56 protein-coding genes and 1 tRNA gene (2 of these 57 cut by a window edge) are annotated in these 56459 nt (G+C 61.8%); 40 read left to right on the forward strand and 17 right to left on the reverse strand.

The genetic code is table 11. The annotated features are described in order from the left end of the window. Positions 1–3, reverse strand: partial view of an NAD(P)-dependent alcohol dehydrogenase gene (locus BM019_RS09705; RefSeq protein ID WP_085530247.1) — the 5' portion only. The gene continues 1050 nt to the left of window position 1, outside the view; only the first 3 of its 1053 coding nucleotides appear in the window; the start codon lies at positions 1–3; its stop codon lies off the left edge, out of view. A gap of 180 nt (positions 4–183) precedes the next feature. Here BM019_RS09705 and BM019_RS09710 point away from each other — a divergent pair, with 180 nt between their 5' ends. Further along, positions 184–1074, forward strand: a complete 891-nt coding sequence (locus tag BM019_RS09710) for an AraC family transcriptional regulator (protein ID WP_009042876.1) — start codon at positions 184–186, stop codon at positions 1072–1074. A gap of 174 nt (positions 1075–1248) precedes the next feature. On the opposite strand, the gene BM019_RS09715 is transcribed toward BM019_RS09710, so the two are convergent. Continuing rightward, the gene (locus BM019_RS09715) at positions 1249–2913 is read right to left on the reverse strand and encodes an electron transfer flavoprotein-ubiquinone oxidoreductase (RefSeq protein ID WP_062823162.1); all 1665 of its coding nucleotides are present in this window, start codon (positions 2911–2913) and stop codon (positions 1249–1251) included. A 546-nt stretch (positions 2914–3459) separates the two neighbouring features. On the opposite strand from BM019_RS09715, the gene BM019_RS09720 reads away from it, so the two are divergent. The 11 genes from BM019_RS09720 (at position 3460) to BM019_RS09770 (ending at position 11464) form a co-directional block, all read left to right on the forward strand. Then, complete coding sequence (locus tag BM019_RS09720) at positions 3460–4209, forward strand: electron transfer flavoprotein subunit beta/FixA family protein (protein WP_007928126.1); 750 nt, start codon at positions 3460–3462, stop codon at positions 4207–4209. A gap of 2 nt (positions 4210–4211) precedes the next feature. Continuing rightward, positions 4212–5141: an electron transfer flavoprotein subunit alpha/FixB family protein gene (locus BM019_RS09725; protein ID WP_009042879.1), complete on the forward strand. Its 930-nt coding sequence runs from the start codon at positions 4212–4214 to the stop codon at positions 5139–5141. 82 nt (positions 5142–5223) lie between these two features. Beyond that, positions 5224–6045, forward strand: coding sequence for a substrate-binding periplasmic protein (locus BM019_RS09730; protein ID WP_092418138.1), 822 nt, complete (start codon positions 5224–5226; stop codon positions 6043–6045). Positions 6046–6054: 9 nt separating this feature from the next. Continuing rightward, positions 6055–6411: a DUF4398 domain-containing protein gene (locus BM019_RS09735; protein ID WP_009042881.1), complete on the forward strand. Its 357-nt coding sequence runs from the start codon at positions 6055–6057 to the stop codon at positions 6409–6411. Beyond that, positions 6408–7220 (forward strand): OmpA family protein, encoded by an 813-nt coding sequence (locus BM019_RS09740; RefSeq protein ID WP_092418139.1) that lies wholly within the window; start codon positions 6408–6410, stop codon positions 7218–7220. Before BM019_RS09735 ends, BM019_RS09740 begins: the two co-directional genes overlap by 4 nt. 202 nt (positions 7221–7422) lie before the next feature. Then, positions 7423–8862 carry an aminotransferase-like domain-containing protein gene (locus tag BM019_RS09745; RefSeq protein ID WP_007928140.1) on the forward strand — a complete coding sequence of 480 codons (1440 nt, stop codon included), beginning with the start codon at positions 7423–7425 and terminating at the stop codon, positions 8860–8862. A 79-nt stretch (positions 8863–8941) separates the two neighbouring features. Continuing rightward, positions 8942–9454 (forward strand): translation initiation factor 2, encoded by a 513-nt coding sequence (locus tag BM019_RS09750; RefSeq protein ID WP_092418140.1) that lies wholly within the window; start codon positions 8942–8944, stop codon positions 9452–9454. Positions 9455–9622: 168 nt separating this feature from the next. After that, the gene (locus BM019_RS09755; protein ID WP_007928142.1) at positions 9623–9877 is read left to right on the forward strand and encodes a YkgJ family cysteine cluster protein; all 255 of its coding nucleotides are present in this window, start codon (positions 9623–9625) and stop codon (positions 9875–9877) included. A 43-nt stretch (positions 9878–9920) separates the two neighbouring features. After that, on the forward strand, positions 9921–10529 hold the full coding sequence (locus tag BM019_RS09760) for an START domain-containing protein (RefSeq protein WP_009042885.1): 609 nt from the start codon (positions 9921–9923) through the stop codon (positions 10527–10529). Positions 10530–10642: 113 nt separating this feature from the next. Beyond that, a complete protein-coding gene (locus BM019_RS09765) occupies positions 10643–10900 on the forward strand; it encodes a hypothetical protein (RefSeq protein WP_007928144.1) in 258 nt (85 codons plus the stop codon). Between the two features lie 222 nt (positions 10901–11122). After that, positions 11123–11464, forward strand: a complete 342-nt coding sequence (locus tag BM019_RS09770; protein ID WP_009042886.1) for a ribonuclease E inhibitor RraB — start codon at positions 11123–11125, stop codon at positions 11462–11464. Between the two features lie 404 nt (positions 11465–11868). Here BM019_RS09770 and BM019_RS09775 read toward each other — a convergent pair whose 3' ends face one another. Next, the gene (locus tag BM019_RS09775; RefSeq protein WP_092418141.1) at positions 11869–12681 is read right to left on the reverse strand and encodes a c-type cytochrome; all 813 of its coding nucleotides are present in this window, start codon (positions 12679–12681) and stop codon (positions 11869–11871) included. A 687-nt stretch (positions 12682–13368) separates the two neighbouring features. Here BM019_RS09775 and BM019_RS09780 point away from each other — a divergent pair. The 3 genes from BM019_RS09780 (at position 13369) to BM019_RS09790 (ending at position 17577) form a co-directional block, all read left to right on the forward strand. After that, a complete protein-coding gene (locus BM019_RS09780; protein ID WP_092418142.1) occupies positions 13369–14574 on the forward strand; it encodes an acetyl-CoA C-acetyltransferase in 1206 nt (401 codons plus the stop codon). A gap of 25 nt (positions 14575–14599) precedes the next feature. Beyond that, positions 14600–16744 carry a 3-hydroxyacyl-CoA dehydrogenase NAD-binding domain-containing protein gene (locus BM019_RS09785; protein ID WP_092418143.1) on the forward strand — a complete coding sequence of 715 codons (2145 nt, stop codon included), beginning with the start codon at positions 14600–14602 and terminating at the stop codon, positions 16742–16744. Between the two features lie 104 nt (positions 16745–16848). Next, positions 16849–17577 (forward strand): amidotransferase, encoded by a 729-nt coding sequence (locus BM019_RS09790; RefSeq protein WP_092418144.1) that lies wholly within the window; start codon positions 16849–16851, stop codon positions 17575–17577. 81 nt (positions 17578–17658) lie between these two features. Here the strand turns inward: BM019_RS09790 and BM019_RS09795 are convergent, their stop codons facing one another. From BM019_RS09795 to BM019_RS09805, 3 genes are all read right to left on the reverse strand, one after another. Further along, positions 17659–18630, reverse strand: a complete 972-nt coding sequence (locus BM019_RS09795) for a magnesium and cobalt transport protein CorA (RefSeq protein ID WP_009042891.1) — start codon at positions 18628–18630, stop codon at positions 17659–17661. 132 nt (positions 18631–18762) lie between these two features. Then, positions 18763–19485 carry a lysophospholipid acyltransferase family protein gene (locus BM019_RS09800; RefSeq protein ID WP_053260240.1) on the reverse strand — a complete coding sequence of 241 codons (723 nt, stop codon included), beginning with the start codon at positions 19483–19485 and terminating at the stop codon, positions 18763–18765. Between the two features lie 214 nt (positions 19486–19699). Further along, positions 19700–20389: a crotonase/enoyl-CoA hydratase family protein gene (locus tag BM019_RS09805; protein ID WP_009042893.1), complete on the reverse strand. Its 690-nt coding sequence runs from the start codon at positions 20387–20389 to the stop codon at positions 19700–19702. Between the two features lie 318 nt (positions 20390–20707). Between BM019_RS09805 and BM019_RS09810 the strand changes: the two genes are divergently transcribed. From BM019_RS09810 to BM019_RS09845, 9 genes are all read left to right on the forward strand, one after another. Further along, positions 20708–20797 (forward strand) — tRNA-Ser (locus tag BM019_RS09810). A 323-nt stretch (positions 20798–21120) separates the two neighbouring features. Beyond that, on the forward strand, positions 21121–21405 hold the full coding sequence (locus tag BM019_RS09815; protein ID WP_009042896.1) for a hypothetical protein: 285 nt from the start codon (positions 21121–21123) through the stop codon (positions 21403–21405). 138 nt (positions 21406–21543) lie between these two features. Then, the gene (locus tag BM019_RS09820) at positions 21544–21915 is read left to right on the forward strand and encodes a cupin domain-containing protein (protein ID WP_007922994.1); all 372 of its coding nucleotides are present in this window, start codon (positions 21544–21546) and stop codon (positions 21913–21915) included. A 226-nt stretch (positions 21916–22141) separates the two neighbouring features. Then, on the forward strand, positions 22142–22330 hold the full coding sequence (locus BM019_RS09825; protein WP_007922997.1) for a hypothetical protein: 189 nt from the start codon (positions 22142–22144) through the stop codon (positions 22328–22330). Positions 22331–22681: 351 nt separating this feature from the next. Continuing rightward, positions 22682–23095 (forward strand): hypothetical protein, encoded by a 414-nt coding sequence (locus BM019_RS09830; RefSeq protein ID WP_062823150.1) that lies wholly within the window; start codon positions 22682–22684, stop codon positions 23093–23095. A gap of 117 nt (positions 23096–23212) precedes the next feature. Beyond that, entirely contained in the window at positions 23213–23371 is a 159-nt protein-coding gene (locus BM019_RS30760; protein ID WP_009042898.1) for a hypothetical protein, read from the forward strand. A gap of 42 nt (positions 23372–23413) precedes the next feature. After that, positions 23414–23602, forward strand: coding sequence for a hypothetical protein (locus BM019_RS09835; protein ID WP_009042899.1), 189 nt, complete (start codon positions 23414–23416; stop codon positions 23600–23602). Between the two features lie 182 nt (positions 23603–23784). Further along, the gene (locus tag BM019_RS30995; protein WP_239691057.1) at positions 23785–23961 is read left to right on the forward strand and encodes a hypothetical protein; all 177 of its coding nucleotides are present in this window, start codon (positions 23785–23787) and stop codon (positions 23959–23961) included. 190 nt (positions 23962–24151) lie between these two features. Next, the gene (locus BM019_RS09845; RefSeq protein WP_062823147.1) at positions 24152–24847 is read left to right on the forward strand and encodes an HAD-IA family hydrolase; all 696 of its coding nucleotides are present in this window, start codon (positions 24152–24154) and stop codon (positions 24845–24847) included. A gap of 157 nt (positions 24848–25004) precedes the next feature. Here the strand turns inward: BM019_RS09845 and BM019_RS09850 are convergent, their stop codons facing one another. After that, a complete protein-coding gene (locus BM019_RS09850) occupies positions 25005–25751 on the reverse strand; it encodes a 3-oxoacyl-ACP reductase family protein (protein WP_009042902.1) in 747 nt (248 codons plus the stop codon). Positions 25752–25877: 126 nt separating this feature from the next. Between BM019_RS09850 and BM019_RS09855 the strand changes: the two genes are divergently transcribed. Further along, complete coding sequence (locus tag BM019_RS09855) at positions 25878–26801, forward strand: LysR family transcriptional regulator (RefSeq protein WP_092418145.1); 924 nt, start codon at positions 25878–25880, stop codon at positions 26799–26801. A 57-nt stretch (positions 26802–26858) separates the two neighbouring features. On the opposite strand, the gene BM019_RS09860 is transcribed toward BM019_RS09855, so the two are convergent. The 3 genes from BM019_RS09860 to BM019_RS09870 form a co-directional block, all read right to left on the reverse strand. Then, on the reverse strand, positions 26859–27587 hold the full coding sequence (locus BM019_RS09860) for an aspartate/glutamate racemase family protein (protein ID WP_009042904.1): 729 nt from the start codon (positions 27585–27587) through the stop codon (positions 26859–26861). 55 nt (positions 27588–27642) lie between these two features. Next, the gene (locus BM019_RS09865; RefSeq protein ID WP_009042905.1) at positions 27643–29190 is read right to left on the reverse strand and encodes an NCS1 family nucleobase:cation symporter-1; all 1548 of its coding nucleotides are present in this window, start codon (positions 29188–29190) and stop codon (positions 27643–27645) included. Positions 29191–29735: 545 nt separating this feature from the next. Beyond that, the gene (locus BM019_RS09870; protein ID WP_007930635.1) at positions 29736–30470 is read right to left on the reverse strand and encodes a phosphoadenylyl-sulfate reductase; all 735 of its coding nucleotides are present in this window, start codon (positions 30468–30470) and stop codon (positions 29736–29738) included. Between the two features lie 169 nt (positions 30471–30639). Between BM019_RS09870 and thrH the strand changes: the two genes are divergently transcribed. Beyond that, positions 30640–31257 carry a bifunctional phosphoserine phosphatase/homoserine phosphotransferase ThrH gene (gene thrH / locus BM019_RS09875; protein ID WP_092418146.1) on the forward strand — a complete coding sequence of 206 codons (618 nt, stop codon included), beginning with the start codon at positions 30640–30642 and terminating at the stop codon, positions 31255–31257. 101 nt (positions 31258–31358) lie between these two features. On the opposite strand, the gene pabB is transcribed toward thrH, so the two are convergent. From pabB to BM019_RS09895, 4 genes are all read right to left on the reverse strand, one after another. Continuing rightward, positions 31359–32702, reverse strand: a complete 1344-nt coding sequence (gene pabB / locus BM019_RS09880) for an aminodeoxychorismate synthase component I (RefSeq protein ID WP_092418147.1) — start codon at positions 32700–32702, stop codon at positions 31359–31361. Positions 32703–32945: 243 nt separating this feature from the next. Further along, complete coding sequence (locus BM019_RS09885; RefSeq protein ID WP_062823143.1) at positions 32946–33932, reverse strand: alpha-L-glutamate ligase-like protein; 987 nt, start codon at positions 33930–33932, stop codon at positions 32946–32948. Beyond that, complete coding sequence (locus BM019_RS09890) at positions 33932–35464, reverse strand: osmotic stress tolerance membrane protein RloB (RefSeq protein ID WP_009042909.1); 1533 nt, start codon at positions 35462–35464, stop codon at positions 33932–33934. The genes BM019_RS09885 and BM019_RS09890 overlap by 1 nt, the downstream gene beginning before the upstream one ends. 5 nt (positions 35465–35469) lie before the next feature. Further along, positions 35470–36012, reverse strand: a complete 543-nt coding sequence (locus tag BM019_RS09895) for a retropepsin-like aspartic peptidase RloA (protein ID WP_007930640.1) — start codon at positions 36010–36012, stop codon at positions 35470–35472. 269 nt (positions 36013–36281) lie between these two features. Here BM019_RS09895 and BM019_RS09900 point away from each other — a divergent pair, with 269 nt between their 5' ends. The 6 genes from BM019_RS09900 (at position 36282) to prpD (ending at position 44882) form a co-directional block, all read left to right on the forward strand. Beyond that, a complete protein-coding gene (locus BM019_RS09900; RefSeq protein WP_092418148.1) occupies positions 36282–36977 on the forward strand; it encodes a GntR family transcriptional regulator in 696 nt (231 codons plus the stop codon). Between the two features lie 11 nt (positions 36978–36988). Beyond that, positions 36989–37885, forward strand: coding sequence for a methylisocitrate lyase (gene prpB, locus BM019_RS09905; protein WP_009042912.1), 897 nt, complete (start codon positions 36989–36991; stop codon positions 37883–37885). Positions 37886–38050: 165 nt separating this feature from the next. After that, positions 38051–39178: a bifunctional 2-methylcitrate synthase/citrate synthase gene (gene prpC, locus BM019_RS09910; RefSeq protein ID WP_092418149.1), complete on the forward strand. Its 1128-nt coding sequence runs from the start codon at positions 38051–38053 to the stop codon at positions 39176–39178. Positions 39179–39365: 187 nt separating this feature from the next. Continuing rightward, on the forward strand, positions 39366–41960 hold the full coding sequence (acnD, locus tag BM019_RS09915; protein ID WP_092418150.1) for a Fe/S-dependent 2-methylisocitrate dehydratase AcnD: 2595 nt from the start codon (positions 39366–39368) through the stop codon (positions 41958–41960). Between the two features lie 60 nt (positions 41961–42020). Then, positions 42021–43211, forward strand: coding sequence for a 2-methylaconitate cis-trans isomerase PrpF (prpF, locus tag BM019_RS09920; protein WP_092418151.1), 1191 nt, complete (start codon positions 42021–42023; stop codon positions 43209–43211). Between the two features lie 186 nt (positions 43212–43397). Beyond that, on the forward strand, positions 43398–44882 hold the full coding sequence (gene prpD, locus BM019_RS09925) for a 2-methylcitrate dehydratase (RefSeq protein WP_092418152.1): 1485 nt from the start codon (positions 43398–43400) through the stop codon (positions 44880–44882). Between the two features lie 122 nt (positions 44883–45004). On the opposite strand, the gene BM019_RS09930 is transcribed toward prpD, so the two are convergent. Continuing rightward, a complete protein-coding gene (locus tag BM019_RS09930) occupies positions 45005–45823 on the reverse strand; it encodes a posphoenolpyruvate synthetase regulatory kinase/phosphorylase PpsR (protein ID WP_007927505.1) in 819 nt (272 codons plus the stop codon). Positions 45824–45997: 174 nt separating this feature from the next. Between BM019_RS09930 and ppsA the strand changes: the two genes are divergently transcribed. The 8 genes from ppsA (at position 45998) to BM019_RS09970 (ending at position 54134) form a co-directional block, all read left to right on the forward strand. After that, positions 45998–48373, forward strand: a complete 2376-nt coding sequence (gene ppsA / locus BM019_RS09935) for a phosphoenolpyruvate synthase (RefSeq protein ID WP_009042917.1) — start codon at positions 45998–46000, stop codon at positions 48371–48373. Between the two features lie 100 nt (positions 48374–48473). After that, complete coding sequence (locus BM019_RS09940) at positions 48474–49463, forward strand: alpha/beta fold hydrolase (RefSeq protein WP_092418153.1); 990 nt, start codon at positions 48474–48476, stop codon at positions 49461–49463. A 249-nt stretch (positions 49464–49712) separates the two neighbouring features. Then, the gene (rraA, locus tag BM019_RS09945; RefSeq protein WP_009042919.1) at positions 49713–50204 is read left to right on the forward strand and encodes a ribonuclease E activity regulator RraA; all 492 of its coding nucleotides are present in this window, start codon (positions 49713–49715) and stop codon (positions 50202–50204) included. 25 nt (positions 50205–50229) lie between these two features. After that, positions 50230–51225: a zinc transporter ZntB gene (locus BM019_RS09950; protein WP_092418154.1), complete on the forward strand. Its 996-nt coding sequence runs from the start codon at positions 50230–50232 to the stop codon at positions 51223–51225. Positions 51226–51288: 63 nt separating this feature from the next. Next, entirely contained in the window at positions 51289–51534 is a 246-nt protein-coding gene (locus BM019_RS09955; RefSeq protein ID WP_007927518.1) for a hypothetical protein, read from the forward strand. 2 nt (positions 51535–51536) lie between these two features. Then, on the forward strand, positions 51537–52361 hold the full coding sequence (locus tag BM019_RS09960; RefSeq protein ID WP_053260260.1) for a mechanosensitive ion channel family protein: 825 nt from the start codon (positions 51537–51539) through the stop codon (positions 52359–52361). Between the two features lie 88 nt (positions 52362–52449). Further along, a complete protein-coding gene (sigX, locus tag BM019_RS09965; protein ID WP_009042922.1) occupies positions 52450–53040 on the forward strand; it encodes an RNA polymerase sigma factor SigX in 591 nt (196 codons plus the stop codon). A 107-nt stretch (positions 53041–53147) separates the two neighbouring features. After that, positions 53148–54134 carry an OmpA family protein gene (locus BM019_RS09970; protein WP_007927525.1) on the forward strand — a complete coding sequence of 329 codons (987 nt, stop codon included), beginning with the start codon at positions 53148–53150 and terminating at the stop codon, positions 54132–54134. Between the two features lie 77 nt (positions 54135–54211). Here the strand turns inward: BM019_RS09970 and cobA are convergent, their stop codons facing one another. Next, entirely contained in the window at positions 54212–54973 is a 762-nt protein-coding gene (gene cobA / locus BM019_RS09975) for a uroporphyrinogen-III C-methyltransferase (protein WP_092418155.1), read from the reverse strand. A 10-nt stretch (positions 54974–54983) separates the two neighbouring features. Further along, on the reverse strand, positions 54984–56459 hold the 3' portion of the coding sequence (locus BM019_RS09980) for a nitrate reductase (RefSeq protein ID WP_092418156.1). It continues 1239 nt past the right edge of the window; only the last 1476 of its 2715 coding nucleotides appear in the window; its start codon lies off the right edge, out of view; the stop codon is at positions 54984–54986.

A 56459-nucleotide genomic window follows, 5' to 3' on the forward strand; every position in this document is an offset into this window, starting at 1 on the left:
CATGATGAACCTCGCAAAAGCACTGACAGGTGAGGCGGGCCATTCTCGGCGCCGCTGCCTGGCGCGAACATGGCGATTCCTCGGCATGTCATGCCTATTCCTCCGCCATCGGCCATTTGCGCGCGGCATTGGCGTGCAGACCTGCGATGATGTTTTCATCCCTTTTTCCGTGAAGTTTTCCCCATGTTGTTGACCCGCCATCTCGATGCCAATGCCACCCTGGTGTCCCTGATCCAGCCTCTTGCGACCCGCGACGGTTTCGTTCCCACGGGGCTGCCCGGGGTCCAGGTGTTGCGGGCCAGTTGCGACGTGGCCCGCGGCCCGCATATCTACGAGCCGAGCCTGATGATCATCGTCCAGGGCAGCAAGCTGGCGTACCTGGGCCCGCGGACCCTGGAGTACGGCGCTGGGCATTACCTGATCCAGGCGCTGTCGGTGCCCTTCGAGTGCGAGACCTTCGCCATGCCCAATGCGCCATTGCTGGGGGTGTCCATCGCCATCGACCGGGCGCTGTTGGGCGAGCTGGTGCTGGCGATGGGCGTTGCCGCGGGGCGCAGTGCCCAGGCGCAGACCCCGGAGTCGATGACCTCGGTGGTGCTCGACGACACGATGCGCGGTTGCGTGGAGCGCCTGCTGCGCTGCCTGCACGATCCTCTGGAGTGCAAGGTGATGGGCCAGGCGCGCTTGCGCGAATTGATGTTCACCGTCTTGCGCGGGCCGCAGGCCGATGTACTGCGCGCGCTGGTGGAGCAGCACGGGCAGTTTGCCCGGGTGGCGGCCTCGCTGAATCACTTGCACGAGCATTACACCGAGCCGCTGAACGTCGAGACCCTGGCCCGTTGCGCGAACATGAGCACCTCGACCTTTCATGAGCACTTCAAGCGCAGCACGCTGCTGTCGCCGGTGCAGTACCTCAAGCGCCTGCGCTTGCTCAAGGCGCAGCAGTTGCTGCTGGGGGAAGGGCTGGGCGTGGCCCAGGTGGCGCATCGGGTGGGCTACCAGAGTACCTCGCAATTCAGCCGTGAATACAAGCGCTACTTCGAGCGCAATCCGGGGGATGAGCGAGCAGCGTGATGGGGGCGCTCGTCTGGAGGAGCGAGGCTTGCCCGCGATGAAGGGCGAGACGGTCTGACAGATACATCGCCAAGGCCTTATCGCACGCAAGCTGTGCTCCTACAGAAGCAGGGCAGTGGCGCCGGCAATAAAAAAGGCCCCCATTCGGGAGCCTTTTTTCTTCAAGCGTACGCCTTACATGTTCGGGTAAGTCGGACCGCCCGCGCCTTCCGGCGCGACCCAGGTGATGTTCTGCGCAGGGTCCTTGATGTCGCAGGTCTTGCAGTGCACACAGTTCTGGGCGTTGATCTGGAAGCGCTTCTCGCCGTCTTCCTTGGTAATCACTTCATACACCCCGGCCGGGCAGTAGCGTTGAGCAGGCTCATCGTACAGCGGCAGGTTCTTGCCGATCGGGATGCTCGGATCGGTCAGCTTCAGGTGGCAAGGCTGTTCTTCTTCATGGTTGGTGCCCGAGATGAACACCGAACTGAGTTTGTCGAAGCTGAGCTTGCCGTCCGGTTTCGGGTAGTCGATCTTCTTGCAGTCCGCGGCCAGCTTCAGGCAGGCGTAGTCCGGCTTGGTGTCGTGCAGGGTGAACGGCAGCTTGCCACCGAAGAGGTTCTGGTCGACCCAGTTGAAACCGCCGCCGACGATGGCGCCGTACTTGTGGATCGCCGGGCCGAAGTTACGGCTGGCGAACAGTTCTTCGTACAGCCAGCTGGACTTGAACGCTTCTACATAGGTGTTCAGCTCGTCGGCGCCTTCGGAACCGGCGAACAGCGCATCGGCCACGGCGTCAGCGGCGAGCATGCCGGACTTCATGGCGGTGTGGCTGCCCTTGATCTTGGCGAAGTTCAGGGTGCCCAGGTCGCAACCGATCAGCGCGCCGCCCTTGAACACCATCTTCGGCAGCGAGTTCAGGCCGCCTTTGCAGATGGCGCGCGCGCCGTAGCTGACGCGCTTGCCGCCTTCGAGGTACTGCTTGAGCACCGGGTGATGCTTGAGGCGTTGGAATTCGTCGAACGGCGACAGGTAGGTGTTGCTGTAGGACAGGTCGACGATCAGACCGACCACCACCTGGTTGTTTTCCAGGTGATAAAGGAAGGAGCCGCCAGTGTTCTCGGTGCCCATGATGTCCAGCGGCCAGCCGGCGGTGTGGACCACCAGGCCTGGCTGATGCTTGGCCGGATCGATTTCCCAGATTTCCTTGAGGCCGATGCCGTAGTGCTGGGCGTCGGCGTCGCTATCCAGGTTGAAGCGCTTGATCAGTTGCTTGCCGATGTGGCCACGGCAGCCTTCGGCGAACAGGGTGTACTTGCCACGCAGTTCCATGCCGGGGGTGTACAGGCCTTCCTTCGGATTGCCTTCGCGGTCGACACCCAGGTCGCCGGTGATGATCCCGCGGACCACGCCGTTCTCGTCGAACAGCGCTTCCTGGGCGGCGAAGCCCGGGTAGATTTCCACGCCCAGGTTCTCGGCCTGCTGGGCCAGCCAGCGGCACAGGTTGCCCAGGGAAATGATGTAGTTGCCTTCGTTGTGCATGGTCTTGGGCACAAAGAAGTCGGGAACTTTGGTCGCGCTGTCGGCGTTTTTCAGGACATAGATGTCATCGCGCTTGACCGGGGTGTTCAGCGGGGCGCCGAGCTCCTTCCAGTCCGGGAACAGCTCGTTCAGGGCGCGCGGTTCGAACACGGCGCCGGAAAGAATGTGAGCACCGACTTCGGAGCCTTTCTCGACCACGCAGACGCTGATTTCCTTACCGGCTTCGGCGGCCTTCTGCTTCAGTCGGCAGGCGGCGGACAAGCCAGCGGGGCCGGCACCGACGATGACCACGTCGAATTCCATGTATTCGCGTTCCACTAGGCTATCTCCTACTCAAGGCTCAACGGTTTTTTTCTAATTGGAGGTTGGGTGTCGCATCGATGGTTTTCTCCGCCAAACAGGGGAGGGGACAATGAACGACCCGCCTTTCTCTCTAGGCGGCGCATTATATCTACACCACTCTTAGCGTCCAATACAAACGTTTGTTTGAATTTGCTGCAGCCCATGTAAATCAAAGAAGCGCGGCTTATGACTGGCCATTTTGGCGTATTGACCAGAATAGGCGTTCCGGTCAAGATACGGTCGGTTTTGCGCTCGCCGTAGGCTGACTGTTGGTTTCAAGAGCACCTCTAAAGACAGGGCGAAGGCAGTACAAGGTGACGCAACGCGCAGTTTACACGCCGCGATAAAGAATGACCGGCCAGTCGCTACTGACGAACGGTCATCATCCCGTGAGCAAGGTCATCTGTCTGCTGTTGCAAGAGTCCATGCCAGCGTTTTTAGAGGTGCCCTTGTGCCCGATGAGCATCAACCGCCAGGTTCGCCTAGGCGACTTTCTTTTCACCGGAGAGTAACGAGGAATCCATGAAGGTTCTTGTAGCTGTCAAACGCGTTGTCGATTACAACGTCAAGGTTCGCGTCAAGGCGGACAATTCCGGCGTCGACCTCGCCAACGTCAAGATGTCGATGAACCCTTTCTGCGAAATCGCAGTGGAAGAAGCCGTACGCCTGAAAGAAAAAGGCGTAGCGACTGAAATCGTCGTCGTCTCCATCGGTCCCGCTACTGCTCAAGAGCAACTGCGTACCGCCCTGGCGCTGGGTGCCGATCGTGCCATCCTCGTCGAGTCCGCTGATGAACTGAACTCCCTGGCCGTGGCCAAGCTGCTCAAGGCCGTGGTCGACAAGGAACAGCCTCAACTGGTAATCCTTGGCAAGCAAGCCATCGACAGCGACAACAACCAGACCGGCCAGATGCTGGCAGCCCTGAGCGGCTACGCTCAAGGCACCTTCGCCTCCAAGGTCGAAGTGTCGGGCGACAAGGTTGCCGTGACCCGTGAAATCGACGGTGGCCTGCAAACCGTTTCGCTGAACCTGCCAGCGATCGTCACCACCGACCTGCGTTTGAACGAGCCGCGCTACGCGTCTCTGCCAAACATCATGAAAGCCAAGAAGAAGCCGCTTGAAGTGCTGACTCCTGATGCTTTGGGCGTTTCCACCGCCTCTACCAACAAGACCCTGAAAGTCGAAGCGCCGGCTGCACGCAGCGCGGGTATCAAGGTCAAGTCGGTCGCTGAACTGGTCGAGAAACTGAAAAACGAAGCGAAGGTAATCTGATCATGACTATCTTGGTAATCGCTGAACACGACAACAAGGTGCTGGCTCCGGCCACCCTGAACACCGTTGCCGCCGCTGCCAAAATTGGCGGCGACATCCACGTCCTGGTCGCCGGCCAGGGCGCTGGCGCCGTGGCTGAGGCCGCCGCGAAAATCGCTGGCGTGAGCAAAGTCCTGTCCGCCGACAACGCAGCCTATGCGCACCAGTTGCCGGAAAACGTTGCCCCTCTGGTTGCAGAGCTGGGCAAGGGCTACAGCCACATCCTGGCCGCCGCCACTTCCAACGGCAAAAACATCCTGCCGCGCGTTGCCGCGCAGCTGGACGTCGACCAGATCTCCGAGATCATCTCGGTAGAAAGCGCCGACACCTTCAAGCGTCCGATCTATGCCGGTAACGCCATCGCTACCGTGCAATCGAACGCCGCCGTGAAGGTCATCACCGTGCGCGCCACCGGTTTCGATCCGGTTGCCGCCGAAGGCGGTTCGGCCGCTGTCGAAGCGGTTGCTGCCGCTCACGATGCCGGCAAGTCGAGCTTCGTCGGCGAAGAGCTGGCCAAGTCCGACCGTCCTGAACTGACTGCTGCCAAGATCGTCATTTCCGGCGGCCGCGGCATGCAGAACGGCGACAACTTCAAACACCTGTATGCTCTGGCCGACAAGCTGGGCGCTGCCGTGGGTGCTTCGCGCGCCGCGGTCGACGCAGGTTTCGTACCCAACGACATGCAGGTCGGCCAGACCGGCAAGATCGTGGCGCCACAGCTGTACATCGCCGTCGGTATTTCCGGCGCGATCCAGCACCTGGCCGGTATGAAAGACTCCAAGGTGATCGTTGCGATCAACAAGGACGAAGAAGCGCCGATCTTCCAGGTGGCCGATTACGGCCTGGTAGCGGACTTGTTCGAAGCCGTACCAGAGCTGGAGAAGCTGGTCTAATCCAGCGGCTTCACTTATAAGAGAGCCCGGTCTTTTGGCCGGGCTTTTTTATTGTCTGGGATTTGAGTGGGAGAATTTCGCCATGGATCTGCGCCGCCTGGGTGGCCTGTCAGTGCTGCTGGGGCTGACACTGATGCCGTTGTCGTCGATCGCCGGTAAATGCGAGCGCCTGGTGGTGACCGGCAGTCCGGATGCCCCGCCGTATCTGTGGCGCGACCCGCAGGACCCCAGCCACCTGATTGGCGCCAGCGCCGAGCTGCTGCAACACGTGGCGCAGGAACTGGGGATCAAGGTCGAGTTGTTGTATGCCGGCAAACGCTCCGCCGCCCTGGATGAAGTGCGCAGCGGGCGCATGGACATGCTGGCCGACGCGCCGCTGACGGTGAGTGAGCTGGAAGCGCTGGACTACATTCATCCGCCGCTGCTGGAGAACGATTTCCTGGTCTGGACCCGCAAGGGCTCGACGTTGAGCTACAGCCAGCCGTCGGACCTGCATGGGCATACCGGCGCATTGTCGGAAAGGGCGCGCCTGACGCCGCCCTTCGAGGCCTTCGCCAAGGAGCAATTGAGCCTGACCCGCATGCCGAATCTGACCCAGGCATTCCAGAAACTGTTGCTGGGGGAGGTGGAGTACGTACTGGCCGGACGCTACGCCGGCATGGCCCTGGCCCAGTCGCTGGGCATGGCCAACGATCTGCTGGCATTCCCGCAGCCTGCCGACAAACCTGGCCTGTTCCTGGCCATCTCGCACAACTCCGCCTGCAACGACCCATGGTTGCGCGGACAGTTGGCGAAAAAGATGACAGAATTGCCCGCGTCCGGTCTGACGGAAACCGTGCTGCAGCGCAATCTCGAGCGTTGGAAGGCACAGTTGCAGCAACCTGTCAGCACCCCCAAACAGTAGGGATTTCTAGTGAGTATTCGACCTCTTTTCGCTGCCCTGGCCGTCCTGGCTCTGGCGGGTTGCGCAGCCGATCCGGCGCCGAATGAACAAATGCGCCTGACCGAACAAACCCTGGCCCAGGCCAAGGCCGTGGGAGCCACGGCAGAGGATGTGCCGGAAATGAAACTGGCCGAGGACAAATTCGCCCGTGCCCAACGTAACATGCAGGAAGAGTCGTTCAAGCACGCGCGCATGCGTGCCGAGCAGGCGGAACTGGATGCGCGCCTGGCCGAGGCGCGGGTCCTGACCCTGAAAAGCCAGGAACAGCTGAACCTCGTCCAGACTCGCATCACTCGTCTGCGCAAGCAGTTGGGAGATGCCCAATGATTCGTCTGACTCGAGTATTGGGTAGCGCCCTGTTGATCGCCTGCACCGGCCTCTACGGCTGCGCCGGGCAACGCAGCGAAGCAGCGCTGGAACAGGCCGGCGAGGACTTCCAGAAGGTCAAGGAAGATTCCAATGTGCTGCGCATCGCGCCCAAGGATGTGATCCGCGCCGGTGAGTCCCTGGCCCGGGCCGATCGCCTGTCCAGCTACTGGGGCAGCGGTTCGGATGTGGTGCACTACGCCTACCTCAGCCAGCGCTACAGCGAAATCGCTCGCGAGCACACCAACCAGGCACTGAACCAGGAGCAGGCGGCCAAGCTCGAACTCGAACGCCAGCGCCTGCAACTGGCCCTGCGCGAGGCCAAGCTGCTGAGCGTGCAGCAACAGGGCAAGTGGCTGGAAGAACAGATCATCAACCTGGCCACGACCCAGACCGATCGTGGGCTGGTAATGACCCTGGGCGATGTGCTGTTCGACACCGGCGAAGCGGAGCTGAAGAGCTCGGCCAACCGCACTGTGCTCAAGGTCGTGCAGTTTCTCCAGCTCAACCCCAAGCGTGTGGTGCGGATCGAGGGCTACACGGACAACACCGGCGACAAGCAGAGCAATCTGAAACTGTCCCGCGACCGGGCCCAGGCCGTGGCCGATATCCTGGTGGACCTGGGCGTCGAGGAGAAACGGGTCCAGGTCGAAGGTTATGGCGATGAGTACCCGGTCGAGGCCAACGCCTCGGAACGTGGGCGGGCGCAGAACCGTCGGGTAGAAATTGTCTTCTCCGACGAGAAAGGCCAGTTGGGCGCCGCGCGCTAAGACGCAGCGGCTCAAGACAACCCGGCTTCCCCCGTGGAGCCGGGTTTTTTTGTGCCTGACGATTGGCACACAAGACAGTACAGTTTTTGCTGACACTGCCCTGTATGGTCGACTATTGTGGCAACTGTCCCAGTACACTTATGAACTGTTCCGGTATCGTCATCCACAAGAATAAAATGCCGGTGAAATCGAGTGCAGCATCATGACCAATCTCTTGCTTTATCAACGTATCGCTCAGCAGCTGGCTGAAGATATCCGTCGTGGTGTGTACCAGCCCGGGGAACGCGTACCTTCGGTACGCAAGATGAGTTCCCAGCTCAATGTTAGCCATGCCACGGTGCTCCAGGCCTACGCCAATCTCGAGGATCAGGGGCTGATCCGCGCCCGTCCGCAGTCGGGCTATTACGTGCACCAGACCCCGGCGCTGACCGCGCCGACCCCGGACATCGCCCGGGTCGAACGGCCGGGCCTGGTGACGCGCAGCAGCATCATTCATCAGGTGTTGGTGGAGTCGCGCCGTGAAGGCGTGTTTCCGCTGGGCGCCGCGGTGCCGAGCGTCGATTACTTGCCGGTGCGGGCGTTGCACCAGCAACTGGCCAAGGTCACCCGTTTCCATAGCCCGCGCGCCTTCAGCTATATGTTCAGCCCCGGCTTCGAGCCGTTGCGCCGACAGGTGGCGATTCGCATGCGCGACGCTGGCGTGGTGGTCGACCCCTCCGAAGTGGTGATCACCCACGGCTGCGTGGATGCCCTGCAGATGTCGTTGCGCGTGCTGACCCGCCCGGGCGACCTGATCGCCGCGGAGTCGCCGACTTACTACGGCCTGCTGCAACTGGCCGACCTGCTGGGGCTCAAGGTCATCGAGATTCCCAGCGACCCTTCCACCGGCATGAGCCTGGAAGCGCTGCAACTGGCGGCCAACCAATGGTCGATCAAGGCCCTGGTGCTGACCACGCGCTTGAGCAATCCACTGGGCGGCACCATGCCGGAAGAGCGGCAGAAACAATTGCTGCGCCTGGCCTCGGATTTCGATATCCAGGTGGTCGAGGACGATATCTACGGCGAACTGATGTTCGAGGTCGGTCGTACCAAGGCGCTGAAAGCCTATGACCGGCTGGATCGGGTGATCTATTGCTCGAGCTTTTCCAAGACCCTGTCACCCGGCGTGCGCATCGGCTGGATGATCGCCGGCAAGTTCCAGCAGGAAATCCAGCGCTTGCAGACCTTCAGCACTCATTCGGCCTGCAGCGTCACCCAGATGGGCGTCGCGGCCTACCTGGAGAACGGCGGTTACGACCGGCATCTGCGCTTTATCCGCCAGGAGTACCGCAAGAACCTCAGTGCCTTTCAGCTAGCGGTGCAGCAGTACTTCCCGGAGGGCACGCAGATTACCCGTCCGAACGGCGGTTTCATTCTCTGGGTCAGCCTGCCGGGGCGGGTCAATACCCAGGAATTGCATGTCCGGGCATTGCAGCAGGGCATCAGTATCGCGCCGGGGCTGATCTTCAGTAATACCGAGCAGTTCAACCACTGCATTCGCCTCAACTGCGGTACCCCATGGAATCGCGAGGCCGAACGGGCACTGATGACCTTGGGCATGTTGGCCAGCCAACTGTGCCAGGAGGCCGCGGGCGGTTTTTGAAGGATCGGTTACCGCGCTTGTTTTCGCGCGGTCAACAGGCGAGCATATGGCTCTTTGCCGCCGATCCTGTTGTCTCTCTATGAAAGCGATTTTTCCTGTTGCCTGGGTATTGGTCAGTGTATTGAGTGCTTTCGGCATGGCCAGCGTTCTGGCGGCTCCGGCCCAGGAAAAGGTCGCGGCAAGCGCCACCGCGAATAAATCGCAGAAAACTGCGGCAGCCAAGAAAGCCGCGCCGATAAAGAAGGCGGCAGCGACCAGCAAGGCCAAGCCCAAGCCCAAGGCACAGAAAAGGCGCGCGCCGATCGCTTCCAAATCCAAGCCTGCCAGTGAGATCGTGAAGACGCGTTTGCCTTCGGCCAATGTGGATCTGAGCCTGCCGCCGGAAATGGTCAAGCAATTGCAGCCGATCGGTTCGGTCAACCAGCCCAAGCGCACCCCGTTGCTGCCGCCGATGTTCGGCGAGAAACCCAAGGACGACAGTCCGTTCCAGCTCAACGGCCGCTTGCTGAGCAACGAAATGCAGTTGCAGCTGCGCAATGACGAACGGCGTGATGTGGAAGGCGCGGCGCTGGATTTCGAGTTCAAGCAGTAAACCCTCATCCTACTGTGACCCGCAGCCCTGACGCTTTGTCGGAGATTGGTCAGTCACGCGAGCCTGAACGTAAAAAACCAGTGGGCGGCCAATTTCAAACGGCTGTTTTAGCGGTTACTCTAGTCCGCGTCATTTCAATACTTTGCCCGTCGCGAGGAGCTTGTCGTCATGAACTGCCGTGAAGGCTGTGGCGCCTGTTGCATTGCCCCTTCCATCAGTACCCCGATTCCCGGAATGCCCAATGGCAAACCGGCCGGAGAACGTTGCATCCATCTTTCTGTCGAACTGCTGTGCGGTTTGTTCGGCCAACCCGAACGGCCCGCCGTCTGTGGTGCGTTCCAGGCCGATGTCGAAGTCTGCGGCGGCAGCCGGGAAGAGGCTATCCGCTTGTTGGGCTGGTGGGAGCAAGTGACGGCGGCGTGAAGTGTTTTCAATGAACGGAACTTCAACAATAAGGAATAAGACAATGGGTTCGCTGCATCGAATTGCTGTGCTCTGTGGGTTGACCGTTCTACTCTCGGCAACCGCCCACGCCGAAGATTGGCAAACGGCCAAGGATGAAGACGGCATCAAGGTCTCCTTGAGTGAAGTGGCCGGTTCCAAATACAAGGCGTACCGGGGCGTGACCACCATGAAAACCAGCGTGGCCAAGCTGCGCGCTTTGCAGGACGACGTGACGGGCGCCTGCGCTTGGATTCACGAATGCAAGTCGCAGAAACTGCTCAAGCACGAAGGCGAGCAGAGCTGGACCTACACCCAGTTCAATACCCCATGGCCGGTCACTCCGCGTGATTCGGTGCTGCACGTCACCACCAGCGAAGCGGCCGATGGCAGCCTGACCCGCAAGCTCGAAGGCGTACCGACCTACATTCCCGAGGAGAAAGGTTTCGTGCGTGTCGCCCAGGTCGAAGGCTTCTGGAAGTTCGTGCCCAAGGGCGCGGACCAGGTCGAAGTGACCTATCAGGTGCACACCGAACCGGGCGGCAGCGTGCCGTCCTGGCTGGCCAACAAGTTTGTCGTGGATGCGCCGTTCAACACCCTCAAGGCATTGAAGGCGCGCGCCGAGAAGCCGTAAGCGCCGACCGTTGCGAAAAGGCTGCCCCAGGGCAGCCTTTTTTAATGGCACCGCCGGGCCCTTGGTTTGAACGATCATTGGTGCTTCAGGGTCGACATCTTGTGAGTCCATCCATGGGCTTCATCAAGGAGGCACTGATGCAAAAGTGGCAAGTCACTTTCGTTGACGATCATGGTGTCCAGTCAGTCGAGCAGTTCGACTGTGAGCAGCAGCCCAGCATGGAGGAGGCGGCACAATTGATTCGCGCAAAGCTTCTGCCGGTTCCGGCCGAGCTTGACCTCAACGATCTGGAAGGACGCACCGACGACCCTACGCTCAAGAGCCTGAAAGATCAGAACAGCATTCAAATCCTCAGCATTACGCCGATTTAATCTTTAATGCGCAAAGCCCCACCGAGCTTTAACCCAGACCTTGGCAGCGCCTGCGTCTTGGCGCTACTCTGCATTCGAGATCAGCGAATGAATCGCTAAGGTCTGGTCTTGTCAGCTACATGCTTGTTTCCTGGCGGCGATCTTCTCGCCGCAAGCCTGCACCGTGCGGTGACAGGCAAGGAAGTACGGAAAGTCTATCCATCGGTTTGAGGAGGACGTTTCATGAGCACAGCCTATCAAGAAGACATCAGCAGCAGCGTGCTGCGCCGCATGAAAGAAGGCGGTTTCGACTTTTCACGATTCCATCCCATCGAGTTCTACGCCATTTTCCCGGACGAGGAGCGGGCACGCAGGGCGGCAGGGCAGTTCCGCGGTGAATCCTTGAATGCCCAGGTCAGCGTGCGCGATGACGGCGCCTGGTACTTGGAGCTGAGCAAGGTGATGTACGCCACCTACGGCGGCATCGGCGATTTCGAGCAGGACTTTGAAGCGGTGGTCGCGCCCCTGGGCGGGATCATTGAAGGTTGGGGCGTGAAGCAGGAGGTTCGAGGGCGACTCGTTTAGTGCATATGAATAGCGTCAAGACTCAGCATCGGCTGACCTTCGGGTCGGCCGATTTCGTTTCTGCCCCCGGGTTCCTACAAAAAAAGCGGGCAAAAAAAGGCCACCCGCTGAGGGTGGCCAAAAGGGAAGACCGGTAGGAGAGGAAACCGGTCGGGGACATTCCGGGGCCGGCTGTCATTAGCGCCATGAAAGGAGGCATTGACTGCGCGTCTGGGAGGCTGAAGTGGTTTGCGCTGTTGCAATGAATTCTGCGCAGTTTTGCCCAGGTGGTGAAATCAAGTCTGGCTATTCTGTCGATAGCCATTGCACTGCATGCAGTGCAATGGTTGCCGGGGAATGCGCTCGACGGCAGGAGTTAGGCTTACCCGCGATGGCGTCCTGGAGAACCCCTCCCACAGCCAGCTTTATTGCGCCGCCTGTTTACGTCCCGCCATATGCTTCAGATACCCCACCAGCAACTCCAGCTCGGCATCCGGCAATACGCTGCTTGCGAAGGCCGGCATCTTCGCCTGTGGCCAGCGGCGCAGGCTCTGTGGGTCACGGATATAACGCTTGAGGAAGTCCGCCCCGAAATACTCGGTGGGGCTGTAGGGGACATTCAGGTCCGGGCCGAACTGCGAGTCGCCGGCGCCGTTGAGACGATGACAAGCCAGGCAGTTCTTCTGGAACAGGGCGAAGCCCTGGTTCACCGGGTCGCCGGCCGCCAGTTTGGGGTCCGGGCGCAGGGCCGGGAAGCGCTCGGCCACCGGCGCCAGGCGCTTGATGCTCGCCACTTCGAACGGCCATTGCTCGGGGCTGATATGACTGGCCTGCGGGTTGGTCCACACCAGGTAGAAAGGTCCGGCGCTGTGCTTGCCTTCTGCCAGGGGTGGCCAGGGCTTGGCCGGGTCTTCGATGGCCAGCCAGGCCTGGGCGCCGTCTTGGTTGAGCAGGGGGGCGGCGGGCAATTCGGCGGCGAAACCGTCCAGGGCGACAGCCTGCAGATGGTCATCAGCCTTGATGCCGGTGAGCAGGGCCGAGATCGGCACCGCGCGGTAACTCATGTCGCGTTTGTACGACACGTCATCCTTGACGGTGACGGTCCGGGCCTGAGGGTGCTTGAGCAGTTCTTCGGTCTGCCAGGTGCGACTGCCGGCCCCCAGTTCCAGGGTCAGCTGCGCGGCATGCATGGGTGTGGTGAGCAGCAGGGCGCTGCACAGGAGAATAAGAGATTTCAATTGATCGCTGTTCCGTCGCTGGGGAGGAGAGCAGCGCGTACGGCCTGTCTCCAGTTTTCTGATAAGCGCGACGACGCCCTGATTCAGCGTGGCCGCGGCGTCAGAAAGAGTGGCACACAAGCGCCTGCCCCGGTAGCGAACCGGAGCACAAAGATGCAATTGCGTGACGGGATGGCCACGCCTCTAGCCGATCACTTTGGTGAGATTCGGCAAAATCAGAAGCAAGGTGGTTGCGAACAGAATGAGCCCCGCTTGACGGACTTTCGAATGCTTGAACATGGCTGAATGCCTTTTGTTGTTATTCCTGAACATCAAATGCATGCCTGCCGCTTCACTCTGGTCAGGCGATGTGTCCCTTTTCTTACACGTGCACCGGCAAGACCCGGCTGCAACGATTTACGGCCTACAGTTCCTACCTTAGGGGCCTTGTAACCCTTGGCTTAGATCCATTTCATATCAGCTAATAGGCGGATGCTTTAAAAAACGCATGAGGCTTATTGCCATCTTCTTGCCCGGCCTTTGTCTAGACAGTTCCGTTATGCGGCGGGCGGAATCCATTAGCTCACTACCGTTCGTCTGAGCGTGACCGTCAAGGTCAGTGAGCGCATCGGTCATTGAATCCGGGGCCCTCGGGGCCAAGAGTAGGAGCCCTGTCATCATTCATCTGCACAGCGGTTCGAGGACGTCATGACCCAGGCTTTGATATTCGATGCATTACGCACCCCCCGTGGCAAAGGCAAGGCTGACGGCGCCCTGCACAGCGTCAAGCCGGTGAACCTGATGGCCGGGTTGCTCGATGCCCTGCAGCGGCGTACCGGACTCGACACCAGCCAGGTCGACGATATCGTGCTCGGCTGCGTGACGCCGATTGGAGACCAGGGGGCCGACATCGCCAAGACCGCAGCGCTGGTCGCCGACTGGGACGTCAGCGTGGCCGGAGTGCAGATCAACCGCTTTTGCGCCTCGGGCCTCGAGGCGGTGAACCTGGGCGCGATGAAAGTGCGCTCCGGCTTCGAGGACCTGGTGGTGGTTGGCGGTGTCGAGTCGATGTCGCGGGTGCCCATGGGCAGCGACGGCGGTGCCTGGGTGCTCGACCCGCAAACCAATATGCACAGCCATTTCACCCCGCAAGGCATAGGCGCGGACCTGATCGCCACCCTGGAAGGTTTCAGCCGTGAGGATGTCGACAGCTTTGCCCTGCAGTCCCAGCAGAAGGCCGCGCGGGCCAGGGCGGCGGGGGCTTTCAGCAAGTCCCTGGTGCCGGTGCAAGACCAGAACGGCATCGTCCTGCTGGATCATGATGAGTTCATACGCGCCGACTCCACCCTCGAAGGCCTGGGCAAGCTCAAGCCCAGCTTCGAGATGATCGGCCAGATGGGTTTCGACGCCACCGCCTTGCGGGTCTACAGCCATGTCGAGCGCATCCACCATGTGCACACCCCGGGCAACAGCTCAGGGATAGTCGATGGCGCGGCGCTGATGCTGATCGGTTCCGAAGCCAAGGGCCAGGCGCTGGGCCTCAAGCCACGGGCGCGGATCGTCGCCACGGCGGTCACCGGCACCGACCCGACCATCATGCTCACCGGGCCGGCGCCGGCCACCCGCAAGGCGCTGGCCAAGGCCGGGCTGCGGGTCGAGGACATCGACCTGTTCGAGGTCAACGAGGCTTTCGCCTCGGTGGTGCTGAAGTTCATCAAGGACATGGCCATCGACCCTGGCAAGGTCAACGTCAATGGCGGCTCCATCGCCATGGGCCACCCGCTGGGCGCCACCGGCTGCGCGATCCTCGGCACCTTGCTCGACGAGCTGGAAGCGCGGCGCCAGCGTTACGGCCTGGCGACCCTCTGCGTTGGCGGCGGCATGGGTATCGCCACCATCATCGAACGCCTCTGAGCCCTGACTTCAAGGAAACACTTTCATGACCCAAGCCATCCGTTACGAAAAGGGCCAGGACCAGATCGTCGTTCTGACCATCGACATGCCGGGCCAGAGCGCCAACACCATGAACGCGGTGTACCGCGAGGCCATGGCCGCCTGCGTGGCCCGCCTGCAAGCCGAGCAGGAATCGATTGCCGGGGTGATCGTCACTTCGGCGAAAAAGACCTTCTTCGCCGGCGGCGACCTCAATGAATTGATCAAGGTCGGCAAGCCCGAAGCCCAGGCCTTCTATGACATGGTGCTGACCCTCAAGGGCCAGCTGCGGGCCCTGGAAACCCTGGGCAAGCCCGTGGTCGCGGCGATCAACGGCGCGGCCCTGGGCGGTGGCTGGGAGATCTGCCTGGCCTGCCATCACCGGGTGGCGCTGGACGATTCGTCGCTGCAGGTCGGCCTGCCGGAAGTGACCCTCGGCCTGCTGCCGGGCGGTGGCGGGGTGGTGCGCATGGTGCGTTTGCTGGGGCTGGAAAAAGCCCTGCCGTATCTGCTGGAAGGCAAGAAGGTCCGACCGCAGCAGGCGCTGAAAGCCGGCCTGATCGACCAACTGGCCAGCGACCGCGACGACCTGCTGGCCAAGGCCAGGGCGTGGATTGTCGCCAACCCGGCGGTCAAGCAGCGCTGGGACGTGGCCGGCTACCAGATCCCCGGGGGCACGCCGTCGCACCCGAAAGTCGCGCAGATGCTGGCCATTGCGCCGTCGATCCTGCGCAGCAAGACCCAGGGCTGCCTGCCGGCGCCGGAGAAAATCCTCTGTGCGGCAGTGGAGGGCGCCCAGGTCGATTTCGATACCGCGCAGTTGATCGAAGCCCGCTATTTCACCGAGCTGACCACCGGCCAGGTGGCGAAAAATATGATCGGCACCTTCTGGTTCCAGCTCAACGAGATCAATGCCGGTGGCTCCCGGCCCCAAGGCTTCGCGCCCTATGTGACCAGGAAGGTCGGGGTGCTGGGTGCCGGGATGATGGGCGCCGGGATCGCTTACGTCAGTGCCGTGGCCGGCATCGAGGTGGTGCTCAAGGACATCAGCCTGGCGGCGGCCGAGAAGGGCAAGGCCCATTCGGCGGCGTTGCTGGAGAAGAAGGTCGCCCGTGGCCAGTTGAGCGCCGAGCAGCGTGACGCCACGCTGGCGCGGATCCGCACCACCGAGCAGGACGCCGACCTGGCCGGGTGCGACCTGATCATCGAGGCGGTGTTCGAGGATCGCGAGCTCAAGGCCAGGGTCTCGGCGGCGGCGCAGCAGGTGGTGGGGGCACAGGCGGTGATTGCGTCCAACACCTCGACCTTGCCGATCAGCGGCCTGGCCAGGGCCGTACCGGATCAAGGCAAGTTCATCGGCCTGCATTTCTTCAGCCCGGTGGAAAAAATGCCCCTGGTGGAAATCATCAAGGGCGAGCAGACCAGCGACGAAACCCTGGCGCGCGGCTTCGACTTCGTCCAGCAGATCAAGAAGACCCTGATCGTGGTCAACGACAGCCGCGGCTTTTTCACTTCGCGGGTGTTCGGCACCTTCACCAACGAAGGTATCGCCATGCTCGGTGAGGGGGTGGCCGCGCCGATGATTGAGACCGAGGCGCGCAAGGCGGGTATGCCGATCGGCCCGCTGGCGATCTGCGACGAGGTTTCCCTGAGCCTGCTGAGCCATATCCGCCAACAGACCGCCAAGGACTTGCAGGCCGAAGGCAAGTCGTTGCCGGAGCATCCGGCTTTCGCCGTGATCGACCTGCTGCTCAATGAATACAAGCGCCCAGGCAAGGCGGCGGGCGGTGGTTTCTACGACTACCCGGCCGGGGGGCAGAAGCACTTGTGGCCGCAGCTGAAAACCCGCTTCGAGAAAGCCGATGGGCAGATTTCGCCGCAGGACGTGCGCGACCGGTTGTTGTTCGTGCAGGCCATCGAAACCGTGCGTTGTGTGGAGGAGGGCGTGTTGCGTTCGACGGCCGATGCCAATATCGGTTCGATCTTCGGTATCGGCTTCGCAGCCTGGACCGGCGGGGCCTTGCAGTTCATCAACCAGTACGGCCTGAAGGACTTTATCGCCCGGGCCCAGTACCTGGCCGAGCAATATGGCGAGCGTTTCGCGCCGCCGGCGCTGCTGCTGGAGAAGGCCGCCAAGGGCCAGTTGTTCTGAGGTTGAAGGGACTGAAGTGATGCATCGCGGGGCTTGCCTTGATCGGGCGTTTCAAGGCAGGCTCTGGGGTGTTCATTATTCCCATCACGTGTCAGGTATTTTTTATGTCGCTACGCATCTGCATTCTGGAAACCGACATCCTGCGTCCAGAATTGGTCGATCAATATCAGGGTTACGGGCAGATGTTTCAGCGCCTGTTTTCACAGCAGCCCATCGCTGCCGAATTTACCGTCTACAACGTGATGCAGGGCCACTACCCGAGCGATGACCAAAGCTTCGACGCTTACCTGGTCACGGGGAGCAAGGCCGACTCCTTCGGTACCGATCCCTGGATTCAAACCCTCAAGACCTACCTGCTGGAGCGCTATCAGCGCGGTGACAAACTGCTGGGCATCTGCTTTGGCCATCAGTTGCTGGCGTTGCTGCTGGGCGGCAAGAGCGAACGCGCGACCCAGGGCTGGGGCGTGGGTACCCACAACTACAAACTGGCGGCCAAGGCGCCGTGGATGAGCCCTGTGGTGGAAGAGCTGACGCTGTTGATCAGCCATCAGGACCAGGTGACGGCCTTGCCGGAAAACGCCACAGTCATCGCTTCCAGCGATTTCTGCCCGTTCGCGGCCTATCACATCAATGACCAGGTGCTGTGCTTCCAGGGCCACCCGGAGTTTATCCATGACTATTCGCGGGCCTTGCTGGACCTGCGCCAGCAGCACCTGGGCGAACAGGTCTATCAAAAGGGCATCGCCAGTCTGGACCGGGATCATCACGGCAACACCGTTGCCGAGTGGATGATGCGTTTTGTGGCGCACAAGCCGCAGGCCGGATCGGTTTGAATCCATAGCCGCATCGCCCAGCCGGCTCGCTTCTACAATGGCCTCAAGGCCCTTGCAGGAGCGTCCGGCCCGGCTCTGCTGTCAGAGCCACCCCGAGCGCTTGAAGCTCGCCCACAACCCCGTACAGCCCAGCACCAGAAACGCCAGCACACCGAAGTAGCCGTAGTGCATCTTCAGCTCGGGCATGTTGTCGAAGTTCATTCCGTAGATCCCCGCCACCGCGGTCGGGAACGCCAGGATCGCCGCCCAGGCGGCGAACTTGCGTTGCACCACGCTTTGTCGCGAAGCCTCCAGCAGGACGCCGATCTCGATGGTCTGGCTGGCGATGTCGCGCAAGGTCGCCAGGTCTTCCATCTGCCGGGTGACGTGGATCTGCACATCGCGAAAGTACGGGCGCATGTTCTTGTCGATAAAGGGGAAGCTGAGCTTCTGCAGTTCTTCGCTGATCTCCACCATGGGCGCTACATAGCGGCGCAGGCGCAGCACATCGCGACGCAGGCTGTGGAGGTGCTGGATATCCCCCTCGTTGAGCGAACTGCACAGCACGCTGTGCTCCAGTTCGTCGATCTCGGCATGGATCGCTTCGCTGACCGGCTGGTAGTTCTCGGTGACGAAATCCAGTAGCGCGTAGAGCACGAAGTCCTCGCCGTGCTCCAGCAGCAGCGGTCGTGCCTCGCAGCGCTGACGCACGAACCCATAGGATTTGGAGTGGCCATTGCGGGCAGTGATGATGTAGCCGTTGCCGGCAAAGATATGGGTTTCGATGAACTCCAGCTTGCCGGCTTCGCGCACCGGGGAGTAGGTGACGATAAACAGCGCGTCGCCGAAGGTTTCGAGTTTCGGCCGGCTGTGTTTTTCCAGGGCGTCTTCGATGGCCAGTTCGTGCAGGTTGAACTGGCGCTGCAGATTGGCCAGCTCCTGGGCGTTGGGTTCTTCGAGGCCGATCCAGACGAAGTGCCCGGGTTTGGCAGCCCAGGCCGCCCCTTCGTCGAGGGTGATATCAGTGACTTTTCTACCTGCGCTGTAGACAGCGGCGGCAACAACTCTACCCATGGTTCCTGTTCGCTTCTTCTTATCGAAATGAGGAGTGATACTTCGTGCAGCTTAGCCCCATGACTGATCAGAGTCATGCCTGTTGGGCGGAGTTCGCCGGCAATAAAAAAGCCCGCACGCGGCGGGCTTTTTTCAGACGGCCTGTAGCTGGCGGTCCATCGACTCGATGCACTCGCGCATCTGTTCGCGGCATTGCTCGATCAGCCTCGGCATGTCGTCCAGGCTCAGCCCGGCGGTGGGGATCGCCGGCAGCGAGCGGATCAGGATCCTGCCACTGCGCCAGCGGTTGAGGCGCATGTGGCGGATGTAGCTGCTGGCGCACACCGGGACGATCGGCACGCCGGCGGCGATGGCCATCTGGAAGGCGCCTTTCTTGAACGGCAGCAGGTCTTCGCCGAGGTTGCGGGTACCTTCCGGGAACACCCAGATCGAGGTGTCCTTGTGTTGCAGGGTGTGGGTGGTGGTCAACATCGAGCGGCGCGCCTTGTGCGCGTTGCCACGGTCGATCAACACATTGCCCGCCAGCCAGAACAACTGGCCGAACAGCGGCACCCATTTCAGGCTCTTTTTACCGATGCACACGGTGCGCCGGGGCACCACGTTGCCGAACACGAAGAGGTCGTAGTTGGACTGGTGGTTGGCGATGATCACGCAGCTCTTGGGCTTGTCCATCAGCGGCCCGACTTCGGCCTTGACCCGCAGGCGCAGGATGCACATGGCTGGCAAGGCATACAAACGCGCGCACAGGCGGCTGTTATCCGGGTTGAACGGGCGGCACAGCCCCAGCACCACGCCGAGAATTCCCGCTGCAACAAAATGCAGGCCCATCAATAACATACGAAACAGATACAGCATCTACAGGCCCACCGGGGACAAAAGGTGGCGCAGTGTACGGATGTGCACTGTTTTCGGCAATTACCTGTATAGAAGGGGAAGATGGCCGATGTTTAAGCGCATGTTTCCGACTCTTTGCTCAGTGGCGAACTAGAGCGTCGCGCCAGTCTTTCTCGCGGTGCGGGCATAAAAAAGCCCGACGCGCGGGTCGGGCTGTGGGCGGTGGGCCCAGGTTTTAGCCCAGGTGTTCCTGATCGAGGATGATCGCGTTGTCCAGGGTTTCCAGCAGCGCCTTGCGCACTTTCAGCTTGGTGTTCTTGTGGGCGGTCATGTTGATCTTCTTCAACTGACGTGCGGCGGCCAGGGCGGCGCCTTGCAGCTCCTCGACGCTCACCACCTTATCGAGGAAGCCGGCATCCACCGCGCCTTGCGGGTCGAACATCTCGCCATTGATCACCGAGCGGTGCAGCGCGGATTTGCGCAGGCGGTCACGGGCCAGCTCGATGCCGGCGTGGTGCATGGTCATGCCGATCTGCACTTCGTTCAGGCCGATGCTGAACGGGCCTTCGACGCCGATGCGGTAGTCCGCGGACAGCAGCAGGAACGCGCCCTTGGCCACGGCGTGCCCAGGGCAGGCGACGATGACGGGGAAGGGGTGCGACAGCAGGCGACGGGCCAGGGTCGACCCCGAGGTCACCAGGCTCACGGCTTCTTTAGGGCCGGCGGTCATCACTTTCAGGTCGTAGCCACCCGACAGAATGCCGGGCTGCCCGGTGATGATCACCACCGCGCGATCGGTGACGGCCTGGTCCAGCGCGGCATTGAAGGCGGCAATCACATCCGGGGAAATGGCATTGACCTTGCCATTGCTCAAGGTCAGGGTCGCGATACCGTCTTCGAGGTGGTAAGAAATCAACTCACTCATGACGCAATTCCTTGTATTGAAGTGGGGCAGACGTTACTCACGGTCACAGGTCAGGTAAAGCGCTGTGACTGACTGGTGAGTCAGCCCTTTCTGGCCTGACAAGCGTAGCCGGCCACCTGGGGCGCGGATCGGCCCTCTTATATAGCTGCCAGCCAGGCCAGAGATTGGCCGGTTTGCCATGGCGCTGATGCCAGCGCAGTGCCGCAATCCGAAGAAATGTCTTAAGCGCATGAAAATTCTCAAAAAAACCTTTGCCATCAGAAAAGCTTTCGACTACATTAGCGCGCCTCGACAGACTGAATCGGTTTGACGAGACACGGTTGGGTGTCCGAGTGGCTTAAGGAGCACGCCTGGAAAGTGTGTATACAGGAAACTGTATCGAGGGTTCGAATCCCTCCTCAACCGCCATATTCGATCTACGCAAAACCCCTGGTTTCCTCGAGAAACCAGGGGTTTTGTGCTTTCTGGGGCTGCTTAATCGCGGCAGTGGGCGAGCGGCTTCTTTGCTGAACGCCGTTTCCCCGCGATGGTCAAAACCATTACGAGTTCGCAACAGCCAAGGTTGCTCCAGCAAGGTATCGATCACGCTGGATACTTGAGTGGTCTTTGGCTTTGTTACCCCTGCGAAGCCTGGCGGTCAAGTCACCTTGAGGGTGAGGCTTTCCGCCGATATCAGGCGGGCATCAGCGTGCGGTTTTCTGTGCTCCGTAATGGCTACGAGGAGACGCACAATGGTCATTCACTTCAAGGTCGCCGGGCATCTGGCCTGCGGCCACAAAGGTTCCAATCTCATATCCAGCACCGAACCGGCGCGGGTCAAATGCCGCAGTTGCCGCAATACCGAGGTGTTCAAGGAAGCCCGTAAGAATCAGCGCAATGCGGCACGTCGAGCGGCGCGCAAAGCCAAGGCAGAGCACGCGGCAAGCGACTGGCGTGCAGCCTGGACCCAACGGCTGACGGCCATGGCCGGATTGCAGCGTCTGCCTCGGGGCTTTGATGGGCAGCCGTACGTTTAGCGTTTGTCCCGGGCACCCCACGCTTTCAGGTCTAGAATGGTCAGGCGCATCGAGTGGGGCGATGCTGGTTGTCTGCGGGCGTGGGGTGATGTTGCCGGCGTCGGCAGGCTTTGCAGCTACTCAATCGAGGACACCATCATGTCCACGCACGAACAGGTCACCGAGCATAAATCCTTCTCCGAACCGGATGAGACCCGCGAGTTTTCCAATGGCAAGGCAGAGATCCTGAAGATCGGTCAGTGTGAAGTGGGACGCTTCACTTTCAAGCCGGGCTGGCGCTGGTCGAACGACATTAAACCGCTGGCGCAGACACCGAGTTGCCAGGCACCGCACTTTCAGTATCACGTGGCCGGCAGGCTGGCGATCCTGATGGATGACGGCACCGAAATCATCGCCGGGCCGGGTGATATCACCTCCCTGCCTAAAGGTCACGACGCCTGGGTGGTGGGGGATGAAACCGTGGTGGTGGTCGACTGGTTCGGGGCCAGCAACTACGCTCGTAAGGTCTAGGCGAAATGCACCCGGAAAAAGGAGCTGATGCAAGCCATCAGTTCCTTTTTCAGCGACGATCCACACCCTTGGACGAAGAACTCCAACTTGGGCCATTCGTCGGTCTTTTCTCTTGTGAACTACAAGTCCTTAAATGACCGGCTAGTCTGAAACGCCGTGACGGTCGATATTTTCTAGGCAGTCAGGTGCTTGCCGGTATCGATCGGTTGTTGGAGGGAGCAGGGAGATGAGCGATCCTTATATCGAGGACAACGGGGATGAGTTCCCAATCAACAACCTGGTGCGCTGCGGTCAGGCAGCGTTTGACAGCGAGCCACCGGCCAAGGCGTCGGTAGGCAAGACCAGGGCCAGTGCGTTACCCAGGGTGACCCAGACAAAGTTTTTCCCGAAAGCGGCGCTTCCTAAGAGAAGGTAGCCTTCATACATACCGAACGACCCCGCTTCCGGGCGGGGTTTTTGTTACCTGAACAATGGGCCGCCGCGATTGATTTGAATGAAGTTGGACCTTTCGTCTTATCCGTTGCACAGGGTAGCGGGGTTTTCACACTTTATTCACAAACGACTGCGTAGGCTCGACTCATCCGTTAAAGCAAATCCTATTAGCCCGTCTCCCCAGCGGGCTTTTTTTTGCCTGGCTGAAAACTCTTTGCGCAAAAACGGTCCAAGACTGTGACTAAAAGGATCACAGCGTTCTGCTGTCGCCGCTCAGCTTTAGTCAGACATCGCTTTAGAATGACTCTCCAGCATCTTTTTCGAGGTTTACATCATGCGTTTAACACTGCCTGCTCTGGTTTTGGGGCTTCTGGCTGCTCAAGGTGCGATGGCCGCCGGTGATGGCACTGCTGCGGTCGGCGGCGGTTTGGGTGGCGCGCTGGGCAATGTGGTGGGACAACAGATTGGCGGCAGCACGGGCGCCGCGGTGGGTGCGGGCCTTGGCGGCGCTGCCGGCAGTGCGGTCGGTGCCCGTAAGGGCAGTCGGACCGAAGCGGCCATCGGTGGCGGCCTGGGTTCGGCCGGCGGTTCGGTGATCGGCAACAAGCTGGGCGGCAGCACTGGCTCGACCATCGGCGCAGGCCTGGGCGGCGCGGCCGGTGGCGCTTTGGGCAGCAGCATGGGTGACGATGACCATCACTCCGGCGGCAGAAAGCACAAGAATAAACACAAGCACAAGCACGACTGATTCTGCTGCGGTGCGCAAAAAAAAAGCCCGGCCTCGTGCCGGGCTTTTTTATGGGAACGAATAGCGTTCCAGTCCCTCGAATTCAATGATGGACACACTGTGTCGACGAGGTTTGCCATGATTCCAGAAACCCTAGGCAAGAAAGAACAGGACGCTTCGGGCGTGCCCTTGGTCAACGATCCAGGCAATGAAGATCCGGGCTCGTTGATGGATGACGCCCTGGTGCCGCTGAGCGATGACGATGAGGCAGGCGAGTCGGAGGAAAAGGGCCCGTGAAGTCTGCTTCCAGCACGCCGGCATGAGCGGTGTGAGGTGCCTATGAAGCATGATCCGAAACCTATCGACCGGGATGACACGCCCGAATATCCGCTGCCTTCCCCCACGGATGCGCTGACTCCCGAGCAGATCCTCCCGGATGCCAACGCCGAACAGGAGCTGTCTCGACCCGAGCCGCAGCGCAAGGCGGCCAGGGGCAAACGGCGCACCGCCCCGGGAGGCGCGTCGTGAGCCGTGCAAAACTGCTGAGCCTGGTGTTGGTCGCCCTGGTGTCGATTTTCTGTTTCTCCAGCCTGGCAGAGTCCGCTGACGGACGAGCCCCGGCCAATCCTCCGCTGCGGTCGTTCGAGGGTGGTTCCGGCAACGATCTCATGCTGCGACCAGGAGCCCTGGGCGGGAATGGTGTGGGTGTCATGGACAGCCGTTCACGGGTCGACAAATCGCGCGGCTCTTCCGGCCAGGGCGGCGGCATGGGCTCCACTGGCGTCAATGGTTCCATCATGGGCGGTGGCGGTGCCGGTGGTGGGACCGGCAGCGCGGGCGGTGGCACCGGGGGGCCAGGAGGCGGCAGCGGACGGGCGGGACGCTAGCGTGCTTTGTTCACTCATGATGTCGAGACCAGCGAGCCCGGCCTGTCCGGGCTTTTGTCTGCCTGCACGCTGACCCGCGGTTGCTCCCCGTCATCTGCCGCGGCTATGCTGCTGAACCCTTTAATCGGGCAAGAAACTGGCCGTACCTGAGCCGTTCCCCGGGATGTTTTTTGTTAACGGATCAGATGCGATGAATGCACAGTTGAATGACGTCGGCCCGATCAAGGCCGTGATTTTCGATATGGACGGTTTGCTGCTGGACACCGAAGGCATCTACACCGAGGTGACGCAGATCATCGCCGATCGTTATGGCCGCACCTTCGATTGGACGATCAAGCAGAACATCATCGGTCGTGGCGCCGCGGATCTGGCCCGTTATGTGGTGCAAGCCCTGGATCTGCCGATCACGCCCGAGGAGTTCCTGGTGATTCGCGAGCCGCTGATGCGCGAACGCTTTCCCCGGGCGCTGGCGATGCCGGGCGCGCAGGAGCTGGTGCAGCACCTCAAGGCCAATAACGTGCCGATTGCCGTGGGCACCAGTTCTTCGCGCCAGTCTTTCGCCCAGAAAACCACCTTGCACGGCGACTGGTTCGCGCTGTTCGACACTATAGTCACCGCCGACGACCCGGAAGTGGGCGCGGCCAAGCCGGCGCCGGACATCTTCCTGACCGCCGCGCGGCGCCTGGGTGTCGCGCCCGGGGATTGCCTGGTGTTCGAGGATTCGCCCTTTGGTGTCACCGCGGCGAAGGCGGCGGGGATGACCGCGATCGCCATTCCCGACCCGGCGATGGCGGACGCCAAGTACGCCCATGCCGATGCCATCCTGCGTTCGCTGAAGGGGTTCCAGCCGGCGGCCTGTGGTTTGCCGCAGTTGGCGTGGTCCTGAACCTGTAGCCGCTGCCGCAGGCCGCGATAAGCCCGCCAGGGCTTCAGCGCTCTCAAGTGCGGCGCCTTCTGCGGAATCGATCGCAGCCTGCGACAGCTCCTAAAAAAACGCCGGGCCACCTGATGAGGGTGGCCCGGCGTTTTTCATGGGCACAGAATCAGGCGCTGAAGCCGCCGTCGATCGTCAGACTGGCGCCGGTGATGTAACCCGCTTCCGGGCCTGCCAGGTAAGCCACGAAGCTGGCGATTTCTTCCGCGTGGCCGTAGCGCCCGATGGCCATCAGCGGGATCAGGCTTTCGGCGAAGTCGCCGTGGGCCGGGTTCATGTCGGTGTCGACCGGGCCGGGCTGCACATTGTTGATGGTGATGCCCCGTGGGCCGAGGTCGCGGGACAGGCCTTTGGTCAGGCCGACCAGGGCCGACTTGCTCATGGCATAGGTGCCGCCACCGGCAAAGGGCATGCGCTCGGCGTTGGTACTGCCGATGTTGATGATGCGCGAGCCTTCGCCCATATGCCGGGCCGCTTCCTGGGTGGCGACGAACACACTGCGGATGTTGATGGCCAGGGTTCGGTCGAAATCTTCCAGCTTGAAGTCTTCCAGCGGGCCGATGGCCAGGACGCCGGCGTTGTTGACCAGGATGTCCAGGCGACCAAAGGTTTCGACCGTGCTCTCGACCGCCTGGCGGATGGCCGCGGCATCGGCGCTGTCGGCGAGGATCGCCAGGGCCTTGCCGCCAGCGGCGGTGATGCTGTCCTGCAAGGCTTCGGCCTTGGTGGTAGAGCTGACATAGGTGAAGGCGACGGCGGCGCCTTCGGCCGCCAGGCGTTGCACGATGGCCGCGCCGATGCCGCGGGAACCGCCTTGAACCAGGGCTACTTTGCCGCTGAGGGATTGAGTGGTCATGTCGTTCTCCAAAAAGTCCAAGGCGGGCTGCCTTGTGGTTGGAGTCGAGTATCGACTTCGGATTAGGTGCTGTGTAGATAGGAATCGCTCTAGTCTGTATGAACCAGAAGTTTATAGTGAGGCGCCATGGAAACCTTCAGCAGCATCGAATGCTTTGTGCGCAGCGCCGAAGTCGGCAGCTTTGCCGAAGCCGCGCGACGCTTGAGCCTGACCCCCGCCGCGGTGGGTAAAAGCGTGGCCAAGCTCGAGGCTCGGCTCGGGGTCCGGCTGTTTCAGCGCAGCACCCGCAGCCTGACCCTGACCGAGGCCGGCAAACTGTTTCTTGGCGAGGTCAGCGCCAGCCTGTACACCATCCAGAACGCCGTGGCCAACCTGGCCAGCGCCGAAGGGCGCCCGGCGGGCACCCTGAAAGTCAGCATGGGCACGGTGTTCGGACGGCTGTACATCGTGCCCATGCTCGGCGAATTCCTGCGGCGTTTCCCAGAGATCAGCCCGGACTGGCATTTCGATAATCGCCAGGTGGACCTGATCGGCCAGGGTTTCGACGCGGCGATCGGCGGCGGCTTTGAGCTGCCCCAAGGGGTGGTGGCGCGACGGCTGACCCCGGCCCACCGCATCCTGGTGGCCTCGCCGGACTATCTGGCGCGCTGCGCGGCGGTCGAGCAGCCCGAGGATTTGCAATATTGCGAAGGCATCCTGATCCGCTCGCCACAGACCGGGCGGGTGCGCTCCTGGGCCCTGACCAGCCGCACCCGGCAGCAAAGCCCGTTGAGCCTGAAGGCGCGGATGACCATGAGTGATTCGGAAGCGGCCTGCGCCGCTGCCGCCCAGGGCCTGGGGGTGGCCCTGGTGAGCATGCCGTTCGCCGTCGGTTACTTGAACGCCGGCACCCTGGTGCGGGTATTGCCGGACTGGTACGTCGACGACGGCAACATCTCGATCTATTACGCCGAGCACAAACTGTTGCCGGGCAAGACCCGGGCCTTCGTCGACTTCGTGATCGAGCAGTTCGCCGAGCAGGGCCTGGAGCAACGCTTCAGCGCGGTTTGAAGAGGCGCGCAAACCCGCTTCCTGGCAGGAGCGGGCTTGCTCGCGACAGGCGATGGCTCAGCGCCCGAAGCGCCCTGGCCAGCCGATGATGGTCTTCGGCCGTGGCGTGGCGTAGGTGCGTACCTTGGAGGTGGACAGCCCCAGGCGCACCAGGGATTCGGCGATGGTCACCGCCGCAGTCACGCCGTCCACCACCGGTACGCCGGTGCGCTGGCGGATCTGCTCGTCCAGGCCGGCCATGCCGCCACAGCCCAGGCAGATCACCTCGGCCTTGTCTTCGCTGACCGCCAGTTCGGCCTGGCGCACGATGGCTTCCAGGGCACGCGCCGGGTCCTCTTCCAGCTCCAGCACTGCCAGGCCGCTGGCCCGTACCGAGGCACAACGGTCGTACAGGCCGGAGAGTTTCAGGCGGTCCTCGATCAGCGGCACGGTGCGATCCAGGGTCGTCACCACCGAATAGGCGTGGCCGAGGAACATCGCGGTGCTGGCGCCGGCGTCGGTGATGTCCACCACCGGCACGTTGAGCAGCTCCTGCAGGCCTTCGCGGCCGTGCTCGCCATAACCGGCCTGGATCACCGCGTCGTAGGGCTGGTCGTAGGACAGCACGCGGTCCATGACGGCGATGGCGGCCAGGTAGCTTTCGAAGTTGCCTTCGATGGAGTCGGCGCCGAAGTGTGGGGTCAGGCCGATGATTTCGGTGCCGGGCGCGGCCACGGCCTGGGCCTGGCGGGCGATGGCCTGGGTGATGGAGTCGGTGGTGTTGACGTTGACCACGAGAATTCGCATGGGCTGTCCTTATCGTTGAGGCATTCGGGGCCCGCTGCAGGCGGGCCGTTCAAGGTTAGTGGCTGACGTTATCGACGGCGATGGATTCGCCGCTGACATCCGCATAGTAGGGCTGGCGTTTGGCGACGATCAGGTACAGCAGGCCGGCAATGCCGGCGCCGATCAGCCAGGAGAAGGGCGAGACGCTGGCAAACCCCGGCACCAGGGCCAGGACGATGGCGATCAGCGCCGAGGGAACGAATGCCGCCACCGCCCGCAGGTTGACCCCGCGGCTGTAGAAATACGCGCCTTGCGGGTGCTCGCTGTACAGCTCGGGCACGTTGATCCGGCCTTTGCGCAGCAGCCAGTAGTCAACCATGATCACCCCGTACAGCGGGCCTAGAAGAGCACCGAGCCCGGACAGGAAGTACACGATCACCAGCGGGCTGTTGTAGAGGTTCCACGGCAGGATCAGCACCGCGAGGGTCGCGCTGATCAGCCCGGCGCGACGGAAGGTCAGGTATTTCGGCGCCAGGTTGCTGAGCACGAAGGCCGGGGCGACGAAGTTGGCCATGATGTTCACCGCCACGGTGACGATCAGGAATGCCAGGCAACCGAGTACCAGAAAGAAGGTGTTGGGGATCGAGGCGATGATTTCGGTCGGGCTTTCGATGATCTTGCCGTTGATCTGAAACTGCGCGCCGCAGAGCAACACGGTGATGGCCGCGAACACCAGGATGTTCACCGGCAGGCCCCAGAAGTTGCCGACCTTGATGGTCCGGCGGCAGGGCGAAGAGCGGGCGAAGTCGCAGAAATTGAGGATCAGCGTGCCGTAGATCGCCAGCCACAGCGCGCCGCCGGCGAAGATCTGGCGCCACATTTCGCCACCGCTCAACGGCTCGCGGATCGACCAGGCGATGCTGGCGTTGGCCTGGGTGTACATCCAGGCGGCGAGGGCGGCAACGGTCACCAGGATCACCGGGCCGGCAAAGGCCTCATAGCGCCGGACCATTTCCATGCCGTAGGCGAGGATCGCCAGCTGCACCAGCCAGATCGCCACGAAACACACCCAGCCCAGGCTCGACAGGCCGAGGATCGAGTTGTGGTCGTAGTCGGCGAAGCCGGGGTGGATGGCCGTGAGCAATACCCGGAACACCACCGAGGCCAGGTAGGTCTGGATACCGAACCAGGCGATGGCGATCACCGCGCGGATCAGCGCCGGAATCTGCGCGCCATGGATGCCGAAGCTGATACGGCTGATCACCGGAAAGGGCACGCCGGTCTTCTGGCCCATGTAGCCGGACAGGTTCATGAAGAAGTACACCAGCGCCGCGCCGATCCCCAGGGACAGGAGGATCTGCCAGCCGCCCAGGCCCAGGGCGTACAGGCCGATGGCGAAGGAGTAATTGGCGATGTTGTGCACGTCATTGGTCCACAGCGCAAAGATGCTGTAGCCACCCCAGCGCCGGCCTTCGACCTTGGTCGGCGCCAGGTCGCGGTTGTGCAGGCGCGGGCTGAGGTCGACCGGCGAAGCGGTGCCGCGGGCGATGCTGGGGTCGAGGTTGGCGTGGGTATGGGAAGAGGGCAAATCCAGTGCGATGTTATTGGAAGGACTTGTACGCATTCCGGCAGGCTCCTGATCGCGGATCCGCGCTGACTGTGCTTGAGCACAAGGCTCGGCAGTCTTCGGCGCGGGTCCGGGAATCACTGGGTTCTGGGCATCTGCAGGCGGATTCGGGAACCCGGCTTGCGGATATAAAGTGTATGTATTTTTTATTTAAGTTGTATACAAGATGCTAGGCGACTTAAGCCACTTCCGTGCCAGATCCCAATCTAAGCAAGCGACCGATAATTTCGGTTTGTTCTTAATAATTTCTAAATGACTGAAATTGCAAAGTTATAAATTGACCGTTCGAACAGGTATTTATTTTTCGAGGGGGTAGGGTGTGAGCGCGGTGGAGAATGGCCTAGGGAGGAGGGTGTAACTTTTTGGGGCGTAGAGGCATAAAGTGCACACAAAAATGGCACCTGAGGTGACACTTATGTGTACAAGATTTTTGCCGGGAGGAGGGGCTTCTGTAGGAGCGAAGCTGGCTCGCGAAGCGGTGTGTCAGATACACCGTCTCGCGAGCCAGCTTCGCTCCTACAGAAGAAAGAGGAATTGGGGGCTTAGCCCTTGCTGATGATATTGCCGGCGTGCAGGCCACATTCCTTCTGCGTGGCTTCTTCCCACCACCAGCGGCCTTCGCGCTCGTGCTGGTTCGGCAACACCGGGCGGGTGCAAGGCTCGCAACCGATGCTGATGAAACCACGCTCGTGCAGGCTGTTGTACGGCAGCTCGAGCATGCGGATGTAACCCCAGATCTCTTCGCTGGTCATCTGCGCCAGCGGATTGAACTTGTACAGGGTGCGCTCCGGGGTGGAGAAGGCACTGTCGATCTCCAGTACCGCCACCTGGCTGCGGGTACCCGGGCTCTGGTCGCGGCGCTGGCCGGTGGCCCAGGCGCTGACGGTGGACAGCTTGCGGCGCAGCGGCTCGATCTTGCGGATACCGCAGCACTCACCGTGGCCATCCTTATAGAAGCTGAACAGGCCTTTTTCCTTGACGAAGGGTTCGAGCTTGGCGTGGTCCGGCGAAACCACTTCGATGTCGATCTTGTAGTGCTCGCGTACCTGCTCGATGAAGCGGTAGGTTTCCGGGTGCAGGCGCCCGGTGTCGAGGCTGAACACCTTGACGTTCTTGTTCAGCTTCCAGGCCATGTCCACCAGCACCACATCCTCGGCACCACTGAAAGAGATCCACAGGTCATCGCCGAACTCGGCGAATGCCAGCTTGAGAATGTCCTGGGCGGATTTTTGGGCATAAGTCGCGGCGAGTTCAGCGACATTGAACGATGGGCTCATCAGGGCGGTTTCCTACAGGTCGGTGGCGCTGAGCGCTCTAGATACTGGCGATGGTAACAAAATCCGCCCCCGGCTGGCGCGTTCCTCGCGTTGCGTGGGCCAGGGTGAATCGCTAGAGTTCGGCAGTCCTTTTGCTCGCTCGAATAACCAATACAAATGGGAGTGTCCTGTGGAAATTGCCTGTCTCGACCTGGAAGGTGTACTGGTTCCGGAAATCTGGATCGCCTTTGCCGAAAAAACCGGGATTGAATCCCTCAAGGCGACCACCCGGGATATTCCCGATTACGACGTGCTGATGAAGCAGCGCCTGCAGATTCTCGACGAGCACGGCCTGAAGCTCTCGGACATTCAGGAAGTGATCGCCACCCTCAGGCCGCTGGACGGCGCCATCGAGTTCGTCGACTGGCTGCGCGAGCGTTTCCAGGTGGTAATTCTGTCCGACACCTTCTATGAGTTTTCCCAGCCGCTGATGCGCCAGCTGGGCTTTCCCACGCTGCTGTGCCACCGCCTGGTCACCGACGACAGCGGCCGGGTGACCGGTTACCAGCTGCGCCAGAAAGACCCCAAGCGCCAGTCGGTGCTGGCCTTCAAGAGCCTGTATTACCGGGTGATTGCGGCGGGGGACTCGTACAATGACACCAGCATGCTCGGCGAGGCCGATGCCGGCATTCTGTTCCATGCCCCGGACAACGTGATCCGCGAGTTTCCGCAGTTCCCGGCGGTGCACAGCTTTGCCGAGCTGAAGCAGGAATTCCTCAAGGCCTCGAATCGCGAATTGAGCTTGTAACGCTGTACCTGTAGCCGCTGCCGAAGGCTGCGATCGGTCGGTACGGCCGCGGCGTCTTCCCCAACGCTGAAGGGCCTGCGGCAGCGGCTACAGGGGCATGATCAGAGGCTCTGCAAGGTCTCCAGCAGGACCTTCACCTTGGTGATGGACTCCTGATACTCGGCCTGCCAGTCCGAGTCCGCGACAATCCCGCCACCGCCCCAGCAGCAGATTTGCCCATCCTTGACCAGCAGGCTGCGGATGGCGATCGAGCTGTCCATCTCGCCACGCACGTCCAGGTACAGCAACGAACCGCAATACAGCCCGCGCCGGGTCGGTTCCAGCTCGTCGATGATCTGCATCGCGCGGATCTTCGGTGCGCCGGTGATCGAGCCGCCGGGGAAGCTGCCGGCGATCAGGTCCAGGGCGTCCTTGTCGTCCGCCAGCTCGCCGGTGACGCTGCTCACCAGGTGATGCACGTTCGGGTAGCTTTCCAGGCTGAACAGCTCCGGTACCCGCACCGAGCCGATGCGGCAGGTGCGGCCCAGGTCGTTGCGCAGCAGGTCGACGATCATCAGGTTTTCCGCGCGGTCCTTGGGGCTGGCCAGCAGCTCGGCGGCGTTCGCCGCGTCTTCGGCAGCATCCTGGCTGCGTGGGCGGGTGCCCTTGATCGGCCGGGTTTCCACCTGGCGCTCACTGATCCGCACGAAGCGCTCCGGCGACAGGCTCAGCACCGCGCCACCTTCCGACAGGCTCTGGAACCCGGAAAAAGGCGTCGGGCAGGCCGCGCGCAGCGCGCAGTAGGCAACCCACGGATCGCCAGCGCAGGGCGCGCGAAAGCGCTGGGCGAAGTTGACCTGATAGCAGTCGCCGGCCTGGATGTATGCCTGGATGCGCTCGAACGCCTGTTGGTACTGAGCGGCGCTGAGGTCAGGCAGCATCGGCCCGCTGAGCTTGAAGCTGTCGTGGGCGCCGGCCGGCGCCTGGCCGAACAGATCGATCAGGCGCTGGCGTTCGGCGGCGACGACGGCCGGGTGGAACACCAGTTGGCTGGTGCGCTGCTGATGGTCGCTGATCAGCGCCCAGTCGTAGAGGCCGAAGCGCGCATCGGGCAGTTGCAGGTCATCCAGGGCCTGGCTGGGCAGGCGTTCCAGATGGCGTCCGAAGTCGTAGCTCAGGTAGCCGATCAGCCCGCCGGCGAAAGGCAACTGGTAAGGCGCCGGGATCGCCGCCTGGCCCAATTGGTCCAGGTTGAGCCGCAGGCGTTGCAGGAAATCTTCGCCGCTTTCGTCCTTGAGGACGGCCAACTGGGCCCGTGGCCAGGCGCTGAGCAGGTCGTAGCGGCCGCGCTCGGCACTGGGCCGGCCGCTGTCGAGCAGGACGGCGCCAGGGGCATGGCGGATCGCCGCGAAATACTCGGCGGGGTTGGTGCGATAGGGCAGCGGGTGTACGGAACAGGTCGACATGCGGGGCGGATCAGCCATCGGAGGAGCGCGGCTGGCGATTGTAGTCCCCTCAGGGATTTGCTCCTAGTGGGGATGGCGGGGATTGCCCGGTTTACGACGCATTGCCCGCCTCGCCGCATACCCTGTAGCCGCTGCCGAAGGCTGCGAAAGGACCGAAGGTCCTCGGCGATGTCGAAAGCGGCGCCCGCTTCGCGGTCGGGCGCAGCCTACGGCAGCGGCTACAGGGTTTTCCGTTGCTGTGGTTCAGCCTTCCACCGCCGGGATATGGCCGAACAGGTCCTGGGCAAACTGCACGCGCTGCTCAACGGTTTCGCTGATGCCGCGGGCTTTCAGTTCTTCCAGGTGCGCTTCGACCGCGTGGGTGCGCTGGGTCAGGCCGCAGTCGTTGGCGATCTGGATGTTCAGGCCGGGGCGGGCGTTGAGCTCGAGGATCAGCGGGCCCTTTTCCTGGTCCAGCACCATGTCGACCCCGATGTAGCCCAGGCCGCACAGCTCGTAACAGCCGGCCGCCAGCTTCATGAAGCCGTCCCAGTAGGGCAGTTGCACGCCGTCCACCGCGTTGGTGGTGTCCGGGTGCTTGGTGATGATGTTGTTCAGCCAGGTGCCGCGCAGGGTCAGGCCGGTGGCCAGGTCGACGCCGACGCCGATGGCGCCCTGGTGCAGGTTGGCCTTGCCGCCGGACTGGCGGGTCGGCAGGCGCAGCATGGCCATCACCGGGTAGCCCATGAGCACGATGATGCGGATGTCCGGCACGCCTTCGTAGCTGATGCTCTTGAAGATCTGGTCCGGGGTCACCCGGTATTCGATCAGCGCCCGGTCACGGTGGCCGCCCAGGGAATAGAGGCCGGTGAGGATGCTGGAAATCTGGTGCTCGATTTCCTCATGGCTGATGATCTTGCCCGATACCGTGCGGTAGCGCCCTTCGAAACGGTCGGCGATCACCAGGATGCCGTCGCCGCCGGCGCCTTGCGCCGGCTTGATCACGAAGTCGTTACGCCCGCCGATGATCTCGTCGAGCTTGTCGATTTCCTTCTCGGTGGAGATCACGCCGTACAGTTCCGGCACATGGATGCCGGCCTCGATCGCGCGTTCCTTGGTGATGATCTTGTCGTCGACGATCGGGTACAGGCTGCGCTTGTTGTACTTGAGCACGTAGTCCGCGTTACGCCGATTGATCCCCATGATGCCCCGGGCTTCCAGGGCCTTCCAGGTCTTCCACAGGCCGAACATTACGAATCAGCCTTGACGAAGGCTTTGAAACGGATCAGCTCGGTCAGGCGGTAGCCGCGGTAGCGACCCATCGCCAGCATGAAGCCCACCAGAATCAGCAGCATCGCCGGGAAGGTGAAGACGAAGTAGACCAGCTCCGGCACGCTCATGATCAGGTGCGCCAGGGAGGCGGCGAACAGCGTGCCGATGGCGACTTTCATCGCATGGCCGGCGCCTCGTTCTTCCCAGGTGATCGACAGGCGTTCGATGGTCATGGTCAGGATCACCATCGGGAACAGGGCCACGGACAGGCCGCGTTCCAGGCCGAGCTTGTGGCTGAACAGGCTGATGGCGGCGATCAGCACCACGACGAAGGTCAGCACCACCGACAGCCTCGGCAGCATCTGCAGCTTCAGGTGTTCCAGGTAGGACCTGAGCGACAGCCCGAGCGCGGTGATCACCGTGAACAGCACGATACCGAAGCCCAGCTGGGTTTCGCGGAAGGCCAGGGCGATCAGCACCGGGGTGAAGGTACCCAGGGTCTGCAGGCCGATCAGGTTACGCAGCACCAGGATCACCAGCACGCCGATCGGGATCATCACCATGATCATGAAGGTCTGCTGGGTCTGCAGCGGCAGGCCGTACAGCGAGTATTCGAGGAAGTTGGCGTCGGTGTTCTCGTCGGTCAGCTTGGCCAGGCGAATGGCGTTCATTTCGCTGTTGTTCAGGCTGAAGGTGACGGTGGCTTTCTTGCCGCCATCGACGGTGATCAGGTTGTCGTCACCGATCCACCACAGCAGGCGGTCGCTGGGCAGGCCCTGTTCGCCGGTTTCCGGGTTGAAGTACAGCCAGTCGGTACCGTTGAAGCTGCGCAGCCACAGTTCCGGGGCCTGCGGCTGGTCGGCCACCAGGCGGATGGTGTGGACCTTTTCCATCGGCACGTGGGCGATGGACAGCAGCAGGTCGACGATCTTGGCCTTGTGCGCCGGCGACGGATCGCCCGCCAGGAGCATCTTGGCGTTGTCGTCGTTGGTGTTGTTGACCCGCTTGATGGCTTCGCTGATGAAGGTCTCGACGTCGGCCGAGTGCTGGCGGATCGGCGCGAGCAGGGCTTCGGCGGCGATCTTTTCCGGGCCTTCGACGGCGATGCTGTCGCGGAAGGTCGGGCCCTTGATCTTGGCTTTTTCCGCGGTGTAGCGCTTGGTCAGCACCAGGCGGTAGTAGAGGGTCTGGTTGCCCTTGGCGCGGCGGGCCGACCAGGTGACCTTGCGGTTGCCGTCGACGCGGTTCACCGCCACCCCGTAGTTATTGGAGATGAAGCTCTCGTTCAGGCTGACGTAGTCGCGGCTCAGGGGCGGCACGAACATCTGGATCTTGATCGGGTCCTTGGCGTTGGCGACGAACTCCACCTTGGCGTCGATGTTCCACAGGTCGTCGGTGGCGTCTTCGGTCACCGGGATGCCGAGCACGAAAATCTGATAGGCCGTGATCGAAATGCCCAGCACCACCAGGATGGCGATCAGGATTTTCAGATGGAGGGTAAGAGAGCGCATTGGAATTACTCTGCGGTATGAGCGTCGGTGGCGCAGGCAGGTTTGCCAGCAGCGTATTTAAGACTGGGGTCGACCAGTGCATCGAAGCGCTTGAGCGCTTCGGAACCGATCAAGAGCGGGTATTGGAATGCACTGCGGTCGGTCAAGTTCACTTCTATGCTGCGCAGGGCTCCGCCCATGCAGATATCCAGTTCGATGACCGGGCGCGCGGTGTACTTCTTGTTGTTTTCCTCATCGGGGTCGTAGTCGCCGGCGCGGCGCTTGATCTTGCTGACGCGGGCCAGCGGACGTTCGATGGGGTGGGAATGGGCGGCGTCGATGGCCAGGTAAAAGCGTACCCAGGACTCGCCATTGCGCTTGAAGCGCTTGATATCACGGGCGCTGAGGGAGGCGGTCTTGGCGCCGGTGTCGAGCTTGGCGGCGACTTCCAGGTCGATCCCGGACAGTCTGGCGTATTCATTCAGACCGTAAACGGTCTTGCCGGCGGCGGCACTCAGGCCCGGCAGGCCGAGCAGGCAGAACAGTATGGAGAAGGCCTTGAGTCTCATAGATCCTGGTGCGTTGCATGGGTTCTTCAGTTCAAGGCGACTGGCATTGCTGCGCAAGCTCCCTCGTGTGCTGCCTTATTAATGTGACAGGCAAATGCGGGCGGCATTCTAGCATGCTGGTTTTATGGCGCCAGCGGCGGGGCGGGGGCTTTTGTGCCGGTTTGGTGCAAAGGGTTATTAGACGATTGTCGACAATATCTATTTTTCCTTTGACTGCATCGGTTGTATTGGCTAGTTTTTGTCGCATTGATTTTCAAGGTGTCGACAATATGCTGGATCAGCTCGATCCCCCCGCCGTGACGCAGGACGATTCGGAAACCTTGTCCGAAAACGTCTTCAGGCGCATTCAGGCGGCCATCGTCAAGGGCGAGATCGCCCCGGGCAGCAAGATTTCCGAGCCGGAACTGGCGCGCACCTACGGCATCAGCCGTGGCCCGCTGCGCGAGGCGATCCACCGCCTGGAAGGCCAGCGCCTGCTGGTGCGGGTGCCCCATGTCGGGGCGCGGGTGGTGTCCCTGAGCCATGCCGAGCTGATCGAACTCTATGAAATCCGTGAATCCCTGGAAGGCATGGCCTGCCGCCTGGCCGCCGAGCGCATGACCAACGAGGAAATCGACGAGCTGCGCCGGGTCCTCGATACCCATGAGCGCGACGCGGCGTTCCAGGCCGGGGTCGGCTACTACCAGCAGGAAGGCGATTTCGACTTCCATTACCGGATCATCCAGGGCGCGGGCAACCGCACCCTCACGCAGATGCTCTGCGGCGAGCTGTACCAACTGGTGCGCATGTACCGCATCCAGTTTTCCGCCACGCCCAATCGCCCGCGCCAGGCGTTCGCCGAGCACCACCGGATTCTCGATGCCATTGCCGATCGCGACGGCGAACTGGCCGAGTTGTTGATGCGCCGTCACATCGGCGCTTCCAAACGCAACATTGCCCGTCACTTTCCAGAGTGCGCGCCCTAGAGAGGTGAGTCATGAGTTCCAACAACAAGAGCACTCCAGGCCAGCGCTTTCGCGATGCGGTCGCCAGCGAACGACCGTTGCAGGTGGTCGGCGCCATCAATGCCAACCATGCGCTGCTGGCCAAGCGCGCCGGGTTCAAGGCGATCTACCTGTCCGGCGGCGGGGTGGCGGCCGGCTCCCTCGGCGTGCCGGACCTGGGCATCACCGGGCTGGACGACGTATTGACCGACGTGCGCCGCATCACCGACGTCTGCGACCTGCCGCTGCTGGTGGACGTGGACACCGGTTTCGGTTCGTCGGCGTTCAACGTGGCGCGCACCGTCAAGTCGATGATCAAGTTCGGCGCGGCGGCGATTCATATCGAGGACCAGGTCGGCGCCAAGCGCTGCGGCCACCGTCCGAACAAGGAGATCGTCTCCCAGCAGGAAATGGTCGACCGCATCAAGGCCGCGGTGGATGCCCGCACCGACGACAGCTTCGTGATCATGGCCCGCACCGACGCCCTGGCGGTGGAGGGGCTGGAGTCGGCCCTGGACCGCGCCGCCGCCTGCATCGAGGCCGGCGCCGACATGGTGTTCCCGGAAGCCATCACTGAGCTGGAGATGTACAAGATTTTCGCCAGCCGGGTGAAAGCGCCGATCCTGGCCAACATCACCGAGTTCGGCGCCACGCCGCTGTACACCACCGAGCAACTGAAGTCCGTGGATGTTTCCCTGGTGCTGTACCCACTGTCGGCATTCCGCGCCATGAACAAGGCGGCGGAAAACGTCTACACCGCGATCCGTCGCGACGGTACCCAGCAGAACGTGATCGACACCATGCAGACCCGCATGGAGCTGTACGACCGCATCGACTACCACACCTTCGAGCAGAAGCTCGATGCGCTGTTCGCCCAGAAGAAGGGTTGAACCAACCTTTGTAGGAGCGAGCTTGCTCGCGATGACGGATTGCCCCTCGACATCGATGTCGACCGTTATAGCGCTATCGCGAGCAAGCTCGCTCCTACAGTGTCGGGGTGAGTCCCGACCCATGAAGTTGCCGATTCCCTAACAAATTCAAGATTGGAGAGAGCAATGGCCGAAGCAAAAGTATTGAGTGGCGCTGGCCTGCGTGGCCAGGTGGCCGGACAGACTGCCTTGTCGACCGTGGGCCAGGCCGGTGCCGGGCTGACCTACCGGGGTTACGACGTACGCGAACTGGCGGCCGACGCGCAGTTCGAGGAAGTGGCCTACCTGCTGCTGTACGGCGAGCTGCCGACCCAGGCGCAACTGGACGCCTACACCCAGAAGCTGAGCAAGCTGCGCGACCTGCCGCAGGCACTGAAAGAAGTGCTGGAACGCATTCCGGCCGACGCCCATCCGATGGATGTGATGCGCACCGGTTGCTCGTTCCTCGGCAATATCGAGCCGGAACAGGACTTCTCCCGGCAACATGACGTCACCGACCGCCTGCTGGCCGCGTTCCCGGCGATCATGTGTTACTGGTACCGCTTCAGCCACGACGGCAAACGCATCGATTGCGTGACCGACGAGCCGTGCATCGGCAGCCACTTCCTGCACCTGCTGCACGGCAAGACGCCGAGCGAGCTGCATACCAAGGTGATGAACGTGTCGCTGATCCTCTATGCCGAGCACGAGTTCAACGCCTCGACCTTCACCGCCCGGGTCTGTGCCTCGACCCTGTCGGACTTGTACTCCTGTGTCACCGCGGCCATCGGTTCGCTGCGCGGCCCGCTGCACGGCGGCGCCAACGAGGCGGCGATGGAGATGATCGAGCGCTTTGCTTCGCCGGAAGAGGCGATCAAGGGCACCCTGGGCATGCTCGAGCGCAAGGACAAGATCATGGGCTTCGGCCACGCGATCTACAAAGACAACGACCCACGCAACGAGGTGATCAAGGGCTGGTCGAAAAAGCTCGCCGTCGAGGTGGGCGACAAGGTGTTGTTCCCGGTTTCCGAAGCCATCGACAAGACCATGTGGGAGCAGAAGAAGCTGTTCCCCAACGCCGATTTCTACCATGCCTCGGCGTACCACTTCATGGGCATCCCGACCAAGCTGTTCACCCCGATCTTCGTCTGCTCGCGCCTGACCGGCTGGGCCGCCCACGTGTTCGAACAGCGCGCCAACAACCGCATCATCCGTCCAAGCGCCGAGTACGTCGGCGTTGAACAGCGCAAGTTCGTGCCAATCGAACGTCGCTGAATGGTGGCTGCCGTCACCGGCTGAACCCAAAGCCCTGTAGGAGCGAGCTTGCTCGCGATAGCGGTGTAACGGTCGACATAGATGTTGAATGTCATTCCGTCTTCGCGAGCAAGCTTCACTCCTACAGAGGGCGGTTCAGTGCCGGTGCCAGCCCACCTTTTGCAATCACCGTGACCGAGTCCTGACGATGAACACTGAATTTCGTAAACCGTTACCCGGTACCCGACTGGACTACTTCGACACCCGCGCGGCTGTCGAGGCCATCCAGGCGGGCGCCTACGACAGCCTGCCGTACACCTCGCGCGTGCTCGCGGAAAACCTGGTGCGGCGCTGCGATCCGGCGACCCTGAGCGCTTCCCTGAAGCAACTGATCGAGCGCAAGCGCGACCTCGACTTCCCGTGGTTTCCGGCCCGCGTGGTGTGCCACGACATTCTTGGCCAGACCGCCCTGGTGGACCTGGCCGGCCTGCGTGACGCCATCGCCGACCAGGGCGGCGACCCGGCCCAGGTCAACCCGGTGGTGCCGACCCAGTTGATCGTCGACCACTCGCTGGCGGTGGAGTGCGGCGGCTTCGACCCGGATGCGTTCGCCAAGAACCGTGCGGTGGAAGATCGGCGCAACGAAGACCGTTTCCACTTCATCAACTGGACCAAGAAGGCCTTCAAGAACGTCGACGTGATCCCGCCGGGCAACGGCATCATGCACCAGATCAACCTGGAGAAAATGTCCCCGGTGATCCAGGCGCGCGATGGCGTGGCCTTCCCCGATACCTGCGTCGGCACCGACAGCCACACCCCGCACGTGGATGCCCTGGGCGTGATCGCCATCGGCGTTGGCGGCCTGGAAGCCGAAAGCGTGATGCTCGGCCGGGCGTCCTGGATGCGCCTGCCGGAAATCGTCGGCGTCGAGCTGACCGGCAAGCTGCAACCGGGCATCACCGCCACCGATATGGTGCTGGCGCTGACCGAATTCCTGCGCAAGCAGAAGGTGGTGGGTGCCTACCTGGAGTTCTTCGGTGAGGGCGCCGCGGCGCTGACCCTGGGCGACCGCGCGACCATCTCCAACATGGCCCCGGAATACGGCGCCACCGCGGCGATGTTCTACATCGACCAGCAGACCATCGACTACCTCAAGCTCACCGGTCGTGAAGACGAGCAAGTGCAGCTGGTCGAGACCTATGCCAAGCAGGCCGGCCTGTGGGCCGACAGCCTGAAAAATGCCCAGTACGAGCGCGGCTTGCAGTTCGACCTGTCCTCGGTGGTGCGCAACATGGCGGGCCCGAGCAACCCCCACGCCCGGGTGGCGACCAGCGACCTGGCGGCCAAGGGCATCGCCGGCCAGTGGGAAGAAGTGCCGGGGCAAATGCCCGATGGCGCGGTGATCATCGCGGCCATCACCAGCTGCACCAATACCAGCAACCCGCGCAACGTGATCGCCGCCGGCCTGCTGGCGCGCAACGCCAACAAGCTCGGCCTGACCCGCAAACCCTGGGTCAAGTCGTCGCTGGCGCCGGGTTCCAAGACAGTGGCCATGTACCTGGACGAAGCCGGCCTGACCCACGAGCTGGAGCAATTGGGCTTTGGCGTCGTGGCCTTCGCCTGCACCACCTGCAACGGCATGTCCGGCGCGCTGGACCCGGTGATCCAGAAAGAGATCATCGACCGCGACCTGTATGCCACCGCGGTGCTGTCGGGCAACCGCAACTTCGACGGGCGTATCCATCCCTATGCCAAGCAGGCGTTCCTCGCATCGCCGCCGCTGGTGGTGGCCTATGCGATTGCCGGGACCATCCGTTTCGACATCGAGAAGGACGTGCTGGGCCTGGACGCCAACGGCAAGGAAATCCGCCTCAAGGACATCTGGCCGAGCGACGAAGAGATCGATGCGGTGGTCAAGGCTTCGGTGAAACCCGAGCAGTTCCGCAAGGTGTACATCCCGATGTTCGCCATTCACGAAGACACCGGGCCCAAGGTCGAGCCGTTGTACGACTGGCGGGAGATGAGCACCTACATCCGCCGTCCGCCGTACTGGGAAGGCGCCCTGGCCGGGGCGCGCAGCCTGACCGGGATGCGCCCGCTGGCGGTGCTGCCGGACAACATCACCACCGATCACCTGTCGCCGTCCAACGCCATCATGCTCGACAGCGCGGCCGGCGAGTACCTGGCGAAAATGGGCCTGCCGGAAGAGGACTTCAACTCTTACGCGACCCACCGGGGCGACCACCTGACCGCGCAACGCGCGACCTTCGCCAACCCGAAACTGTTCAACGAAATGGTCCAGGAAGGCGGCAAGGTCAAGCAGGGTTCGCTGGCGCGGATCGAGCCGGAAGGCCAGGTCACCCGGATGTGGGAAGCCATCGAGACCTATATGCAGCGCAAGCAGCCGCTGATCATCATCGCCGGCGCCGACTACGGCCAGGGTTCGTCCCGTGACTGGGCGGCCAAGGGCGTGCGCCTGGCCGGGGTGGAAGCCATCGCCGCCGAAGGCTTCGAGCGCATCCACCGCACCAACCTGGTGGGCATGGGCGTGCTGCCGCTGGAGTTCAAGCCGGGCACCGACCGCAAGACCCTGGGCATCGACGGCACCGAAACCTTCGATGTGGTGGGCGAGCGCAAGCCGCGCGCCACGCTGACCCTGGTGATCCAGCGCAAGAACGGCGAACGGGTCGAGGTGCCGGTGACCTGCCGGCTCGACACCGCCGAAGAGGTGTCGATCTACGAAGCGGGTGGCGTGTTGCAGCGCTTTGCCCAGGACTTCCTCGAATCGGCTGTGGCCAGTTAAGTGACGTACCGGGGGCGGGCCGCAAGGCGCCGCCCTCGGTCTTTATCAGGACCGAAATTCATGGCTTTCGTAGCGCAAATCAAGATTCCCGCCACCTACATGCGGGGCGGCACCAGCAAGGGTGTGTTCTTCAGCCTGCAGGACCTGCCCGAGGCGGCGCAGCTGCCGGGCGCGGCCCGCGATGCCTTGCTGTTGCGGGTGATCGGCAGCCCCGACCCGTACGACAAGCAGATCGACGGCATGGGCGGCGCCACGTCCAGCACCAGCAAGACGGTGATCCTGTCGAAAAGCATCAAGCCCGGCCACGACGTGGATTACCTGTTCGGCCAGGTGTCCATCGACAAACCTTTCGTCGACTGGAGCGGCAACTGCGGCAATCTGTCGGCGGCGGTCGGTTCCTTCGCCATCAGCAGCGGCCTGGTGGATGCCGAGCGCATTCCGCAGAACGGCGTGGCGGTGGTGCACATCTGGCAGGCCAATATCGGCAAGACCATCATCGCCCACGTGCCGATCACCAACGGCGCAGTCCAGGAAACCGGCGATTTCGAGCTGGACGGGGTGACTTTCCCGGCGGCCGAAGTGCAGCTGGAGTTCCTTGACCCGGCGGCCGAGGAAGAGGGCGCCGGTGGTTCGATGTTCCCCACCGGCAACCTGGTGGACGACCTGGAGGTCCCGGGTGTCGGGACTTTCCAGGCCACCATGATCAATGCCGGGATCCCGACGATCTTCATCAACGCCCGCGACATCGGCTACAGCGGTACCGAGCTGCAGGGCGATATCAACGGCGATCCCAAGGCGCTGGCGATGTTCGAGACCATCCGCGCCCACGGCGCGCTGCGCATGGGGCTGATCCAGAATCTGGATGAAGCGGCCAAGCGTCAGCACACGCCCAAAGTCGCCTTTGTCGCGCCGCCCGCGGACTACCAGGCTTCCAGCGGCAAGGCGGTGAAGTCCGCGGATGTCGATCTGCTGGTGCGCGCGCTGTCCATGGGCAAGCTGCACCACGCGATGATGGGCACCGCCGCGGTGGCCATCGGCACGGCGGCGGCGATCCCCGGGACCCTGGTCAACCTGGCGGCTGGCGGCGGAGAGCGCAGCGCGGTGCGCTTCGGCCACCCGTCGGGGGCCCTGCGCGTCGGCGCCGAAGCCGTGCAGGACAACGGCGAATGGAGCGTGACCAAGGCCATCATGAGTCGTAGCGCGCGGGTCTTGATGGAAGGCTGGGTACGTGTGCCTGGCGACGCGTTCTAAATCATAAACGGCCCCTGTAGGAGCGAGCTTGCTCGCGATAGCGATACCACGGTCGACATCGATGTCGACAGTCCATCCGTCATCGCGAGCAAGCTCGCTCCTACAATGGGGTGAATAAAAAATAACCCGATCAGCCTGACCTTGAGGATGCAACCCACACCCAACCCTTGATGGAGTGAACTGCCCATGAGCGCCAACGTTGATCTGAACGAACGCCCCGATTACGACCAGGTCCTGCAGGACATTGCCGATTACGTTCTGAACTACCGGATCGAGTCCCACGAGGCCCTGGATACCGCCCGCAACTGCCTGATGGATACCCTCGGCTGCGGTCTGCTGGCCCTGCGCTTTCCAGAGTGCACCAAGCACTTGGGGCCGATAGTGGAGGGCACGGTCGTGCCGTTTGGCGCGCGGGTGCCGGGTACCCGCTTGCGCCTGGACCCGGTCAAGGCGGCCTGGGATATCGGCTGTATTGTCCGTTGGCTGGATTACAACGACACCTGGCTCGCCGCCGAGTGGGGCCACCCTTCCGACAACCTCGGTGGCATCCTCGCCGTGGCCGATCACCTGTCGCAAAAGCGCGTGGCCAATGGCGAGGCGCCGCTGACTATGCGCGCGGTGCTCGAGGCTATGATCATGGCCCATGAGATCCAGGGGGTGATTGCCCTGGAAAACTCCTTCAACCGGGTCGGCCTCGACCATGTGCTGTTGGTAAAAGTCGCCTCGACCGCGGTCACCGCCAAGTTGATGGGGGCCAACCGCGAGCAGCTGCTGGCGGCGCTGTCCCATGCCTTTGTCGATGGCCAGGCGCTGCGTACCTACCGCCATGCGCCTAACGCCGGTTCGCGCAAGTCCTGGGCGGCGGGGGATGCCACCAGCCGTGGCGTGCGCCTGGCGGATATCGCCCTGCGTGGCGAGATGGGCATCCCGGGAGTGCTGAGTGCGCCGCAGTGGGGCTTCTACGACGTGTTGTTCAGCCACACCAACAAGGACCTGGCGCTCAAGCCCGAAGACCAGCGCCGTTTCAGCCTGTCGCAGCAGTACGGCAGCTATGTGATGGAAAACGTGCTGTTCAAGATCAGCTTCCCGGCCGAGTTCCATGCGCAGACCGCCTGTGAAGCGGCGGTGACCCTGCACCCGCTGGTGCGCAATCGCCTGCACGAGATCGACAGGATCGTCATCACCACCCATGAGTCGGCGATCCGCATCATTTCCAAGGTCGGCCCGCTGGCCAACGCCGCCGACCGCGACCACTGCATCCAGTACATGACCGCCGTGCCGCTGGCGTTCGGCAACCTGGTGGCCGAGCACTATGAAGACGACTTCCATGCCGCCCATCCGATCATCGATCAGTTGCGCGAGAAGATGCAGATAGTCGAGGAGCCGCGCTACACCCGCGAGTACCTGGAGGCCGACAAGCGCTCCATCGCCAATGCGCTGCAGGTGTTTTTCAAGGATGGCTCCAGCACCGAACAGGTGGTGGTGGAATACCCGATTGGCCATCGCCGGCGTCGCGCCGAAGGCATTGCGCTGCTGGAAGACAAGTTCAAGGCCAACCTGGCCACCCGCTTCACCGCCCAGCGTTCGGCGCAGATCTTTGCCCTGTGCAAGGACCAGGCGCAGCTGGAAGCCACGGCGGTACACCGGTTCGTGGATCTGTTGGTGATCTGAGGGCAGGGCGGACCGTTGGTCCGATCGCGACTAGCTGGCTCCTACAAGATCTTGTAAGCCGTGTAGGGGCAGCCGGTCGACGCTCGATTGCTCGCAATAGCCTTCTATTTGGTCAGATAACGCTACTTGAAGCGCCGCTCGACGCCTTTTTCCACGAGGATCTTCGCCGAGATCTCTTCCACCGAGAAGTGCGTGGAATTGATGTGCGGAATGTTCTCGCGGCGGAACAGGTTTTCCACCTCGCGTACTTCGAACTCGCACTGGGCATAGCTCGAATAACGGCTGTTGGGCTTGCGCTCGTTGCGGATGGCGGTGAGCCGGTCGGGGTCGATGGTCAGGCCGAACAGCTTGTGCTGGTGGGCACGCAGGGCCGTCGGCAGCTGCAGGCGTTCCATGTCGTCTTCGGTCAGCGGGTAGTTGGCGGCGCGGATCCCGAACTGCATGGCCATATACAGGCAGGTCGGGGTCTTGCCGCAGCGCGACACGCCCACCAGGATCAGGTCGGCCTTGTCGTAGTAGTGGGTGCGGGCGCCGTCGTCGTTGTCGAGGGCGAAGTTCACCGCCTCGATCCGCTCCATATAGTTGGAGTTGCCACCAATGGAATGGGACTTGCCGACCGAATACGACGAGTGCTCGCTCAACTCCAGCTCCAGGGGGGCGAGGAAGGTCGAGAAGATGTCGATCATGAAACCATTGGACGTCGCGAGGATCTCACGGATGTCCTGATTGACGATGGTGTCGAAGATAATCGGGCGAAATCCGTCCTTTTCGGCGGCGATGTTGATTTGTTGTACCATGGCCCGCGCTTTATCTACGCTGTCGATATACGGTCGCGTGATTTTGCTGAAGGTAATGTTTTCGAACTGCGCCAGGAGGCTCTGGCCGAGGGTTTCAGCGGTGATGCCGGTACCGTCGGAGATAAAGAAAGCAGATCGTTTCATTTGCACCTTGGGCCTTAAGCTAGTGACGAATCTTGGATATGATAGGCGCGATTTGCCGGCCTCCAATGGCCCGCATTCTCACTTATTTTCCAGGTCCAGGCCATACAGCTGGCAAGCGCTCCCCCGAGCAGCCGGCTTCTGAGCTTTTCCAACACAGTTAGTGGAGAGATCACCTTGGTAGAGTACGTAGTTTCCCTCGATAAGCTCGGCGTCCATGATGTAGAGCATGTGGGGGGCAAGAACGCATCCCTGGGCGAGATGATCAGTAACCTTGCAGGCGCCGGTGTATCCGTCCCTGGAGGCTTTGCCACGACGGCCCAGGCCTATCGTGATTTTCTCGAATTGAGCGGTCTTAACGACCAGATCCACGCCGCGCTCGACGCCCTGGACGTCGATGACGTGAATGCCCTGGCCAAGACCGGCGCCCAGATCCGTCAATGGATCATGGAAGCCGAGTTCCCCGAGCAACTGAATAGCGAAATCCGCACCGCGTTCGCCAAGCTGTCCGCGGGCAACCCTGACATGGCCGTGGCCGTGCGCTCCTCGGCCACCGCCGAAGACCTGCCGGACGCTTCCTTCGCCGGCCAGCAGGAAACCTTCCTCAATATCCGTGGCGTCGAGAACGTCATTCGCGCCGCCAAGGAAGTCTTCGCTTCCCTGTTCAACGACCGCGCCATTTCCTACCGCGTGCACCAGGGCTTCGACCACAAGCTGGTCGCCCTGTCTGCCGGCGTGCAGCGCATGGTGCGTTCGGAAACCGGTACCGCCGGCGTGATGTTCACCCTCGACACCGAGTCGGGCTTCCGTGACGTGGTATTCATCACCGGCGCCTACGGCCTGGGTGAAACCGTCGTTCAAGGGGCGGTGAACCCGGACGAGTTCTACGTCCACAAGGGCACCCTGCAAGCCGGTCGCCCGGCCATCCTGCGCCGCAACCTGGGCAGCAAGGCGATCAAGATGATCTACGGCGACGAAGCCAAGGCCGGTCGCTCGGTCAAGACTGTCGACGTCGACAAGGCCGATCGCGCGCGTTTCTGCCTGACCGATGCCGAAGTCAGCGAGCTGGCCAAGCAGGCGATGATCATCGAGAAGCACTACAAGTGCCCGATGGACATCGAATGGGCCAAAGACGGCGACGACGGCAAGCTGTACATCGTCCAGGCCCGTCCGGAAACCGTGAAGAGCCGCACCCAGGCCAACGTCATGGAACGTTACCTGTTGAAGGAGACCGGCACCGTGCTGGTGGAAGGTCGCGCCATCGGCCAGCGCATCGGCGCCGGCAAGGTGCGGATCATCAAGGACGTGTCGGAGATGGACAAGGTCCAGGCCGGCGACGTGCTGGTATCCGACATGACCGACCCGGACTGGGAGCCGGTGATGAAGCGCGCCAGCGCCATCGTTACCAACCGTGGCGGCCGTACCTGCCACGCCGCGATCATCGCGCGCGAGCTGGGGATCCCGGCGGTTGTCGGTTGCGGCAACGCCACCGAACTGTTGAAAGACGGCCAGGGCGTGACTGTGTCCTGCGCTGAAGGCGACACCGGTTTCATCTTCGAAGGCGAGCTGGGCTTCGACGTGAAGAAAAACTCCGTCGACGCCATGCCGGAGCTGCCGTTCAAGATCATGATGAACGTCGGCAACCCGGACCGCGCCTTCGACTTCGCCCAACTGCCGAACGCCGGTGTGGGCCTGGCCCGCCTGGAGTTCATCATCAACCGCATGATCGGCGTGCACCCCAAGGCGCTGCTGAACTACGCCGGCCTGCCCCATGAAATCAAGGACAGCGTCGACAAGCGCATCGCTGGCTATAACGATCCGGTCGGTTTTTACGTCGACAAGCTGGTTGAAGGCATCAGCACCCTGGCTGCAGCGTTCTGGCCGAAAAAAGTCATCGTGCGCCTGTCGGACTTCAAGTCCAACGAATACGCCAACCTGATCGGCGGCAAGCTCTACGAGCCGGAAGAAGAAAACCCTATGCTGGGCTTCCGCGGTGCTTCGCGTTACATCAGCGAAGCCTTCCGTGACTGCTTCGAGCTCGAGTGCCGCGCCCTCAAGCGCGTGCGCAACGACATGGGCCTGACCAACGTCGAGATCATGGTGCCGTTCGTCCGCACTCTGGGCGAAGCCAGCCAGGTGGTGGATCTGCTGGCCGAAAACGGTCTCAAGCGTGGTGAAAACGGCCTGCGCGTGATCATGATGTGCGAGCTGCCTTCCAACGCGATCCTGGCCGAAGAGTTCCTCGAGTTCTTCGACGGTTTCTCCATCGGCTCCAACGACCTGACCCAGCTGACCCTGGGCCTGGACCGCGATTCGGGCATCATCGCGCACCTGTTCGACGAGCGTAATCCGGCGGTCAAGAAGCTGCTGGCCAACGCTATCGCCGCCTGCAACAAGGCTGGCAAATACATCGGTATTTGCGGCCAGGGCCCGTCCGACCATCCAGACCTGGCCAAGTGGCTGATGGAGCAGGGCATCGAAAGTGTCTCGCTGAACCCGGATTCCGTACTGGAAACCTGGTTCTTCCTGGCCGAGGGGCAGGGTGCGGTCTAAGCGGAATGAAGCACTGGCCAGCCTTCGGGCTGGCCGGTGCTTTGAGATTCAAGTAGGGCGGGCTCCATCTGGAAGCCGCCCTTTTTTGTGCAAGAGCATTATGCAAAGCAGCAGCAACCTGTTTCCCGTCGCCTTGATCAGTGCCGAGCGTCGAGGCGACCTGAGTGAAGACGTCTACCGCCTGAAACCCGGCAATAGCCCGGACGCCACGGTCGAGCTGGCCGTCACTCGCCTGGGGATGGCGGACGAGCCCGAATCCCGTGGTGTCCCGGTGATACTGCTGCACGGCAGCTTCTCCAATCGGCGCTTCTGGTATTCGCCCAAGGGCATCGGCCTGGGCGCGTATCTGGCGCGCATGGGCTTCGATGTATGGATCCCCGAGATGCGCGGTCACGGCCTGTCGCGACGCAATGCCGACTACTGCAAGAATCGCGTCGCCGACTATGCGCAATACGATCTGCCCGCCATCGGTGCCTTCGTGCGGGAACAAAGCGGCCAGGTTCCGCACTGGATCGGTCATTCCCTGGGCGGCATTACCCTGGCGGCGGCCCTGGGCGGCCAGTACCTGGGAGAGCCGGCAGTGGCGTCGGCGGCGCTGTTCGGCTGTCAGGTCAGCCGCACCTATTGGCCATTGAAAATCCCGGCGGTGGAGTGGGGCGGTCGTTTCATTCTCAAGCGTTTTGCCCAGTTGTCCGGCTCGCGACTCAAGCGCGGTCCCGAGGACGAGCCCATTGGCCTGGCCCTGGAAGGCATGCGCTGGTACGGGCTGTTCGGGCGTTTCGGCGATGGGCAGAAGGACTGGTGGGCCGGCTTGTGCGATGTTTCGCTGCCGGTATTGGCGGTGAGTGCGGCCGGGGATCATCAGGATCCGACCTGGGCTTGTCGCAAGCTGTTTGACCAGTTGAGTTCCGAGCATAAGCAGTTTGTCTGCCTGGGACGCGAACAAGGGTTCAGCGGCAATTTCGGCCATGTGGAGATGCTGGTGAGCAAAGCGGCCCAGGCCGAAGTCTGGCCTTTGGTCGCGCGATGGTTGCAGGATCAGCAGAGCCCGTTGTTGGCGTCGGGCACCGAACTGGCTGCCGCCAGTTGAGTTCAGAAGGCTCTGACAAGAGCATTTCGTTCCGATGCGCTTGCGGCTAAGATATGACGCGTTGAGCGGTTCTGGTCACATTCGGTCGCCGGTTAAGTATTCTGTTCGTGCCGTCGAGCCTGCTGAAATTGGCGTATGGTGAGGGCTAGCTGAAATGTTAAACATTCTCTGTCTGCCCTCGTCTCACTCAGCATGAACCCTGCGAATTCCGACACCGCGACGTGTTCTTTCCATTACAGGAGTTTCTCGATGAATCATTACCTCACTCCCGACCTGTGTGACGCCTACCCGGATCTGGTGCAGGTGGTTGAACCGATGTTCAGCAATTTCGGTGGCCGCGACTCCTTCGGCGGCGAAATCGTGACCATCAAATGCTTCGAAGACAACTCGCTGGTCAAGGAACAGGTCGAGCTCAAGGGCCACGGCAAGGTGCTGGTGGTCGACGGTGGCGGCTCCCTGCGCCGTGCGCTGCTGGGCGATATGCTGGCCGAAAAGGCGGCGAAGAACGGTTGGGAAGGGCTGGTGATCTACGGTTGCATCCGTGATGTCGATGTCATCGCGCAAACCGACCTGGGCGTTCAGGCGCTGGCCAGCCACCCGATGAAAACCGACAAGCGCGGTATTGGTGATCTCAACGTGGCGGTGACTTTTGCCGGGGTGACGTTCCGTCCGGGCGAATATGTCTATGCCGATAACAATGGCGTAATCGTTTCGCCAAGCCCGCTGAAAATGCCCGAATAAGCAGTCGACCAAGCAAGGGATGAGGATGTTCGAGGAAGACAACGCGCAATGGGGGCTGGTACATGCCCTGGTGCTGGACGGTAAAGGTGGTGCGCGTGCGATTGCCCGAACTGAACTGGACGACTTGCAGCTGCAAGTCCATGAGAGCCTCTGGCTGCATTGGGATCGCAGTCATCCGCAAACCCAGACCTGGCTGCGTAAATCCAGCGGTCTGAGCGAATTCAGCTGTGACCTTTTACTCGAAGAAAATACCCGGCCGCGCCTGTTGGCGCTGCCGGACTCCGAGTTCCTGCTGTTTTTACGCGGCATCAACCTCAACCCCGGCGCCGAGCCGGAGGACATGGTTTCGGTACGCATCTTCGGTTCGGCCCAGCGAGTGATCTCCCTGCGCCTGCGGCCATTGCGCGCGACGGATGAGCTGCTGGTGCAACTGGGCGAAGGCAAGGGACCGAAAACCGCCTCCGAACTCATCCTTTATATGGCTGAGTACCTGACCCATAAAGTGCAGGACCTGGTCAGCGACCTGTCGGAAGTGGTCGATGCCGAGGAAGAAAAACTGGATGCCGACGAACGGTATACTCCCGAACACAGCAACATTCTGCAGATTCGTCGACGGGCTGCCGGACTCAAGCGTTTCCTCGCTCCGCAGCGGGATATTTTCGGTCAGCTCAGCCGCATCAGGCTGCCTTGGTTCGCCGATGACGATGGCGATTACTGGAACGAATTGAATAACAGCCTGACCCGCTACCTGGAAGAGCTCGAATTGACCCGAGAGCGCGTGGGGCTTGTGCTGGAGGCTGAAGACCGACGCCTGAGCGTGCGCATGAACCGCATCATGTTTCGCTTCGGGATCATCACCGGGATCTTTCTGCCGATGAGTTTTCTGGCCGGTTTGTTGGGGATCAATGTGGGAGGCATTCCGCTTTCCAACAGCCCCTACGGGTTTCTGGTGGCCTGCCTGTTGATGGCGCTGGTCGCACTGGGACAGTGGTGGTTATTCCGACGTTTGCGCTGGGTCTGATCATGAACTATGTGACCCAGGGAATTTTGATCGCGTCTTTCACTGACATATCGAGAGGTGCGTATGCACGATCCGTTTGAACAGTCGTTGCGTGACATGCTCAAGGCCACACCGTCCACCCGGGACGACGATGCGTGCCTGGGCCGCGTACTGAAAACCGCCAACCGGCAGGTGGGGGCGGGCGATCTGTTCAGCCTGCTCGGCCGCTGGTTGCCGGCGCTGATGATTGCTCTGAATAACGGATCGGCCCATATCTCGCCGGTTTCCCGTCGTAAACCTACTGCTCGCACTGCTGATAAGGCTGATTGAATATGGAACTTGATCTCTGGACTCAGAGCCTCGTCACTGCGATGACTGCGTTGTGGACCAAGGTAGCGAACTTCATTCCCAATCTGTTTGGCGCACTGGTCGTGCTGCTGTTGGGTTTTGTGGTTGCCAAACTGCTTGATACCCTGCTTTCCAAATTGCTCGCCAAACTGGGCCTGGACCGTTTGATGGGCGGTACCGGTTTGACCAAACTGCTGTCCCGTGCGGGTCTGCAGGTGCCGATTTCTACCTTGATCGGTAAAATCGTGTATTGGTTCGTATTACTGATTTTTCTGGTTTCTGCTGCAGAATCCCTTGGCCTGGAGCGGGTTTCGGCTACGCTCGACATGCTGGCGTTGTATTTACCGAAGGTTTTCGGGGCCGCGCTGGTTCTGTTGGTGGGGGTATTGCTGGCGCAATTGGCCAATGGGCTGGTGCGTGGAGCGGCCGAAGGGGTCGGTCTGGATTACGCCAGTGGCTTGGGGCGAATCGCCCAGGGGCTGGTGATCATCATCAGTATTTCCGTTGCGATCAGTCAGTTGGAGGTCAAAACCGACCTGCTCAACCATGTGATCGTGATCGTTTTGATTACCGTTGGTCTGGCTGTTGCCTTGGCCATGGGGTTGGGAAGCCGGGATATTGCCGGTCAGATTCTTGCGGGAATCTATGTGCGTGAGTTGTATCAGGTTGGGCAACAAGTGCGAGTTGGCGAGGTCGAAGGGCAGATCGAGGAGATCGGCACGGTTAAGACTACACTGCTGACCGATGAGGGCGAGCTGGTCTCTCTCTCCAATCGGATCCTGCTGGAGCAGCATGTAAGTAGCCGCTAACCCGGCAAACCCTGCTAATGTATGCCGCCGCAAAATGCCCGTGTCTGGGCTGCGGTGGACATTGACCTGACTGTCGGCCCGACTCGTTTTGAATAAAGCCCAATCGCTATCCACGCGCTATGACCCCCGTGAGCTCTCTGACGAGGAGTTGGTTGCGCGCTCGCACACGGAGCTGTTTCACGTAACGCGTGCGTATGAAGAGTTGATGCGACGCTATCAGCGAACCCTCTTCAACGTTTGTGCACGTTATTTAGGGAACGATCGTGATGCTGACGATGTCTGTCAGGAGGTGATGTTGAAGGTGCTGTATGGCCTCAAGAACTTCGAGGGGAAATCGAAGTTCAAGACATGGCTCTATAGCATCACGTACAACGAATGCATCACGCAGTATCGGAAAGAACGGCGGAAACGTCGCTTGATGGATGCGTTAAGTCTTGATCCCCTCGAGGAAGCGTCTGAAGATAAGGCGCCGAAACCTGAGGAAAAGGGCGGACTTGACCGCTGGTTGGTGCATGTGAACCCGATCGATCGGGAGATTCTGGTGCTACGATTCGTCGCAGAGCTGGAGTTTCAGGAGATCGCAGACATCATGCACATGGGGTTGAGTGCTACGAAAATGCGGTACAAGCGTGCGCTTGATAAATTGCGTGAGAAATTTGCAGGCATTGCTGAAACTTAGTTCGGCGCAAATATCTCTTACGTCTAGGTAAGTTCTGATAGACTTACCGCCGAGTTGTCCCCCGGTATGTGGGACTGCTTTACAATCACCAGATGGGGATTTAACGGATGAAACTGAAAAACACCTTGGGCATTGCCATTGGTTCTATTGTTGCCGTGACTTCGTTCGGCGTTCTGGCGCAAGGCCAAGGCGCGGTCGAGGGTGAACTGTTTTACAAAAAACAGTACAACGACAGCGTTAAGCACATCGAAGACGGCTTCAACCCAGGCGCTCGTATCGGCTACTTCCTGACCGATGACCTGTCGTTGGACCTGAACTACGACAAAACCAACCACACCCGTTCGAACGACGGCACTGGCAACCAGAAGATCAAAGGTGACACCGGCAGCCTGCTGGCTACCTACCACTTCGGTCAAGCTGGCGTGGACTCCCTGCGTCCATACGTTTCCGGTGGTTTCGGTCACCAGAGCCGTACCAACGTCCTGGCTGACGGCCACAGCGGTCGCGACCAGTCGACCCTGGCTATCATCGGTACCGGTGTTAAGTACTACTTCACCGACAACCTGTTCGCTCGTGCCGGCGTTGAAGCCGACTACGCAATGGACAACGGCAAGTGGGACTACTCCGCTCTGGTTGGTCTGGGTGTGAACTTCGGCGGCAACGCTGGCAAGGTTGCTCCAGCTCCTGCTCCAGTTCCAGAGCCAACTCCAGAACCAGAAGCTCCGGTTGCTGAAGTTGTTCGTGTTGAGCTGGACGTGAAGTTCGACTTCGACAAGTCGGTCGTTAAGCCTAACAGCTACGCTGACATCAAGAACCTCGCTGACTTCATGAAGCAGTACCCACAAACCACCACCGTTGTTGAAGGTCACACTGACTCCGTCGGTCCTGACGCTTACAACCAGAAACTGTCTGAGCGTCGTGCAAACGCCGTTAAGCAAGTTCTGACCAGCCAGTACGGTGTTGAGTCGAGCCGCGTTCAATCCGTTGGTTACGGTGAGTCCCGCCCAGTTGCTGACAACGCAACTGAAGCTGGCCGCGCTGTAAACCGTCGCGTAGAAGCGCAGGTTGAAGCACAAGCTCAACAAGCTCAGTAATCTGTAGCTTGCAGCTTTGAAAAACCCGGCCTAGGCCGGGTTTTTCTTTGTCCGCGATTTGATGAAAGCGCCTGGAGTCAGGCCGAGAACGCCGCCGTCAGGGCCGCTTCGGAAAGGGCGGGCAGTTGTGCGCCGCAAGCAGCCACTTCGCCGACGACCAGGATGGCCGGGCTTTTCAGCTGGAAGGCATGGGCATCGTCCTGCATGGCGTGCAGAGCGCTCCGACACAGCCGTTGCTCGGGCAGGGATGCGTTTTCAATCATGGCCACCGGGGTACAGGGCGCCAGGCCGCCAGCGATCAGCTGTTCACGTATCTCACCCAGTTTTGCCACCCCCATATAGATCACCAGCGTCGTACCGCTTTGCGCCAGGGCCTGCCAGTTCAGGCTGCTGTCGTCCTGGGTATGGGCTGTCAGCAGGGTGACGCCACGGGCGACACCGCGCAGGGTCAGCGGGATACCGCACTGGGTAGCGCCCGCCAGGCCGGCGGTGATGCCGTTCACCAATTCCACCTCGACGCCACGCTCCTGCAGCCACCGCGCTTCTTCACCTCCACGGCCGAAGATGCACGGATCGCCACCCTTGAGGCGTACCACGCACTTGCCATGACGGGCGTAGCGCAGCATCAGCCGATAAATGAACGCCTGGGGCGTCGAACGACAGCCTCCGCGTTTACCCACGGCAATAACCCGTGCCCGGGGACAGTGTTCCAGCACCGCCGGATTCACCAGGTCGTCGATCAGCACCACATCCGCCTCGCCCAGGGCCCGCACGGCCTTGAGGGTCAGCAGTTCAGGATCACCAGGGCCCGCACCCACCAGCCAGACTTTTGCGCTCATGTTTGTTTCCTCACAGGGGGATTGCGACGAGCTGTGCCGAGCTGGCCAGCAGACGTTTGATTTCGGGGACGCAAGAGCCGCATTGAGTGCCGCAGCCCAGTTCCCGTTTCAGGCCATCGAGGTCCAGGCCGCGGGAGATCCCGGCACAGACCGCGCTCTGGCTGACGTTCTTGCAGTTGCACAAGGTCTTGCCGCTCGAGGCGAGCCCGGCCGCCCCTGGCGGTGCGCTCATCGGCGCCAGCAGCCAGCGGCGCAGTTGCTCATCGGCCTTGCCTTCCAGCCACAGGTTCTGCAGCCAGTGCCGGGCGAGGGTTTCACCGGCCAGGCGAATGGCGGTGATCCTCCCCTGTTCGATGCGTACCCGCTTGCCGATGGAGCGCCGAGGATCGTCATAGGCCAGCACCGGGCCTTCGTTGAGCCCCAGCAACTGGTCGATGTCCTTGAGCAGTTGCGGCGCCGGCGCTTCGGCGTTGGCCACCCGCAGCAGCAGGGCCGGGCGTTCGCGGCCGGCCAGGCTCAGGCTGACGTAGGCGAAACTTTCACAGAGCGGGCGCAGGGCTTCGAAATGCCGCTGCACATCGCCTTCGATCAGGGCGAACAATTGCCACGGCAGCTGGACCGGCTCCAGGCGTACACCGCTGTGCTTGAGTTCCGGCTGTTTGGACAGTGGATCGAACGCCGGCTGAGTCACGGCATTGACGCCGCCCTTGAGAAACCGATCGCCCCAGTGCATCGGCAGGAAAGCCTGGCCCGGGCGCACGCTGCCGTCGTCCGCCACGGCGACTATCACGCTGCCGCGACGGCTTTTCAGCGAGACCAGGTCACCCGCTTGCAGGTTCTGTCGGCGCAGTTCGTCCGGGTGCAGGCTGAGGACGGCCTCGCTGACATGCCCGAACAGCTGGGCCGCAGTGCCGGTACGGCTCATGCCGTGCCATTGATCGCGCAGGCGGCCGGTGATCAGGGTCAGGGGGAAGCGCGCATCCCGCTGTTCCTTGGCCGCGCGATACGGATCGCTGATGAAGTGCGCCCGCCCGCTGGCGGTCGGAAAGCGGCCATCAACGTACAGCCGCGTTGTCCCTTGTTCGACGCCGGCGGGGAAGGGCCATTGCTGCGGACCCAGTTGGTCGATCAGCGCGTGGCTGATGCCGGAAAGGTCCAGGTCGCGGCCGCGGGTCAGCAGTTTGTACTCATCGAACAGCTGGGCAGGCGTATCCAGGGCGAACAGGCTGGGCTGTTGCGGACGCAGGCGCTGTTCCAGGCGCCGGGCGAAGTCCAGGGTGATGGCCCAATCCGGGCGTGCTTCGCCCGGCGCGGCCACGGCGCGGCGTACATGGGAGATGCGCCGTTCCGAGTTGGTCACGCTGCCTTCCTTCTCGCCCCAGCTGGCGGCGGGCAGCAGCAGGTCGGCAAAGGCCGCAGTCTCGGTGGTGCGAAAGGCTTCCTGCAGGACCACGAACGGGCAGGCCAGCAAGGCCTCTCGCACCGC

The organism is Pseudomonas sp. NFPP07 (assembly GCF_900115645.1).
GTDB lineage: Bacteria > Pseudomonadota > Gammaproteobacteria > Pseudomonadales > Pseudomonadaceae > Aquipseudomonas > Aquipseudomonas chlororaphis.

Coding starts and splice junctions, on each gene's coding strand:
- BM019_RS09710 (WP_009042876.1), top strand. CDS start 184: ATGTTGTTGACCCGCCATCTCGATGCCAATGCCACCCTGGTGTCCCTG.
- BM019_RS09720 (WP_007928126.1), top strand. CDS start 3,460: ATGAAGGTTCTTGTAGCTGTCAAACGCGTTGTCGATTACAACGTCAAG.
- BM019_RS09725 (WP_009042879.1), top strand. CDS start 4,212: ATGACTATCTTGGTAATCGCTGAACACGACAACAAGGTGCTGGCTCCG.
- BM019_RS09730 (WP_092418138.1), top strand. CDS start 5,224: ATGGATCTGCGCCGCCTGGGTGGCCTGTCAGTGCTGCTGGGGCTGACA.
- BM019_RS09740 (WP_092418139.1), top strand. CDS start 6,408: ATGATTCGTCTGACTCGAGTATTGGGTAGCGCCCTGTTGATCGCCTGC.
- BM019_RS09745 (WP_007928140.1), top strand. CDS start 7,423: ATGACCAATCTCTTGCTTTATCAACGTATCGCTCAGCAGCTGGCTGAA.
- BM019_RS09750 (WP_092418140.1), top strand. CDS start 8,942: ATGAAAGCGATTTTTCCTGTTGCCTGGGTATTGGTCAGTGTATTGAGT.
- BM019_RS09755 (WP_007928142.1), top strand. CDS start 9,623: ATGAACTGCCGTGAAGGCTGTGGCGCCTGTTGCATTGCCCCTTCCATC.
- BM019_RS09760 (WP_009042885.1), top strand. CDS start 9,921: ATGGGTTCGCTGCATCGAATTGCTGTGCTCTGTGGGTTGACCGTTCTA.
- BM019_RS09765 (WP_007928144.1), top strand. CDS start 10,643: ATGGGCTTCATCAAGGAGGCACTGATGCAAAAGTGGCAAGTCACTTTC.
- BM019_RS09770 (WP_009042886.1), top strand. CDS start 11,123: ATGAGCACAGCCTATCAAGAAGACATCAGCAGCAGCGTGCTGCGCCGC.
- BM019_RS09780 (WP_092418142.1), top strand. CDS start 13,369: ATGACCCAGGCTTTGATATTCGATGCATTACGCACCCCCCGTGGCAAA.
- BM019_RS09785 (WP_092418143.1), top strand. CDS start 14,600: ATGACCCAAGCCATCCGTTACGAAAAGGGCCAGGACCAGATCGTCGTT.
- BM019_RS09790 (WP_092418144.1), top strand. CDS start 16,849: ATGTCGCTACGCATCTGCATTCTGGAAACCGACATCCTGCGTCCAGAA.
- BM019_RS09795 (WP_009042891.1), bottom strand. CDS start 18,630: ATGGGTAGAGTTGTTGCCGCCGCTGTCTACAGCGCAGGTAGAAAAGTC.
- BM019_RS09800 (WP_053260240.1), bottom strand. CDS start 19,485: ATGCTGTATCTGTTTCGTATGTTATTGATGGGCCTGCATTTTGTTGCA.
- BM019_RS09805 (WP_009042893.1), bottom strand. CDS start 20,389: ATGAGTGAGTTGATTTCTTACCACCTCGAAGACGGTATCGCGACCCTG.
- BM019_RS09815 (WP_009042896.1), top strand. CDS start 21,121: ATGGTCATTCACTTCAAGGTCGCCGGGCATCTGGCCTGCGGCCACAAA.
- BM019_RS09820 (WP_007922994.1), top strand. CDS start 21,544: ATGTCCACGCACGAACAGGTCACCGAGCATAAATCCTTCTCCGAACCG.
- BM019_RS09825 (WP_007922997.1), top strand. CDS start 22,142: ATGAGCGATCCTTATATCGAGGACAACGGGGATGAGTTCCCAATCAAC.
- BM019_RS09830 (WP_062823150.1), top strand. CDS start 22,682: ATGCGTTTAACACTGCCTGCTCTGGTTTTGGGGCTTCTGGCTGCTCAA.
- BM019_RS30760 (WP_009042898.1), top strand. CDS start 23,213: ATGATTCCAGAAACCCTAGGCAAGAAAGAACAGGACGCTTCGGGCGTG.
- BM019_RS09835 (WP_009042899.1), top strand. CDS start 23,414: ATGAAGCATGATCCGAAACCTATCGACCGGGATGACACGCCCGAATAT.
- BM019_RS30995 (WP_239691057.1), top strand. CDS start 23,785: ATGGACAGCCGTTCACGGGTCGACAAATCGCGCGGCTCTTCCGGCCAG.
- BM019_RS09845 (WP_062823147.1), top strand. CDS start 24,152: ATGAATGCACAGTTGAATGACGTCGGCCCGATCAAGGCCGTGATTTTC.
- BM019_RS09850 (WP_009042902.1), bottom strand. CDS start 25,751: ATGACCACTCAATCCCTCAGCGGCAAAGTAGCCCTGGTTCAAGGCGGT.
- BM019_RS09855 (WP_092418145.1), top strand. CDS start 25,878: ATGGAAACCTTCAGCAGCATCGAATGCTTTGTGCGCAGCGCCGAAGTC.
- BM019_RS09860 (WP_009042904.1), bottom strand. CDS start 27,587: ATGCGAATTCTCGTGGTCAACGTCAACACCACCGACTCCATCACCCAG.
- BM019_RS09865 (WP_009042905.1), bottom strand. CDS start 29,190: ATGCGTACAAGTCCTTCCAATAACATCGCACTGGATTTGCCCTCTTCC.
- BM019_RS09870 (WP_007930635.1), bottom strand. CDS start 30,470: ATGAGCCCATCGTTCAATGTCGCTGAACTCGCCGCGACTTATGCCCAA.
- pabB (WP_092418147.1), bottom strand. CDS start 32,702: ATGTCGACCTGTTCCGTACACCCGCTGCCCTATCGCACCAACCCCGCC.
- BM019_RS09885 (WP_062823143.1), bottom strand. CDS start 33,932: ATGTTCGGCCTGTGGAAGACCTGGAAGGCCCTGGAAGCCCGGGGCATC.
- BM019_RS09890 (WP_009042909.1), bottom strand. CDS start 35,464: ATGCGCTCTCTTACCCTCCATCTGAAAATCCTGATCGCCATCCTGGTG.
- BM019_RS09895 (WP_007930640.1), bottom strand. CDS start 36,012: ATGAGACTCAAGGCCTTCTCCATACTGTTCTGCCTGCTCGGCCTGCCG.
- BM019_RS09900 (WP_092418148.1), top strand. CDS start 36,282: ATGCTGGATCAGCTCGATCCCCCCGCCGTGACGCAGGACGATTCGGAA.
- prpB (WP_009042912.1), top strand. CDS start 36,989: ATGAGTTCCAACAACAAGAGCACTCCAGGCCAGCGCTTTCGCGATGCG.
- prpC (WP_092418149.1), top strand. CDS start 38,051: ATGGCCGAAGCAAAAGTATTGAGTGGCGCTGGCCTGCGTGGCCAGGTG.
- acnD (WP_092418150.1), top strand. CDS start 39,366: ATGAACACTGAATTTCGTAAACCGTTACCCGGTACCCGACTGGACTAC.
- prpF (WP_092418151.1), top strand. CDS start 42,021: ATGGCTTTCGTAGCGCAAATCAAGATTCCCGCCACCTACATGCGGGGC.
- prpD (WP_092418152.1), top strand. CDS start 43,398: ATGAGCGCCAACGTTGATCTGAACGAACGCCCCGATTACGACCAGGTC.
- BM019_RS09930 (WP_007927505.1), bottom strand. CDS start 45,823: ATGAAACGATCTGCTTTCTTTATCTCCGACGGTACCGGCATCACCGCT.
- BM019_RS09940 (WP_092418153.1), top strand. CDS start 48,474: ATGCAAAGCAGCAGCAACCTGTTTCCCGTCGCCTTGATCAGTGCCGAG.
- rraA (WP_009042919.1), top strand. CDS start 49,713: ATGAATCATTACCTCACTCCCGACCTGTGTGACGCCTACCCGGATCTG.
- BM019_RS09950 (WP_092418154.1), top strand. CDS start 50,230: ATGTTCGAGGAAGACAACGCGCAATGGGGGCTGGTACATGCCCTGGTG.
- BM019_RS09955 (WP_007927518.1), top strand. CDS start 51,289: ATGCACGATCCGTTTGAACAGTCGTTGCGTGACATGCTCAAGGCCACA.
- BM019_RS09960 (WP_053260260.1), top strand. CDS start 51,537: ATGGAACTTGATCTCTGGACTCAGAGCCTCGTCACTGCGATGACTGCG.
- BM019_RS09970 (WP_007927525.1), top strand. CDS start 53,148: ATGAAACTGAAAAACACCTTGGGCATTGCCATTGGTTCTATTGTTGCC.
- cobA (WP_092418155.1), bottom strand. CDS start 54,973: ATGAGCGCAAAAGTCTGGCTGGTGGGTGCGGGCCCTGGTGATCCTGAA.